The 46,552-nt window shown below is 70.3% G+C and carries 42 protein-coding genes and 4 pseudogenes; 25 read left to right on the forward strand and 21 right to left on the reverse strand.

Features of this window, described 5'->3' with window-relative positions; all coding sequences use genetic code 11:
• Window positions 1-77: 77 nt before the first annotated feature.
• The 4 genes from AB0P03_RS36365 to AB0P03_RS36380 form a co-directional block, all read right to left on the reverse strand.
• Window positions 78-707, reverse strand: a complete 630-nt coding sequence (locus AB0P03_RS36365; RefSeq protein WP_363632906.1) for a TniB family NTP-binding protein — start codon at window positions 705-707, stop codon at window positions 78-80.
• Window positions 704-2,935 (reverse strand): transposase, encoded by a 2,232-nt coding sequence (locus AB0P03_RS36370; RefSeq protein ID WP_363632907.1) that lies wholly within the window; start codon window positions 2,933-2,935, stop codon window positions 704-706. The genes AB0P03_RS36365 and AB0P03_RS36370 overlap by 4 nt, the downstream gene beginning before the upstream one ends.
• Window positions 2,932-3,747: a TnsA-like heteromeric transposase endonuclease subunit gene (locus AB0P03_RS36375; RefSeq protein ID WP_363632908.1), complete on the reverse strand. Its 816-nt coding sequence runs from the start codon at window positions 3,745-3,747 to the stop codon at window positions 2,932-2,934. The genes AB0P03_RS36370 and AB0P03_RS36375 overlap by 4 nt, the downstream gene beginning before the upstream one ends.
• A gap of 261 nt (window positions 3,748-4,008) precedes the next feature.
• Window positions 4,009-4,842 (reverse strand): ETX/MTX2 family pore-forming toxin, encoded by an 834-nt coding sequence (locus AB0P03_RS36380; protein ID WP_363632909.1) that lies wholly within the window; start codon window positions 4,840-4,842, stop codon window positions 4,009-4,011.
• A gap of 700 nt (window positions 4,843-5,542) precedes the next feature.
• On the opposite strand from AB0P03_RS36380, the gene AB0P03_RS36385 reads away from it, so the two are divergent.
• On the forward strand, window positions 5,543-5,851 hold the full coding sequence (locus tag AB0P03_RS36385; RefSeq protein WP_363632911.1) for a hypothetical protein: 309 nt from the start codon (window positions 5,543-5,545) through the stop codon (window positions 5,849-5,851).
• 87 nt (window positions 5,852-5,938) lie between these two features.
• Here AB0P03_RS36385 and AB0P03_RS36390 read toward each other — a convergent pair.
• Window positions 5,939-7,131: pseudogene (locus AB0P03_RS36390) on the reverse strand (IS110 family transposase).
• 695 nt (window positions 7,132-7,826) lie between these two features.
• On the opposite strand from AB0P03_RS36390, the gene AB0P03_RS36395 reads away from it, so the two are divergent.
• From AB0P03_RS36395 to AB0P03_RS36415, 5 genes are all read left to right on the forward strand, one after another.
• A complete protein-coding gene (locus AB0P03_RS36395; RefSeq protein WP_363632912.1) occupies window positions 7,827-9,191 on the forward strand; it encodes an NUDIX hydrolase in 1,365 nt (454 codons plus the stop codon).
• On the forward strand, window positions 9,188-9,772 hold the full coding sequence (locus tag AB0P03_RS36400) for an NUDIX hydrolase (protein ID WP_363632913.1): 585 nt from the start codon (window positions 9,188-9,190) through the stop codon (window positions 9,770-9,772). Before AB0P03_RS36395 ends, AB0P03_RS36400 begins: the two co-directional genes overlap by 4 nt.
• A gap of 62 nt (window positions 9,773-9,834) precedes the next feature.
• Window positions 9,835-10,146 carry a hypothetical protein gene (locus AB0P03_RS36405; protein WP_363632915.1) on the forward strand — a complete coding sequence of 104 codons (312 nt, stop codon included), beginning with the start codon at window positions 9,835-9,837 and terminating at the stop codon, window positions 10,144-10,146.
• Window positions 10,147-10,235: 89 nt separating this feature from the next.
• Entirely contained in the window at window positions 10,236-10,724 is a 489-nt protein-coding gene (locus AB0P03_RS36410) for a hypothetical protein (RefSeq protein ID WP_363632917.1), read from the forward strand.
• A 204-nt stretch (window positions 10,725-10,928) separates the two neighbouring features.
• Entirely contained in the window at window positions 10,929-11,504 is a 576-nt protein-coding gene (locus AB0P03_RS36415) for a ferredoxin (RefSeq protein WP_363632918.1), read from the forward strand.
• 66 nt (window positions 11,505-11,570) lie between these two features.
• Here AB0P03_RS36415 and AB0P03_RS36420 read toward each other — a convergent pair whose 3' ends face one another.
• Together AB0P03_RS36420 and AB0P03_RS36425 are read right to left on the reverse strand one after the other, a co-directional pair.
• Window positions 11,571-12,095: a transposase gene (locus AB0P03_RS36420; RefSeq protein ID WP_363632920.1), complete on the reverse strand. Its 525-nt coding sequence runs from the start codon at window positions 12,093-12,095 to the stop codon at window positions 11,571-11,573.
• A gap of 332 nt (window positions 12,096-12,427) precedes the next feature.
• Window positions 12,428-13,273 carry a MucR family transcriptional regulator gene (locus AB0P03_RS36425; RefSeq protein WP_363632922.1) on the reverse strand — a complete coding sequence of 282 codons (846 nt, stop codon included), beginning with the start codon at window positions 13,271-13,273 and terminating at the stop codon, window positions 12,428-12,430.
• Window positions 13,274-13,619: 346 nt separating this feature from the next.
• On the opposite strand from AB0P03_RS36425, the gene AB0P03_RS36430 reads away from it, so the two are divergent.
• The gene (locus AB0P03_RS36430; RefSeq protein ID WP_363632923.1) at window positions 13,620-14,078 is read left to right on the forward strand and encodes a hypothetical protein; all 459 of its coding nucleotides are present in this window, start codon (window positions 13,620-13,622) and stop codon (window positions 14,076-14,078) included.
• Between the two features lie 20 nt (window positions 14,079-14,098).
• On the opposite strand, the gene AB0P03_RS36435 is transcribed toward AB0P03_RS36430, so the two are convergent.
• Window positions 14,099-14,551, reverse strand: a complete 453-nt coding sequence (locus AB0P03_RS36435; RefSeq protein ID WP_363632925.1) for a hypothetical protein — start codon at window positions 14,549-14,551, stop codon at window positions 14,099-14,101.
• A gap of 717 nt (window positions 14,552-15,268) precedes the next feature.
• On the opposite strand from AB0P03_RS36435, the gene AB0P03_RS36440 reads away from it, so the two are divergent.
• Window positions 15,269-15,793, forward strand: a complete 525-nt coding sequence (locus AB0P03_RS36440) for a hypothetical protein (protein WP_363632927.1) — start codon at window positions 15,269-15,271, stop codon at window positions 15,791-15,793.
• A gap of 95 nt (window positions 15,794-15,888) precedes the next feature.
• Here the strand turns inward: AB0P03_RS36440 and AB0P03_RS36445 are convergent, their stop codons facing one another.
• Together AB0P03_RS36445 and AB0P03_RS36450 are read right to left on the reverse strand one after the other, a co-directional pair.
• Window positions 15,889-16,557, reverse strand: a complete 669-nt coding sequence (locus AB0P03_RS36445; RefSeq protein ID WP_363632929.1) for a hypothetical protein — start codon at window positions 16,555-16,557, stop codon at window positions 15,889-15,891.
• 205 nt (window positions 16,558-16,762) lie between these two features.
• Window positions 16,763-17,383 carry a hypothetical protein gene (locus tag AB0P03_RS36450; RefSeq protein ID WP_363632931.1) on the reverse strand — a complete coding sequence of 207 codons (621 nt, stop codon included), beginning with the start codon at window positions 17,381-17,383 and terminating at the stop codon, window positions 16,763-16,765.
• 318 nt (window positions 17,384-17,701) lie between these two features.
• On the opposite strand from AB0P03_RS36450, the gene AB0P03_RS36455 reads away from it, so the two are divergent.
• From AB0P03_RS36455 to AB0P03_RS36490, 8 genes are all read left to right on the forward strand, one after another.
• Window positions 17,702-17,848 carry a hypothetical protein gene (locus AB0P03_RS36455; protein WP_363632932.1) on the forward strand — a complete coding sequence of 49 codons (147 nt, stop codon included), beginning with the start codon at window positions 17,702-17,704 and terminating at the stop codon, window positions 17,846-17,848.
• A gap of 729 nt (window positions 17,849-18,577) precedes the next feature.
• Window positions 18,578-18,934, forward strand: coding sequence for a hypothetical protein (locus AB0P03_RS36460; RefSeq protein WP_363632934.1), 357 nt, complete (start codon window positions 18,578-18,580; stop codon window positions 18,932-18,934).
• Window positions 18,935-18,990: 56 nt separating this feature from the next.
• Window positions 18,991-19,770, forward strand: a complete 780-nt coding sequence (locus AB0P03_RS36465) for a hypothetical protein (RefSeq protein WP_363632936.1) — start codon at window positions 18,991-18,993, stop codon at window positions 19,768-19,770.
• Between the two features lie 56 nt (window positions 19,771-19,826).
• Window positions 19,827-20,135 (forward strand): hypothetical protein, encoded by a 309-nt coding sequence (locus AB0P03_RS36470; RefSeq protein WP_363632937.1) that lies wholly within the window; start codon window positions 19,827-19,829, stop codon window positions 20,133-20,135.
• Window positions 20,132-21,391, forward strand: a complete 1,260-nt coding sequence (locus AB0P03_RS36475) for a hypothetical protein (protein WP_363632938.1) — start codon at window positions 20,132-20,134, stop codon at window positions 21,389-21,391. The genes AB0P03_RS36470 and AB0P03_RS36475 overlap by 4 nt, the downstream gene beginning before the upstream one ends.
• Complete coding sequence (locus AB0P03_RS36480) at window positions 21,388-21,960, forward strand: hypothetical protein (protein ID WP_363632939.1); 573 nt, start codon at window positions 21,388-21,390, stop codon at window positions 21,958-21,960. Before AB0P03_RS36475 ends, AB0P03_RS36480 begins: the two co-directional genes overlap by 4 nt.
• Window positions 21,957-23,276 carry a hypothetical protein gene (locus AB0P03_RS36485; protein ID WP_363632941.1) on the forward strand — a complete coding sequence of 440 codons (1,320 nt, stop codon included), beginning with the start codon at window positions 21,957-21,959 and terminating at the stop codon, window positions 23,274-23,276. The genes AB0P03_RS36480 and AB0P03_RS36485 overlap by 4 nt, the downstream gene beginning before the upstream one ends.
• Before the next feature lie 431 nt (window positions 23,277-23,707).
• A complete protein-coding gene (locus AB0P03_RS36490; protein ID WP_363632943.1) occupies window positions 23,708-25,702 on the forward strand; it encodes an SMI1/KNR4 family protein in 1,995 nt (664 codons plus the stop codon).
• Window positions 25,703-26,137: 435 nt separating this feature from the next.
• On the opposite strand, the gene AB0P03_RS36495 is transcribed toward AB0P03_RS36490, so the two are convergent.
• From AB0P03_RS36495 to AB0P03_RS36515, 5 genes are all read right to left on the reverse strand, one after another.
• Window positions 26,138-26,710, reverse strand: coding sequence for a hypothetical protein (locus AB0P03_RS36495; protein WP_363632945.1), 573 nt, complete (start codon window positions 26,708-26,710; stop codon window positions 26,138-26,140).
• Window positions 26,711-27,037: 327 nt separating this feature from the next.
• Window positions 27,038-27,790, reverse strand: coding sequence for a hypothetical protein (locus AB0P03_RS36500; RefSeq protein WP_363632947.1), 753 nt, complete (start codon window positions 27,788-27,790; stop codon window positions 27,038-27,040).
• Complete coding sequence (locus AB0P03_RS36505) at window positions 27,787-28,479, reverse strand: hypothetical protein (RefSeq protein WP_363632949.1); 693 nt, start codon at window positions 28,477-28,479, stop codon at window positions 27,787-27,789. Before AB0P03_RS36505 ends, AB0P03_RS36500 begins: the two co-directional genes overlap by 4 nt.
• Window positions 28,476-29,561, reverse strand: a complete 1,086-nt coding sequence (locus tag AB0P03_RS36510; RefSeq protein ID WP_363632950.1) for a hypothetical protein — start codon at window positions 29,559-29,561, stop codon at window positions 28,476-28,478. The genes AB0P03_RS36505 and AB0P03_RS36510 overlap by 4 nt, the downstream gene beginning before the upstream one ends.
• 68 nt (window positions 29,562-29,629) lie before the next feature.
• Complete coding sequence (locus tag AB0P03_RS36515; protein WP_363632952.1) at window positions 29,630-30,367, reverse strand: hypothetical protein; 738 nt, start codon at window positions 30,365-30,367, stop codon at window positions 29,630-29,632.
• A gap of 689 nt (window positions 30,368-31,056) precedes the next feature.
• On the opposite strand from AB0P03_RS36515, the gene AB0P03_RS36520 reads away from it, so the two are divergent.
• Both AB0P03_RS36520 and AB0P03_RS36525 read left to right on the forward strand, forming a co-directional pair.
• The gene (locus AB0P03_RS36520; RefSeq protein ID WP_363632953.1) at window positions 31,057-31,410 is read left to right on the forward strand and encodes a CU044_2847 family protein; all 354 of its coding nucleotides are present in this window, start codon (window positions 31,057-31,059) and stop codon (window positions 31,408-31,410) included.
• A complete protein-coding gene (locus AB0P03_RS36525) occupies window positions 31,407-35,624 on the forward strand; it encodes a trypsin-like peptidase domain-containing protein (RefSeq protein ID WP_363632954.1) in 4,218 nt (1,405 codons plus the stop codon). Before AB0P03_RS36520 ends, AB0P03_RS36525 begins: the two co-directional genes overlap by 4 nt.
• A gap of 72 nt (window positions 35,625-35,696) precedes the next feature.
• Here AB0P03_RS36525 and AB0P03_RS36530 read toward each other — a convergent pair.
• Window positions 35,697-35,879 (reverse strand): annotated as a pseudogene (locus AB0P03_RS36530) (IS5/IS1182 family transposase); the annotation flags it as partial.
• A 2-nt stretch (window positions 35,880-35,881) separates the two neighbouring features.
• On the opposite strand from AB0P03_RS36530, the pseudogene AB0P03_RS36535 reads away from it, so the two are divergent.
• The 3 genes and pseudogenes from AB0P03_RS36535 to AB0P03_RS36545 all read left to right on the forward strand — a co-directional run.
• Window positions 35,882-36,052 (forward strand): annotated as a pseudogene (locus AB0P03_RS36535) (IS5/IS1182 family transposase); the annotation flags it as partial.
• Window positions 36,053-36,838: 786 nt separating this feature from the next.
• Window positions 36,839-37,222 carry a CU044_2847 family protein gene (locus tag AB0P03_RS36540; protein WP_363632956.1) on the forward strand — a complete coding sequence of 128 codons (384 nt, stop codon included), beginning with the start codon at window positions 36,839-36,841 and terminating at the stop codon, window positions 37,220-37,222.
• Between the two features lie 1,093 nt (window positions 37,223-38,315).
• Window positions 38,316-38,987, forward strand: coding sequence for a hypothetical protein (locus tag AB0P03_RS36545; RefSeq protein ID WP_363632972.1), 672 nt, complete (start codon window positions 38,316-38,318; stop codon window positions 38,985-38,987).
• 70 nt (window positions 38,988-39,057) lie between these two features.
• On the opposite strand, the pseudogene AB0P03_RS36550 reads toward AB0P03_RS36545, so the two are convergent.
• Window positions 39,058-39,681, reverse strand: a pseudogene (locus tag AB0P03_RS36550) (IS701 family transposase); the annotation flags it as partial.
• A 174-nt stretch (window positions 39,682-39,855) separates the two neighbouring features.
• Window positions 39,856-40,758: a CopG family transcriptional regulator gene (locus AB0P03_RS36555; protein ID WP_363632957.1), complete on the reverse strand. Its 903-nt coding sequence runs from the start codon at window positions 40,756-40,758 to the stop codon at window positions 39,856-39,858.
• 338 nt (window positions 40,759-41,096) lie between these two features.
• On the opposite strand from AB0P03_RS36555, the gene AB0P03_RS36560 reads away from it, so the two are divergent.
• The 4 genes from AB0P03_RS36560 (at window position 41,097) to AB0P03_RS36575 (ending at window position 43,845) form a co-directional block, all read left to right on the forward strand.
• Entirely contained in the window at window positions 41,097-41,267 is a 171-nt protein-coding gene (locus tag AB0P03_RS36560) for a hypothetical protein (protein WP_363632959.1), read from the forward strand.
• A gap of 414 nt (window positions 41,268-41,681) precedes the next feature.
• A complete protein-coding gene (locus tag AB0P03_RS36565; protein ID WP_363632961.1) occupies window positions 41,682-42,215 on the forward strand; it encodes a hypothetical protein in 534 nt (177 codons plus the stop codon).
• 375 nt (window positions 42,216-42,590) lie between these two features.
• Window positions 42,591-43,031, forward strand: coding sequence for a hypothetical protein (locus AB0P03_RS36570; RefSeq protein WP_363632963.1), 441 nt, complete (start codon window positions 42,591-42,593; stop codon window positions 43,029-43,031).
• 457 nt (window positions 43,032-43,488) lie between these two features.
• Entirely contained in the window at window positions 43,489-43,845 is a 357-nt protein-coding gene (locus AB0P03_RS36575) for a hypothetical protein (protein WP_363632964.1), read from the forward strand.
• Here AB0P03_RS36575 and AB0P03_RS36580 read toward each other — a convergent pair.
• The 3 genes from AB0P03_RS36580 to AB0P03_RS36590 form a co-directional block, all read right to left on the reverse strand.
• The gene (locus AB0P03_RS36580) at window positions 43,752-44,474 is read right to left on the reverse strand and encodes a helix-turn-helix transcriptional regulator (RefSeq protein WP_363632966.1); all 723 of its coding nucleotides are present in this window, start codon (window positions 44,472-44,474) and stop codon (window positions 43,752-43,754) included. The genes AB0P03_RS36575 and AB0P03_RS36580 overlap by 94 nt on opposite strands.
• Window positions 44,475-44,792: 318 nt before the next feature.
• On the reverse strand, window positions 44,793-45,362 hold the full coding sequence (locus AB0P03_RS36585; protein ID WP_363632968.1) for a recombinase family protein: 570 nt from the start codon (window positions 45,360-45,362) through the stop codon (window positions 44,793-44,795).
• A gap of 345 nt (window positions 45,363-45,707) precedes the next feature.
• Window positions 45,708-46,439 carry a phytanoyl-CoA dioxygenase family protein gene (locus AB0P03_RS36590; RefSeq protein ID WP_363632970.1) on the reverse strand — a complete coding sequence of 244 codons (732 nt, stop codon included), beginning with the start codon at window positions 46,437-46,439 and terminating at the stop codon, window positions 45,708-45,710.
• Window positions 46,440-46,552 lie beyond the last annotated feature (113 nt).

A 46,552-nucleotide genomic window follows, 5' to 3' on the forward strand; every position in this document is an offset into this window, starting at 1 on the left:
ACAGGCGTTCCGGACACGGTCGGTAAACGAGCCCGCGACGCCCTGGTCACAGGCCCAGACGGACATCACGGGCGGCACTACCTGCGGTCGGTAAAATCCAGAATCAGCGCACGGACCCCATGGCCGTCGAGCGAGGCCGCGACCTGCTGGACGAGCTGGGGAAGGGTCAGGCCCTTCGTGTGGGCGCCGAAGAAGTCGAGGATCGCCTGGCAGGTGCTCTTCGGCGTCGCAGTGACCGGCGTCTGGACATAGACGACAGGTGCGTGAAGCGCTCGCGTTCCGGGCATCGCATACGGATTGATCTGGTCGCCCGCTTCCCGGAAGGTGACCTCGAACTCGGCGGCGATGTCGCAGACGGTCTCAGTCTTTCCCTGGTAACCGAGGCCGAAGACCATCACCCCGGGCCAGGTCGCGGACGTGAGCCGCATGGCGTTGCCCCGGATGCGCCGGTCGACGAGAGAGGCGACTCTCTTCGCCATCGGTGTCTCCTGCAGCGGCATGTTGACGTGCGTCGCCGTGCGGTGCAGGTTGTGGAGCGCCTTGTCGCGATCGCTCATCGCCTGCCACTGGTCCAGGGACAGTCGGGGCGCTGGGACGAAGGACCGGCGGGACCGGCAGTAGTACTGCCAGCCCTCGTAGGTGTCCCGACGGGGAGGCTTGCCGCCGAGGATCCCGGCGAGCGGGTGGGTCGGTGCGGCATCGGTCATGCGTGGTCCTCAAGCGGTGCGGGGGCGTCGTCGGGCGGAATGAGGAAGAGGTTGCGCCGGCGCAGGCTGTCGCCCAGCCGCGGCGGCGGGACCGGGCGACGGACCGACGACACCTCGCGTAGCCGGCGTCGTTCCGCATCGACCGCCTTCGCGATGCCAGCGGCCTCGACGGGCCAGGCGACCACTTCGGCCGCCGGGCCCTCTGACGTGGAGGGCTGGTCGGCTGCGGCTTGCGCGGCGTCGGCGGCCCGGCGCGAGCGGGCGGTCTTCTCCCGCTTGCCCATCTGGGAGGGCCACTGGCTGACCGGAATCGCCGAGCCGAGGATGTCCAGGAGCACTGGCAGCAGTTCCTCGTCCGAGCGCGGTTTCAGCCCGGCCCGGCGGACCTCGCCGAGCAGGGCGTGGACGTTGATGTCCGAGAACGCCGGGACCTCGCCCTCGGGAGGCAGGCCGGTCCAGCGCAGGACGTGCCAGCGTTCGGGATCGTCGGGGTCCTGGAAGAACACGGTGCGGCGGTCGCGGCGGTCGGAGCGGATGACCCACTTGCCCTTGTGCCGGCCTCCCCGTGACGACGGGCCGTGGAAGCGGTCCTCGTCCAGGACGTCGGCGTAGTAGAAGAGCCCGAGGATCTTCACCCCGCGGCCCGCGTGGATCTTCACGTGGTGGGGACGCAGGAGCTTGTAGTAGAGCTCCGGGCCCGGGATCTCCAGGTCCAGGCCGCCCTGCCGTGTTGATGCCGCGAACAGCGAGTTCGGGCTGTGGGGGCCGTCCGGTGCCCAGGCCGGCGCGTACTCGCCCAACTCGCGGTTCTGCCAGACCTTCACCACCCAGGTGGCGACCGCGTGTTCGACCTGGGCCAGCGTCAGCACCGCGTCCGCCTCGGGGTCGGCGCCCCGGTCGGCGACATCGGTGCCGGTGAAGCCCAGCAGGTGCTCCAGCAGCAGCGTCTTGATCGAGGAGAACGCCCGCTCGACAGCGAACTTGTCGTGGGCCCGAAGCGTCCTCGCCGGAAGGATCGTGCAGCCCAACGCCCGCTCGGCGGCGACGATCTGGTGGCTCTTGTAGGGGCCGCCGTGGTCGGTGGTGACCGTCTCCGGCGCGAAGAACGGCAGCGCGGCGACCCTGTGCCCGGCGAACTGGGCGACCAGCGTGGCCGGAGCGCCGGGGTAGGGCCACTCCATGTCCTCGCCCCAGCCCTCGCGCATCGGCAGCGGCATCACCACGTCCCGCAGCAGCATCGCGATGTCCACCGAGGTGTCCGACACCAGCGTGAGCCGGAACGCCACGATCGAATGCGTGTAGAGGTCCAGCGCCAGCGACATCACCGCCGACACCGGCTCCCCGAACACCTGCTCGCGGACCTTCACCGGCAACGGCGTCGAGTCCAGCGCGACCACCTGCCCCGGCCGGTGGACCACCACCCGCCGCCCCGCCTGCGCGACCTCGGCCGTGCGGACGTAGCGCTGACGTGACCCGTCCGGGCCGAACCACTCCCGCCAGACCGCCGCCAGCGTCTTGCAGCACGGAACATCCTCGGCGGGAAAGTCCGGGAACACCTCCCGGACGTACTGGTGCAGCAGCCGGTGCCGGGCGGCCATCGTCATCCGCGAGCGCCGCAGGGACTCCTCCCGGACGGCGTAGATCCCTTCACGGATCTCCGGGGTGATGCTCGGCCGGCCTCCGCCCGCGCGGAGCCAGCGGCCGTCCGCGCAGGCCAGCACCAGATCCTCGCCCTCGCTGCTGGCCAGACGCTTCAGCGTCCGCTCACTCATGAAGCGCAGCCCCAGCGCCTCCGCCTCGACGGCCGGCATCGCCCGCAGCTCGGCGGCCTTGGCCCGGCGGCGCTCGCCAAGGGTGGTCGTCACCGGGTCGAACCCCGGTCTCGGCTCGCCCGGCAGGGCCCGCTCCGGGCGCCCGGCCCGAAAGCCGCTCTGGGTCTCCAACACGTGCTCGGCCCGGATCCGAGCCCGCCGCACCTGGTCGGGGGTCAGGTCGGACAGAACCACTCCCCGCCGGTCGCCGCCCGCTGGGGCCAGACGGCCGGGAGCGGCCAGTGCACGGATGCCGGGGTGGTTCGCCAGCCAGCGCAACGACCGCCGGCTCCGCTCTCCGCCGGCATCGGCCAGGACCACCCGGCCCAGGTGCGGTTCCAGTTCCTCAACCGTGTAACGGACGCCGCTGAGCTCCAGTCGGACCCCGGGTGCCAGGACCAGGACGCCGCGGCTCACGACCGTCGCCCCATCGCAGCGGGGCCGGGCTGCTGCCCGGCGGGCCAGACCGGGGACCGGTCGCCGAGCGGCTCACTCAGATCGATACTGAGCCGGCGGTGCCAGAGCAGATGGATCGCCTCCGTTCGAGCGAGCTCGGGCCACTGCGTGGCCTCCACCAGTTCCCCGAACCGCAACGGTCCGTCAGCCACGGCGGCCAGGAGCTGCCCCTGCAGACCGAGCGGGTCTGTGCGTGTCCGGCGCCGGGCCGACAACGCGTCCAGCACCGACTGGACGTGCGGACGCCAGCCGCCGACCACGGTGTAGTGCCAGCCCGCCGCCGTCGCGACCTCCCGTGCTGCGGCGAACTTCAGCGCGTCCTCGTCGCGGACCAGCGCGGCCGGGCGCACGTCGAACAGCCAGTTGCCGTCAGGCATCAGCGCCAGGAAGTCCGGGATGTGCGCCGAGCGGCCGCCGGTGTGCTCGAAGTCCAGGCGGAACGCCTGCGGCAGCACCTCCCGGGCCCGCACGAAGTCCAGCGCCCGCAGCAGGTCCCGCTCCTCCAGCGACTCGAACCCGTGCTGCCGGCCGGTGGAGACCATGAACTCCAAACCCGGCCGGTGCCGCTGCCTCGCCCGCCAGGTGAACCGGCGAACCGGCCGCGAGTCCAGGACCGGTACCGAGCCCAGGTCCCGCACCGGCCAGACGACCTGGCCGCCGCCGACGGTCCAGGTCGTCGACCACCGGCGCGGCCAGGAACCGTCCAGCACCAGGTCCCGGCGGAAGACGGTGTCACCCGTGAACGGTGTGATCAGCGCTGCCAGGTCACACACATCCGAACGAATCACCGGATCGGTTCGTGTACTCACCCGAGAACCACACCACCCAATGCCACCGCCCACGAGCGAAATCCCCGAAAGAGGACACCCCCCGGGCGGCAATCACCCGCGAGAGTGGCGCAACCCGGCCCGCAGACACGGCCGGCTCCGGAGAACGCCGACACCGAGCCCGGCGGGATCCCGGAAAGAGCGCCAGGGGGCCACGCAGGACCGGGCGGTGGAGTTCGGCGGCGCCGGCGCCGCCGCCCGCCGGCACTACACCGCGTTCTCCAGAACTGCCCCCAGGAGCGCGACCTGCGCGTCGCCCGGAAGGGTCTCCAGAACCTGAAGCGGCGTTTCCTCGGCCCCCTTCTTCCTCTCGGTCACCACGGTCCTCACCCTCACCCCGGCCTTCGCGGACAGGGACCCGGTCGCACGCCCGATCAACTCCGTGCCGTCGAGCCGGTACCGAGGACTGTCCGCCGCGCTCTTGCCCTCCAGGTCAAAGCCGTAGTAGGCCTTCGTCTCGTCGGTTCCCAGGTCCAGATAGGAGATGAAGACGCCGATCTCGTACTCCTTGCCATCATCAAAGTGCAGGTAGAGGTGGGCACGCCCCTCGAAGCCGACCGTGAGCTCCCCTTCGTCCACGAAGACCACCGCCGTGACCCCCGTGTGCGGGGGAACCCTGACCGGAGTGTCGACCCCCCAGGTCTCGGTGACACTCTTCTCCTCGGAACTCGTACTGCTCTGCCCCTCCTTGAAGCCGATCTTCCCTCCCATACTCCCGAAGCCCTCCAGCTTGACCTCCATCGAGATCTCCTGGTCCGCCTCGAACGTCTTCGTCTTGCTCACCGTCACCGACCGGGTGACATCCTTCGAGATCTTGAGGGTCTGCGACTGCTCCACGGACGTGTCGTTCGTGTAGTCAATCGAGTAGATCTGCTGGCTGTCCGGCAGGGGTTTGATCGAAGGGGAGGACAGCGTCGCGTCGCCGAGCACCTCCGCACGCGTGTGTGCCAACGCAGCCCGAACCGCCGCCGGGATGTCTTTGATGAAGGGGGTGCCCTTCGTGAGGGCATCCGTGAAGATGCGCTCCAGGTAGTTCGTCATCGTTGTCTCCTGAACTCATGGACTGCGTCGCTTGCCCGGGCTGCGGCCGTCGATCCACATCCGCCCCGCGGGTAGCGGGCGGCTGCGACGTCGAACACCTCGCGCACGAACGCGTCGCGACCCTGATGGGTGGCGACCATGGTCATTCGTACCGAAACCACGGGCCGCCATGCGGTGCGATCGACGCCGACGACCAGCCAAACCGCCCCTTCGAGTGGAACCGCGCTCCAGGGGATGACGAGAGCAAGGGCGAGCACGCCCGCGCACCCGCAGCATGCCCTTGAGGATGATGTGGGGGCGTTCTACCGACACAAACCCGCCCGCCCGCGAGGCTCGGAGACCACCCACTCAGCCTCCGTCCAGCGAGGCATCACACCCTCGCGGTCACAACCGGCGCCGCCGCACGTCCCTCCGGCCCACGGCGAGCCCGGGGAAGAGGAAGTCGCAGCTGCCGCCGACCTGTTCGATCGATGCGGGGGGCGTGAGTGGACCATCGCCCAGAACCTCGAGCACCCAGTAGAGCCGTCTCCAGCACGAAGTCCCCCCGCGCCCGGCTGCCACGGCGACTTTCCAATGCCGACTGTCAAGCGGCTCCGGCGAGGGCTGGAGTGACGCGGCACTTCGCGGCGTGCCAGTCGGGTTCCCGGTCCACCGCTGAGGATAATCCTGCGTGATCATCTTCTATACGCAAGGAGTGACTATGCGTCGTCTGTGCACCACCCTCGGCACCCTGGCCGCAGGCGCCCTGCTGGCGGTGGGCCTTACCGGATCGGCCTATGCCGCGACCGGCACCTTCGACTTCACCACCTCCGAAGGGACGGAAGAGGCCATCCAGAACCCGCAGGACAACATCTGCTACGGCGTCGACATCAGCGGACGGACAGTCAACGGGACCAATCGCGACGCCATCGTCTTCTCGGGCGAGCGGTGCAGGGGCTCCCACGTCGTCCTGACCCCGGGCCAGGAGGACTCGCAGCTGCGCGGGCAGAGCGTGAGGTTCATCCGCTGACACATTGACAGCGAGAGCCGCCGCACCGCGCACAAGCGGGCCCAGTCGCCTGTCGGCAACCGGTGCGGCGGCCGGCGGGCCACCACGTCAAGCTGCTCGGGCGGGGGCCGGGGCGGTCTGGAAGGGTGCGTCATCGCGGATCATGGCCCATATGACGTTGACGCGTCGGCGAGCGAGGGCAATGACGGCCTGCTCGTGCCCTTTGCCCTCCTTCCTCTTCCGGTCGTAGTACGCCTTCGAGACCGGGCACCAGAACACGCTGACCTGAGCGGACAGGAAGAGGGCGCGTTGGAGGCCGCGGTGGTATCGGCGGGGCCTGCGCAGGTTGCCGCTGACTTTCCCGGAGTCCCAGGGGACCGGGGCCAGGCCGGCGAACCCGGCCACGCGGTCCGGGCCGGCGAGGCGGTCAGATCCCCGCCGGTCGCGGCGATGAACTCGGCACCGAGGGTGGGGCCCATGCCAGGCAGGGTGAGGATCACCTCGGCGTCCCGGTGCTGGCGGAAGCGGGCTTCGATCCGGGTGTCGAGTTCGGCCACTTCGTCGCTGTGCGCGACCACTGAACGGGCGAGGCGGGCGATGAGTTCGGCGCCCAGTTCCTCGCCGCGCAGGGCGGTCATCTGGGCCTGGGCGGCTTCTACGGCTCGGGCCGCGAGCGGGCCGGCGGAGTGGACCTTGCGGTTGCGGAGCCAGGTCTCCAGCCGTCGGACGCCCATGCGGCGGATCGCGGCCGGGGTCTGGTAGGCGGTCAGTAGGAGGACGGGGCCCTTCTTCGTTAGGTCGAGGGCCCGTTCCAGGGCGGGGAAGAACTCCAGGAGCTGGGCCCGGAGACGGTTGATCTGGCGGGTCCGGTCGTGGACCACGTCCAGGCGCCGGGCGGTCAGGAGGCGCAGGTCGAGGGCGATGTCGTCGCCGGGGCGGAGCATGCTCACGTCGCGGCGGACGCGGGCCTGGTCGGCGATGATGAAGGCGTCGCGGGCGTCGGTCTTGCCTTCGCCCCGGTAGGTGGTGGACGCCTGGTGGATGGTCCGGCCGGTGAGGTAGGCGACGGGTTGTCCGTGGTTGAGGAGGAGGCCGGTCGCCAGGGCGGCGATGCCGGTGTTGATGTCCACGGCCCACAGCACGTCGCCGGATATCTCCAGGACATCGGCGATGAGCTGGAGCAGCTCGGTCTCGTCGTTCAGGACGCGGCGGGACAGCAGCCGCTTGCCGCCGCCGTTGATCACTACCGCGTGGTGGTGCTTCTTGCCGATGTCCAGTCCGGCCCAGATTTCGGGCACGATTCCCTCCGCCAGTTCGTCGTCACGTTCGGTCCCGCAGACGGCCTCGCCGACGTTGTCTTACGGAGCGATCGAGTCGCGATTCCCAATTGGTGGTCGAGCCGTCGCGGGGCTCCGGGCGGCCAAGTTGCCTAAGCCATGCCGACCGCAACGGGCAACGAGCCATACCCAGAGCCCCTGGGCTCCGCCGATCTTACGAATGACCAGTTCGAACCCACGAAGAAGGTAAGACGGGCAACGGCGCCCTTGGCCTTCACCGGCGCCCGGCGGCCAGCTAGGTCGAGGGCCTCGGAGTGCAGGCGAGCTGCCCAGAATCCACCGTCGCCGAGGGCTACCGATGCCGTACCGACGCGACAGTTAGCGTGCTTCGTCACAGTCACCCGCTGTAGCCAAGCGGACTGTTAGGCCAACTATCGATTCCATGGGCCAACTACAGATTCCGGCCTCACGCTGCACCGACACGATCGGGGCAGAGCAGACCGAAAGGCGCTTGAAATCGAAAAGTCCGCCTTCGACCCGGGCTCGCCGGGAACCGCCTGGCTTGATCGGACGACTCGAACAGCGGCAGGATCTCCAACCCGGGCACCGTTCCCAACGAAGCATCAACTCCTGTGTAAAACATAGTCATTGACGCTGTCATGCGACGTGACGGCGCCGGGTCGCGCCGCGCTCACCTTCCAGGACGAGGAGCTCTACGAATGATCGACTTCGAGGTGCTGACGGCTTCCGCCCGCCGCGAGGGAATCGAACGCTTCGGGGTCGGCGTCGTGGTCCGCGACCGCTCGGGCCGGGTCCTGCTGATCCGGCGGGCAGCCCACGACGACCTGCCCGGTCTCTGGGAGTACCCGGGCGGCGGCCGGGAGGGCGACGACGACATCGAGGCCAGCGCGGCGCGCGAACTCGCCGAGGAGACCGGCCTCACGGGCCTGCAGCTGGAGTACGCGCGCACTCTGGACTACACCAACCACAACGGCCGCCTCGTCAGGCAGTTCGTGTTCACTGCCGTCGTCGCGGACGGCACGGTCGTGGTCCTGTCCGACGACCACGACGGCCAGCAGTGGGCCCGGCCCGAGGCCCTGCCGCGCACCGGCGACGGGCAGCGCCAGGTCATCACCTGGCTGGCCGAGCACCTCGCCGCCCCCGGCTGGCGGCCCGTCGGCGGCCACCTCACCACCATCGCCCGACCCGCCACCTACGGCTCCTTCCTCGTCACCGACCCCGCCGGCCGGATCCTCGGGATGCGCTCGGCCACCGACCCGGCCGTCTGGGACTTCCCCGGAGGGATGGTCGAGCACGGCGAGTCCCCGTTCGACGCCGCGGTGCGCGAGGCCCGCGAGGAACTGGGCCTGGACCTGGCCGCAGAGAACCCGCAGCTGCTCCGCCGCCGCCTGGTCGCCGTGATCCACACCCAGGCCGACGCCGGCTACCCGGTGCCGGTGGTGGGCCACGTCTTCGACGGCGGCACTCTGACCACCGAGCAGCAGGCCCGGATCCGGCTCGATCCGGCCGAGCACACCGAGTTCCGGTTCGAGACGGCCCACGACTGGCGCCACCACATGGAACTGGACCACTACCAGCGACTGCGGCAGGTCCTGCGCGCCCACCGGTGCGGACGCACGCTCTACCTGGAGCGCCCCGCCCCGCACAGCGACGACTTCGAGGGCGTCCTGGCCCTGGTCACCGATCCGAACGGCCGGCTGCTGATGCACCTGCGCGACACCGGCCCCGGCCCCTGGCCCGGCTACTGGACCCCGCCCGGAGGCTGGCGCGAGGGCGACGAGAGCGCCGAGGAGGCCGCGGTGCGCGAGGTTCGCGAGGAGGCCGGGATCGAGATCACCGGGCTGCGCGCCCTCCCCGACCCACACTCCGACCACGGCCTCCCGCTCACCCGCGTCCTGCACGCCAGCTGGAACGGCCCCGAGAAGGACCTCCAGCTCGGCAACGAGGGCCAGGCCGTCCGCATGGTCCCCCTGGCCGAAGTCCTAGGCCTCCACGTCCCGCCCTACCTGCAGCACTACCTCCCGCTGCTCACCAGCAGCCGGCCCGAAGGAGCCCACCCGTGAACGCCGCACCGACCGTCACCCGCCAGCCGGCCGTTCCCCAGCCGTGGAAGCGCCACGGCAGCACCACCTTGCTGGACACCGGCTCCTACCTGATCCACCGCGACACGGTGACCCAGCCCGACGGCACCGAAGCGGCCTTCGAGTTCCACCAGGCCCGGGTCGACGGGGCGGTGACGGTCGCGATGGACGAGCAGGGCCGGATCGCCATGGTCCGCTACCGCTCCTACGTCCACGGCGAGGTCCTCACCCCGCCCGGCGGGAAGCTGGACCCGGGCGAGGAGCCGCTGCAGGGAGCCCGCCGCGAGCTCAAGGAGGAGTCCGGCATCACGGCCGGCGAGTGGAGCCCGCTCGGCCGGATCGCGCTGATGACCAAGTCCACTGCCTATCTGCACATGTTCCTCGCCCGGGATCTGACGGTCGGTGAGCAGGAGCTGACCAGCACCGAGACGGGCATGACCGTGGAGTGGTGGCCGCTCGAGGAGGCGGTGGCCGCGGCGATGGATGGCCGGCTCCTGCTGTCCGGGGCCGTGGTGTCGGTTCTGATGGCCGCCCAGGCCATGGGTGCAGCGGGGCGCGCGTGAGCGCCCAACCGGCGGACCCTCCGCCTCACTCGACCGGCCCGAACCGAACCGGAGCCAAGGACTTGTCCCTCTTCCCCGGTGGGGCCAGCGCCTACCGCGCCTTCCGGCCCGGCCTGCCCGAGGACGCCGCCACACTCCTGACCGACACCGTCTGCGGCACGCCCCACCCGATGCTGCTCGACCTGGGCACCGGCACCGGGCAGGTCCCCGCCGCCGTCCACGGGGCCTTCACGCGGATCGACATCGTCGAGCCCGACCAGGGGATGATCGATGAGGCGATCGCGGTGCTGCGGGCGCTGGCGGAGTTCAGCCCCGAGAGCACCTTCGACGAGCTCGTACGCACCGAGGCGATCATCGCCACCCGGCCCAGCTAACCGACGGATCCCAGCATGCAGAAGCGAAGCCCAGCGCTGCTACTTTCCGGCCGCCGTCGGCCAGACGGCCAGAGCCCAAGGAGACAGCAGTGACCATCCACATAGAGCCGTCGGCATTCGGCCCAGTCAAGGCCGTCGCCGCCGAACACGTCGTTGCCCACTGGCTCAGCGAGAAGGGCGGCGAGCCCACCCTCTACGGCGGACGGCGCAAGGGCCACGACATCGTCGACGGCGGCTGGCTCATCGATGCCAAGCTCCTGGTGCCAGCGTCAGCGAGCGAGATCTCCCGAATCCCCGGCTGCACCCATAAGCTCCGTCGAGACCTGTGGAAGCCGTTCGATCCGGACCGCACCACACACATCATGCTCGTGGAGTTCCCGCTGGACTGGACTGCGGAGAGCACCACGTCCTTCGCCCAAACAACGATCACCATCCGGCACGAGGACGTCCACCTCTACCTCGTCGAAGTCGCCGAGTTCAACGAGATCCTGCTCGAAGGGCGCGAGGAAGCCGAGGCCGAGAAGTGGGCCTTCATCCACCTCGACGACGTCTGGCTCAAGGAGCACCGCGTCCTGTGACTACCTCGTCCGGGAGGGCAATTGCCAGCCCTCCCGGACCACACAGCGGAGGCACGGTTGTTAGTTCAGAGAAACTGGATGGATCAGGAAGAGGCTCTGCGGCTGCTCGACGGGTCACCGCACCGGACGCTGCCGTCGCGGTCATGGGCGAGGGCAGCCTGTGGACCGCCCGCGACCTGTATGGACTGACCATACGATGACCGCATGACGCTCTACTTCGATGCGGCGGCAGTCCTGTTCGAGGCCTACCCCTGCTACACGGGCCGGTGGGAGGACCTCTTCTGGCTTAACGTGCCGGGGCCGGTGTACGGCGGCGAGACGGACAGCTGCGGGACCGGGCGGCTCCATGCGCCCCGTCATGTCCTTTACGGTGACGACTGCTTCGGCGAGTACGTCTACCGCCAGCCGCGAACGGCAGACGAGGTCAAGGACGTGCTCCTCGCCATCGAAGAGGAGCCGTGGGGTGGCTACAACTGTGACGGCGACCAGCGGTGGACCCCGCAACTGGTCCGGGAGTGGTGGCGCGACCGCGGGCGAGTCCTCGAGTACCTGAGGGGCCAGTCGCAAGCGTGGGAACGCATCGACGCATGGATGCCCAGACAGCGCACCGTGGAGGGTGTCCGCGACTTCGCGGCCTACATTGGAGGCGGCACGAACTCCGGGAGCCTGGAGAACGACCTCCGGGTCTACCTCTACTGGCTGGAGGAGCATCGCTCTCCCGCACCGGGCGACGTACTGCCCGATCTGGCTCTGGCACGGGCTCCGCGCCTTCCGCTGTGATCTTCATGATCCGGTGCGGGCTGGCCCAGCCTGTACCAGATACAGTCCGGTTGGGCCGCACCGATCTCAATGCGGTTCTCGGACAAGAAGGTGTCCCGGTCGATGGCGGCCCGCTGGGGTCCGGTGGGTGAGGGGCCGCGTCGGAGGCCGGCGAGTGCGAGGGGCGTGATGGCGCGCACCGCCCACGCGATCAGGGGGTGACATCGCAGGACTGGACCCAGCTGGCGAGCGGGTGATCGCCCGGTGCCGGTGGAGGACTTCGAGATCGGCTACCCCGATCACCCGCCACCCCAGCGATGCCTCGATGGGGTCGGACCTGCCGATGCGGCCGCGCTCGACCCGGTCGGTCTCCACCACTGTCTGGCCGGTCCGGCGGGCGGCACGGGTGAAGCCGGAGCCATAGGAGGAGGTTCCCTCCACCCCGATGGCGGTCACGGTGCCGTGGGCGGTCAGGAACGCGACCACGGCGGTGTAGCCGGCGGCGGTGGTGGGGACCTCGGCGTCGGCGACGTGGCCGCCACGGTCGGTGATCACCGCAAGGTGGATGGTGTCAGCGTGGGAGTCCACCCCGCCGAACATCGTCTGACCCATGGCGCCCCGGCCGGCGGGCAGCCCAGCAGGGCGTCAGTCTGCAGATCCACGACTACCGGAGACCCAGTGACGGCTATCAGTGTCGGTGGCGGCCTGTGGGGTGCGCAGCGGCCCCGAGAAGGTCACCGTGGGCTCCGGGCTGGTGCGGTCCCGGGCCCGCTCGGGGGTTCGGGACCGGGCCGCCCCTCTACGGTGCCGGTATCGGTCCCGGGTGGCGCGCGGGGTTACTCCGTGACGGCATCGGCCGCCGGGGTGGTGTGTACGGCGGCTGCGGCCACTGGTGAGGAGCGGGGCTGCTGTGGGAGGCGGCGGCGCGACGGTGGGGAAGGTAGCTACGGGAGTGCAGGGCGGGGCTGGTCGGTGCTGGGGACGTGGTGGCCGTGGAGGAGGCGGGAGAGGCCTGCTGGGCTGATGCCGATGGCCGGGGCGATGGTGCGTTGCTGGATGCCGTCCTGGAGGAGTGCGCGGACGAGGTCGAGGAGTTGGTGGCCGGTGAGGTCGCGCAGTTTCTGGGTTTCGTCCGGGGTGAGGGGGCGTTGTTCGGTGGCGGCTTTGAGTGCGCGGGCTGTGGCGTTGGCCGATCGCTCGGCGTGCTGGCATTCCTTGGAGCGGCAGGTCTTGAGGTTGTAGCCGCCGGGCAGGGGGCACCATTGGGCGCCGCAGTGCGGGCAGGTACGGACCTTCGCCTGACGGGCGGTGCGGCCGTTGGCTCGGGATTGCTGTGCGCGTCCGAGGCGGACCTGGGCAGAGAAGTTGGAGAGGTCGCGTGCAGCGGCTGCGGCGGCGGGATCTCTGGCGGCTTCGAAGCGGTTCCATGCGGGCGTGCCGATGCGGGAGCGAGAGAGCTCGGACCGGGTATCGCGCAGGTCGGCCGAGATGAGGGCCAGTCCTCGGGCGAGGCCGTGTGCTTCGCGGTACTGGGCCGCGGACATGCCGTGGGCCCGGTTGACGTGGAAGGCGAGTCCCTTCAGCCGGCGGCCGCACTCGTGGCACAGGACGGTGGAGCCGTCGTCGTCGAAGATGCCGTACTGGCCGTGGCCGTCTATTTGGCCGATGCGGGCGACCTGCGGGTCGACGAGGGGTTTACCGGCAGCTTTGCGTCTGTAGCAGCGCAGGCAGAGCCCGGTGACCACAGCACGGCGCTGTCCGCAGCCGTCGCAGATCCGCTTCCCGGTCATGGTGAGAACCCTAGAGCACGGCTACGACACCCATGGTGACTTTCGATAACAGCCCTACCGTCACCAACCACTCCGGCGAGCCTTCCGAACCGCCGTTTCCACGTGTACGCGAGGGGCCCGCGCCCCGCCGGCAGAGTGGGTGGCTGAGGTCTCGGGTGGTTCTGGAAGGCCGCGGGACTTCAATGGACGGTGTTCGACGGGCAGCTCCCACCGCACACCCGCCGAACACCCGCACCCCGAAGTACGACTACGCGCCCCAAAGCACTACACGCCCGACGCCCCGCCACGTCAACGACACCTGACCGCCCCCAAGCGCGGATCCACCCCATCCACCACAAGACGCGGCATGATGCCCGCTGTGCACGCCGCCCCCGCCGAACCGGCCCAGGCCAGCAGGCCCAGCACCGGCTACCGAATCGCCGTAAACGCGCTCGCCCTCGTCTCGCTCGGCTGGTGGATCATCTCGGTCCCCCACTTCGCCGCCGCGCTGCGCCCCGAGTACGGCACCGTCGCGTGCTGGCCGGCCGCCCTCGCCTTCCCCTCGATGGCCTGGGTGCTCGCCGACTACACCAACCGCCTGCGCCATCACAGCCTCGGCCTGCGGATCCGCCACGGGCTCGTCGTCGCCCTGGTCTCCGTCTACGCCGTCGCCCTCAGCGCGATGACCTACCCCCTGGACAACCCCGGCCACGCCCCCTGGCCCGTCATCGTCTGGATGGGCGGGATGCACATGATGGTCGGCTACCTCGGCCCACTGATGATCACCGCCGCGCGCCACGACCACCAGGAACGAAGCCCGACCTGACAGGGCGCCAGCGCCCGTACTCAGCCGAGCTGGACCGCGAGCAGGCCCGCCTCCGCCTCTTCCTTCTGCAGCGTGGTCTTCCCGCGGTGACTGACCTCGACCTGGTAGAACTTCGGGCCCTTCGGCACGTCCTGAACCGCCACCGGGAACATGCAGCCGTTCAGGCCCTTCGGGCTGCCGCTCCCCAACGCGCCGGTCGCCAACACCTTGCCGCTCTCGTCGTACACCGTCACCGAGGTGCCCATGGCGATGTCGTCGTACCCGCGCAGGCCGGCGCACCCGGATGAGGTGGTCCCCGAACTGGCACCACTCTTGAGCATCATGGAACCGGTGAGAGCGAACGTCCCGGTACCCGGCGAGCCGGCCGTCGACGCCGTGCCGGTCGAACCGCCGGACGACAGCCCCCACGTCACGCCAACCACCCCGGCCCCGGCCACGAAGCCCACCAGGCCGGCAACGAACCACACCGGCACCCGAACGCTCGACCAGGCCGCCGAGCACGTAGTCCCGGACCGGGGTGATGTGGGCGAGCGGACGGCCGGGCCGGCTGTCGTCGTGCCAGCGGCCACAGGCCAGGCGCACGCGGCCACCGGCCAGCGCCGCGAGGAGCCGATGGTCCTCTGCGTCGAGCCACCGGGTACCGGTGATCCGGACCCCGACGTTGCGGCAGGCCGGGGCGTCGATCTGCTCGGTCTCGTGACCGGTGCGGTCCAGGATCCGGCGGATCCGGTCGTGGTACTGCCCCTCGGTCACCTCGGTTCCCTCGTAGTGGACGTAGCGGCAACGCACGCTGAGCGGGTCACCGGCGTTCCAGAGGACGAACCCGGAGCTGCGCGTCGTACAGCCCTCGTCCCACCCGGGCGCCTGGTGAGGGAACACCGCGCACGAGACGAGCAGCCTGGCCACCCTGGCCTGCTGCGGCCGGCAGCGGATCACCGCCCGCTCGACGTCGGCCACCCACACACCCCCCCTCTGAGGCGAACCGGTCGGCAGCCGCCACCGCCGCCCGCCGCGCAGCAGCGTAGGACCGTGGCGGGGCCGGGCCGAGGACAGGACCGACCTGGTTCACCCGATCGGGTGAACCAGGTCGGCGCCCCCCTTCTACACGGGCACGCAGGACGCGGGCGACCGGGGCGGATCCCTGAACAAAGCACCCCGGAACGGCAGTTGAGCCACTACGCTCAGCTCACATGACCGATCAAGACCGGCTCGTCGTGCCGGATACCGCGCGCCTCATCGAGGGCACCGAACTACCCGAGAACCTGCCCTACCGGATCTACCCCACCTTCAGCAGCCGCGCCTTCGGCACCCACTCCCCGGCCCTACTGCTCGACCCCATGTTCCACGCCGAGCTGACGGACGAGAAGGGCAGCTACAACCCCATCCCGATCATGCTCTCCACCGAGGGCTTCCTGCACGTCGACGTCGGCATTCCGCAGGACCACACCCCGGCACAGCTGCGCACCGCGATGGACCGGGGCTGGAAGGTGACGATGTCCGCGGGCCATGTCGAGATCGCCCGGCCCGGCAAGACGCTGGCCCGCCTTCCCTGCATCGGCGAGCTGACCTGGCTCACCGCCACCACGCCGACGACGTTGATCGTCCTGGTCTCCGAGACGACGGTGAACCCCGACCCGAGGGATGGCGGCGAGATCATCACCGCCGCCGTCAACGTCTCCGGCACCTTCGCTCTGCTGCCGTTGGAGATCCGCTAGGCGGTGCCGGGCCGTGGCCGACCGGCCCGGTGGGGTCGTAGATGCCGCTGAGCGGGCCGCTGCTTAGCAGCAACGGCCCCGAAGCCGGGTGGGGGCTAGAGGTCCTCCAGATCCGGGTCGACACCGGTCAGGTCGATGTTCGGCGGCTCCAGGATGGCGATCCGCTCGCCCACCCAGGCGAAGGCGATCCACCTGTCCATCGCCTCGCGCACGGACGCCGCGTAGTTCTTGGCGAGGAGTTCCCGGGCCTCGTCCTGGTCCTCCTGGCCGGCTCGCACGCCGGCCTCGATGTCGGCGAGGACGGCGCGCAGGTCCCAGACGCTGGTGACGAGCGGGCCGTTGACGTGGCGGCGGGGCTGGTGGAGGCGGCGCAGCAGCCGGGCGTCCGCGAGCCGCAGGCCCTTGTCCTGGGCCGTGCGGTCGATCTGCTCGGCGAGTTCGCGGCCGCCGTCGGTGAAGTGCGTCCAGGCCACCACGTCGCCGGTGGGGATGGCGAGGGAGGCCTCGATGCGGCTGCAGGGCGGCTGGATCACATCGAAGGTGTGCCACAGCGTGGTGTACGCGGAGACGTTGTGGTCGCGGGCGGTCTGTGCGGCCGTCTCGTACCGGTCGTGGCGGGCGTCCATGTCGGCGATCACGCGGGCGGTGACGGTGCTGTTGGCACGTTGCGCGGCGATCGCGGCGTTGGCCTGGGTGTAGTTCTCGCCGGTCTCGGCCATGCGGGCGCGCACGTCGGCCTTGCGGGCGCGGCGGGGGTCGGTCATCGTGGCCGTCCAATGGGGCGCTGCGGTCCGTGGCCCGGGCGCCTGGTCGGCACGACGGGGGAGGGTGTGTTCGCTCGCCGCGTCGCGAGTCCGACCTGGTGTGCCGTCTCTGCCACGGGCTGGACGGCGGTCTGGGGCTGCGATACCCAGAAGGGATCCTACCGGATCCTGACGCACCGTCATTCCGGTTGGCGGGGTCCGGTGGTCAGGTGACCAGGTGTTCGCCGCACGCGGTGTAGAGGTTGACGTGGGAGTAGAAGCGGACGTCGACGAAGTCGTGCACGAGGGTGTTGTCGCCGCGCCAGTTGTAGGCGTCGCTGATGGCGGTCACGGCGTCGACCAGCGCCCCGCACGGCTCGGACAGCCGCCGCCGGGTGCGGCCGGGCCCGGCCTCCTCGACGCCGTCGACCGCCCAGTCCAGCGGGACGCCGCGGATGGTGACGTCGATGGCGCAGTTCCCGGTGAACTGCCGGTGGTGCACAGTGATCCGGGTGCCCTTGGGTGCGTCCCGGATCGGGTTGTGCCGCGCGACGGCGTCGGGAGCGGCTCCGCGCGGGGCCGGCTGCCGGGCTGCCCTGATCTCGGCCTTGATCAGGGCGGCGACGTCCCCGGTGGGCAGGTCCCAGGTGGCTTCGGCCTTCTCGCCCAGAACCCTTCTGCCGATGGCGGGTTGGCGCGGCGGCGGGACCTCCCGCGGCAGTGGGCCGTGCCGCTCCTCAAGGGCGGCGAGCCGGTCGCGGGCGGCCTCGCGCAGGCCGTCCGGCACCCGGCTGTCCTCGGCGACCGCGCGCACCTTGGCCGCGCGCGCCCTCAGCTTCTCGTCCATGGTCTCGCTCTTCTCGTGACGGGGCTCCAGGATGCCGCAGCGGACCGACACCCGGACGTAACCGGAGAGGCCGACGAGTTTCCACCCGGCGGGTACCGCCCTTCCTAATTCAGGAAGATTGCAGGTCAGAAGATTGATCGCGCACGAAGCGTCATAGGCTACACCAAGGAGTTTTGACGCACCATCAGGGCACTATAGAATCAGCCGTAGCACTGCCATTCCGAGGGGTATTCCCTCGGCCCTTCCTCATGATCTTGGGTTCCGACCCGGGGGCCCGGACGCGGCCTGCGCGTCCACCGAGGAAGGGAGCAGCGTTCCATGACTGGAGAGCCGAAGGACTCGGACACCGGCGGCGAGCCGGACCCGAAGAAGCCGGACGACCAGCGGGAACGCCGCGCGCAGATGGTGGGTGCGATCGTCATCGAAGCGCTCAGGCTGGCGGCGGAGATCCTCCGCCGGCTCTGAGTGCGGCCGTGCGGCCCGGGGCGCAACCCGGGCCGCACGTGTGGTGATGGTTCGCCGCGCTGTGCGCGGTCCGCGGCCGCCCGGTTGCTTCCTTGGGAGGATGCCGGGCGGCTTCACCATGCCTCCGGAGGAAAAGACCCCCGGAAGTTCATTATCTTGAAGTCTGAACCGGTAACCAATCCCGAAGACCTGCAGTTGATTTCTAATCGACTAACCCGGCTAACGTTCGCGAAGCTAATCCCTGTCAACGGTTTTGAAAGCCGATTAGTTGTTGTTCGGGAAGCAAAACAGGTGCATCGGCTTCTTTCGATGACCTAAGTCTATATCCACCACGACCCGAAAAAGACCTGATTCTGCGGCAGGCGCCGTCGGATCCATGACGATGACGCCTTCCCGGCGCGCCCGCTCCCCGGGGAAAGCGTCCCCCGGGTCCTACTCACGTGAGGAGGTGGCGGTCCGGCCGGCCTCGGCCCTGGGTCGTTAAGATTCTAACGGCCCCGGCCGCAGGGCCGGACGCTCCGCATGTGATCACCTACCAACGCTGGTAGGTGATCCGGCGGCAGAGACCCCCCGATCCTAGGAACGGTTCCTAGGACGACCGGCCCCTACACCCTCGTCTGACCTTCCGTCCATGGCTAACATCATTAGCCTAGTATAATCCCCAATATACGAGGCAACCGCTGTGAGAGGCTTTCCCCCACAGGCCCCGTTTTCGGCAGGAGAGGCACCGTGACGACGTCGAGCACCGCCGGAACGCCACTGGAGCGCGCCGTGGACGACTTCGCCGACTTCGTCCGGGTCCGGCTCGCCGAGCGGGCCGCCGACCCGGCGGTGACCGAGCAGACCCGCGCGGCCTTCGCCCGGCAGTCCATCGCGATCAGCCGGATCGTCGCCGATGCCTGGTTCGTCGGCTCGCCCCAGCAGATCCATGCCCTGCGGCTGCTGCGGGAGATGTCGCTGCTCTGGTACGGCCACGACGACCACCCCGACACCCCGTGGCATGAACACCTCGCCACCACCGACCCGGACACCGCACTGCGCCACCTGCAGCAGGCCCAACGCCGAGCCGACGACATGACAGACTGACCGCCAACACCAGCCATGCGCACCACAGTTGACCCCATGAAGGAAGCCACCCGACCGTGCAGAGCGAACCGCTCCACCCGCCTCAGGACCCCGGCGGCCGACACCACGACTGGGTCGGCTTCGTCCGCTCCCGCCTGCACGAGGAACTCGCCAAGGACGGCCTGCACCACTCCACCCGCCGCGCCCTGCAGCGCCGGCTGAAGCGGGTCGCCGAGATCGCCGACCACGCCGACGGCACGACCCCGACCTCCCTGCTCGGCCGCGTCGAAGGCGGCACCGAACTGGTCGACCTCGCGCAGCGCTGGCGCGACCACCCGGCCTACCCCGGGGTCCGCCGCACCACCGAGCCGGCCGCCGTGAGCGGTACACCCGGCCCGCAGCTCCCGGCCTCGGTGGTACACGTCTACGAGCGCGGCATCACCGCGGACCTGCTCGCCCAGGTCGGCGGCTACCCCGGCCTGCACAAGGAGGCCCGCGAGGAGCTGGCCGAGCAGCACCCGTGCCGACGCGAGGTCCCGGGCACCGGCCTGCCGCTCACCATCACCTCCGACGACACCGGCTTCCTCACCGTCCACGCCGAGACCACCTGCACCGACCGGCGCTGCCGGACCGAGGCCGCCGCCGTCGCCCGCTACCAGGAGCTGCTGGAGGTCTTCGACCGGACCCGGGAATCGATGAATGCCGTCGACCTGTTGCTGCGACAGCCCAACCTGGTGACCACCCCGGACCCGGAGAAACTCCGCAAGGAGTGGGCTCGCCGGGAGAAGGCCATCCGTGAACTGCTGCGCGAGGTGGTCGACACCATCACCCCGCACGCCGACTCCGCCGCCGAGTGAGCACCACCCGCTCGCGGCTCCCCCGCTCCACCTCACGCCCCGTCAAGGAGACCGGCATGACGTACGACGACCCCGAGGACCAGACCCGGCGCCGACAGGCCGCCGACCTGGAGCACATCGCGACTTACTACCGGCTGGAGCGCCGCCTGGGCATCCGCGTCACACTCGGCGGCCGGGTCCGGCACGACGGCCGCGAAGGCACGGTCGAGGACACCGCCGGCCATCGGCTGCGGGTGCTGTTTGACGGAGAGGTGACGCCCCGAATCCGGCACGTCACCTCGGGCATGGAGTACGAGACCGCCACCGGCTGGGTCGCGGCCACCCCCGTCCCGGACCCGTTCGCCGCCGACCCGGCCGCCGCATGAGCGCACCGGACAACGAGGCCGCCGCCCGCGCGCTACGCCCGAACCCTAGGTTCGGCACCGGCTTCCTCGAACGCCCCGAGACCCTGTACCCGCTGCTGCAGTACGGACTGACGGCCAGCACCAGAGAGCACCGATCAGAAAGGCACTTCTGCATGGAGCAGCACTCGCACGACTCCGCCGAAGACCTGGAGCGAGCCGGATACCACGAACGCATCCGCCGCCTGCACCAGGTCATCGCTGCCCGCGTGAACGAGCACCCCCAGGTCGGCGGAGCCGTCGACTCGACGGCCGCCCACCTGGCCGCCCGGTCGGTGGACAGCATGCTGAGCGAGGCCGCCCTGTTCGGCGAAGCCGCTGCGGCAGACGGCTTCACCGAGACGATGGCGCTCCACCAGCTGGAAGCGCTCCTCGACCAGGCAGCCCGGCGCGCATGGCCCACCGACACAGGGCAGTTGGACGACATCGCCCGCCTGCGGAAGGACACCAACGTCCAGATGGCCGCGCTGCTCGCCGGCCGAGAGCGCGGGCCGTCGGCCGCGCTTGTCCGCGACCAGGTGAACGAGCTGGCCGGCTTCATCAACCGCTGCGCTCAAGAGCAGGTCCACGTCACCACCGAAGGCCTCTACTCCGGCCTCGGTCTGATACTCCGCGCCACCTCCTACGCCCACGGCGCCGTGGACATGGCACTCACCGCCGGCCGCCTGGATTTGGCGGGCAAGCACCTGGGGCACCTGATCCAGCAGGCCCGGAAGTGGGCCGACCACCCGAAGTACCCGTCCGCCCTGGTGGCTGACCTGATGCAGGCCGTGGAGGAGGACGATCCGCGCAACGAACCGGCGACTGAACGTGTTGTTCCGGAAGCCGGGGCAGTCCAGCCAGCCACAGCAGGCAGTCCCGCGAAGAAGATCACGCTCATTCAGGCTGAACTTCTGTTCAGCGCGATGGGGCTGGCCATCGGTGGTGACGACCGGGAGGGCTTCGTCTTCCGCGCCCGCGGAGGCCGCGACGGTTCGCGATCAGTCAAGTCCTCGCACCAGATCGAGGTGCGGTACCGCCTCGCCGGGGGGTACACCCTCATGGGCAATGACCTGGATGGCCTCCCCGAGGTGATGGAGCACTACCGGTGGGCCGTCGAGAAGGCTCCTCATCACGGCTACACCGTGACCTGGAGGCCCGCCAACGTCTGGATGGAAGTCACCCGCTCTCCGGTTGCCCCCGAGCCAGCCGCCGACCGACCTCAGCGGGCTAACTCGTGACCGGCACCGCCGGCGCAGCCGAGCAGAAGCTGCGGCAGTGGGTGGACACGTACGCGCGACTCCACTCGGGCAACGACACCTGGCGCTACCGCAGCTTCGCCGCGCTCGTTGCCGAGTTCGGCGTCATCTACCACCCTTCCCCCTGGCCTGGTGACCGGCCCTGCGGGCGGCCCGGCCGCTGCTTCGAGGAGGCCAGCAGGTACGCCGACGCCACCGGCGCCACGTACGTCGAGGGATTCGTCCTGGTCTCGGATGCGCCGCTGATGTTTCCGGTCTTCGAACACGCCTGGTGTCTGACGGCTCAGGGCGCCGTGGCCGACACCACCATCCCCGATGGCGGCGCTCTCCTCTACCTCGGCGTGCCGCTGCACGCCGCCTTCCGCCGCGCTGCCCAGGCCCGGCGACGGACCTGGGCAGCGCTCACCTACGACCCCGATAACCTCCAAGCCGACGTCAACGACGTGGTCCTGAAAGCGGGCCTGCCGCCGGGCGCACTGGCCCTCCCGAACACGCCTGCACCGCCGCTCGGGGAGCCCGGCCCCCTCGCACAGGAGGTTCCCTGCCCTTGAACCAAGCATCTGCCGCCGAGGTCATCGACGCCGAACTGCTGGACGAGGACCAGCAAGCCCTGCCCGCAGTGCGCGAGCCCCTGGGCCTGGACCTCAGCGGCTTCCACCGCGACACCGTCCTGGTCGCAGGCCAGCCGCTGCCGCAGGCCCTCGCGCCGGACTACAGCCTTGCCGACTTCGTGATCTCCCCGGAGACCGAGGAACTGCTGAAGGCTGCCTGTCGGGGCAACACTGCCCGGAACAAGGACAACCAGGTCAGCCTGTTCCAGCGGTGGTGCGCACAGCGGAACCGGGTCGCGCTTCCGTGCACCACCGCCACCTTGATCGAGTACGTCGGCTGGATGATCAAGAGCGGCACCTACGACCCGAACACGGTCCAGGTCTACAGCAGCGCGGTCGTCACCTGGCAGGAGGGAGAGACCCCGGGTCACACCCGGCCAGGTACTCTGCAGGTTCGCGAGTTGATCGCGGCGTTCCGCACACAGTGGTCGAAGACCAACACCGAGAAGCAGTCCCCGGCCGTCCTGGAAGCCGACCTGGAGGTCATGGTCGCGGTCTGCGACGAGCGCGGCCGGCCGGCCGACCTTCGGGACGCGGCGATCCTGACCCTCGGCTTCCACCTGCTGACCCGCCGGATCGAGCTCGCCCGCCTGGTCGTCACCCACCTCACCCTCCACGCGGACGGCATGGAGGTACGCCTGGTCGACCGCAAGACCCGCAAGGACGGCTCGGTGTACGAGGGCTGGGTGCCCGCCCGCGACGACGCCCCGCAGCTGTGCCCCGTCCGCCGGATGCGCACCTGGCTGGAGTACGGACGCCGGATCCGCCAGCCCGAGACCCAGGCCGCGTTCCGTGCCATGGACAAGGCCGGTCGCCTGGCTGTGCGCCTCACCCCGCAGACCTGCCCTCTGCACAAGGACGGGACATGCGATCCCCGGCAGCCACACGAGCTGACGGACGAGCAGTGGACCGAGCTGTCCTTCCTCAGCGGCGAGGCCATCAACGGCTACGTGAAAACTTTGGCCAAGGCCGCCGAGCGACGCCTCGCTGGCCTGGACGAAGCCGCCCGCGTAGAGCGCGGCTTCAACGCACTGCTCAACGCGCCTACCGCGGCCAAGGTCACCGCGCACGGGCTGCGCGCGGGCGGCGCCACCGTGCTCAAGGAGGCCGGGGTTCCCGAGGACCAGATCGCCAAAGTGGCCGACTGGCAAAAGGACGCGGCAGCGATGCGGCGGTACTTCCACAAGATCAGAATCCGGCAGCAGAGCCCCTGGGCCGCCGCCCGCGCGGATCGGCTGGATCGGCAGAAAACGTGAACGGACGGGAACCTCGACTTCGCCGCCGGCATCGCCGTCCAGTTCGCCAGCGGGAACATCCGCATCACCAACCTGGCAGATGAGATCGTCCTCGCCCATGACTCGAAGCTGGCTCGGTCCAGGCGCATCTCCAGGACGAGGCAGCGCCCGAACCCGAACCCCTTCCCCCGAGTTCCGAGTGAGAACCCCCGGAGCCGTCCTCGCAGGGCGCAGGAACCGACCTGTCGGCTCGTACTGAACAGCCCCCCCAGCGGTGACAGCCTCCCCCGGCAGGTCGACGCGCCACCAGCGTGGTGCCAGTCCCACGGCGGAACCGCTGACGGTCAGGAACCCAGCAACAAGTACGAGTGCGTCGGGCGATGGCAGAGCCACGACCGCCGGGGACCCGGTTGGCACTATCAGTGTCAGTGGTACGTGCAAGCATCACCGCCATGACCGAGGAGACCTTCGACTGGCGTTCGTTCCTGACCCGATGGAGCGAGGAGTGGGTCGGCACGTACGACGACTCGGACGAGCCGAGGTCCGCCGAGGACGAGGGGGCCTGGCGGGCACGCTGGCTCGGGTTCGAGACTGCCTCCGCGGAACGGATCGCGGCGGCGGAAAAGCGGCTGGGATGTCAGCTTCCGCCGTCCTACCGGGCATTCCTGTCGGTCACCGACGGCTGGCGGCACGCGGGCGGCTTCATCTACCGGCTGGCCGGCACCGGACAGGCCCGCTGGCACGAAGACGGACACGGCCTCAGCGAGTACTACCACGACGGTGAGCTCGACGGCATGTGGGAACGCGCGCTGCAGCTGGACGTCGAATCCGACATGACGACCGTCCTGCTCGATCCGCTGGACACGGACGAAGACGGCGAGTGGGCGGTCTACTGCCACACATCGTGGGCACACTGTCCGCCGACCAGGTACTCCTCCTTCCAGGAGTTCATGCTCGCGCAGTACCAGGAGTTCCATCGCCTCGCCGCCAACCACGCCGACCGTGAGGGCCGGGCGTTCGCCAACGACACCACCCGACGGCTGGACGCCCTGGTGGAGACGGGCCGGCTGGACGCGCTGAGCGGCGCGTACGAGCGGGCGGCCATCTCACTCACCGAGGCGGCCGGGTTCGGCCGGCCCCGGGCCCACGGCATGCTCGACCAGCTGCGCCGTCTCCAAGGGGAGACGTACATGGTGTCCTACGACGGGCTGGCCCGCGACACGCTCTACTTCCGGGAGCTGGTCCCGCTGCTGGCGCTCGAGCACGTGCGGTGGCGGCGGGAGGCGGCCGACTGGCCCCGTCAGGTGGAGGCCGGCTCCGAGGAACGCCGGGAGGCCGCGGAGGAGATCCTGCGCGAGGTGGTGGAGGGGACGTTCCGCTACGACACTCCGGGCCCGTTCGGCGAGGCCGTCGAGCGGGCCCGCAAGCAGGCACGCTGGGGCCGCACGGAGGCCGCCTGGCAGATGCTGCTCGCCGGACTCCCCCTCTGGGCGCCGCTCGGGCCCGACCACCTCGCGCCGGTCGGGCTACTGGCCGACTCCGTCCTCGGACCTGTGATCACTCCGGAACGGGGACGGATCCTGCTGGCCACCCCGCGGGGCGCGGGGCCGAACGCAGCCGCAGCAGATCCGGGGACCGGGCCGGACGATGTGCCGGAGAGCGAGAACGGGCTCGCCTGGCTGGCCGGGCCACCATCAGACAACAGCCACCCGAGGCCGTACCGCTTCGTGCTGGTCGAGGGCGCGGCCCCGGCGGAACTGCCCGCGCGGCTGGGCGGCGAGCGCGCGGAGCTCAGTGCGCCGATGACGCGCGAGGAGCTCCAGCGGAGCCTGTTCCAGGGCGGCGCGAGCCCGACCTACGACGACTGCGCGGTCGTCACCGTCGGCCACGCGGGCGGTGCCAGCTGGAGTTTCGCCTTCGACCCGTTCCCGGCAAGCTACGACGCGGCGCGCTACGTGTCCCCGGCCGTCGCCGCCTCGCAGGACGGGGCCGCCTCACCCGGCGCCCGTGCACTGGTGGTGTGGTGCGTGCCGGAACGGGGCCTGTTCCACCTCTCCGCCGCCGAGCAGGGCGTCCAGCGGTACGCCTTCACCGTCGACGGCTCCGAAATCCACCGCGGTGACGGCCCGATACCTCCCGCACTCGACCCGGCCGCCCTGTTCGTCTCCCCCGCCGCCCCCGGTCAGGGCGGGCCGGACGGCGCGGGGGAACCGGATCGCACAGGAGAGCGGCGGGCACTGGAAGCGATCGCCGCCGAGTTCGGCGTGGGCCTGCCCCGGTTCGCACTCACCGAGGGCCGGCTGCACACCTTCACCACCCGTTCCTGGACCCGCCCGCCGGAGCCTGGCGACACCTATGCGTTCGTCACCTTCGGAGGCGCACTCGGCTCTGCGATCCGGCCCAGCACCGTTGTGGAGCCGGGCACGCCCGGCTCCACAACGGTGTAGCTCGGGCAGCTCAGCTGAGGCGGGTCGCGCCGGCCCGAGTCCCAACAGATCCTCGGGCCGGGCCGCTTGACCTGCTGCCAGTCGCTCGCCGTGCCGTCGTTGGAGAGCAGGTGGGCCCGGGCGGTCTGCCGGAACCGCCGGCACAGCGGGAGCGGTCACAGGATGTCGCGCAGCGGGTCCGGTTCGGAGGCGAGGATGGCGGCCTTGAAGCCTCCGATCACCGTCCTCTCCGGTGGCCTGGCCCTGGTCGTAGTCCATCGCCAGGGCGACGCCGGTGGTTTCGGCGTGGTGCCGGGCCAGCTGGGCGACCTGCCTGCTGCGGCTCACCGCGACGCCTGCTCGCCCGGGCGGACGGTTCGCGGCCCGGCGGCGGTGGGCTGGGTGTCGGTGGTGTCCATGGGCGCTTGGTTCCCTTGCGGGTCGCAGGGGCGGCGGTCAGGCGGCGGTGGCGCGCGCCAGCAGGCGCTCGGTGGAACGTGCAGGCAGGGCACAGGCGGCGGTGCGCAGCCGCCGCTCCAGGGCGGCGTGCGCCGCGCGCAGTCCGCGCGCGGCCGCGGCCCGGTTCCTGCGGACCTCGACGGGGAACCGCTCGATCCGGCCGATCAGGGTACCCAGCAGCCGCTCCGCGTCCTGCGCATCGGCGTGCACGAAACCGCGGTAAGCGGTGATGGTCGAACGCGCACCACCCAGGCCCTTCTCGCAGGTGGTGGCGGCCGCGTCCAACTTCGTCCAGGAGTGGACGATTTCGGGGTCAAGAAGCCTCTCGATCGCCTCCTGCGGCAGGATGCCCAACAACTGCGACAGGTCCCCGCGCCGGACCTCGATCAGGGTCCGCAAGCTGTGCAGCTCGTCGCGGACGCTGCCCTGGCCGGGCACCACCGCGGCCTGCCCGGCCCACCGGTCGAGCCGCTCGTCGGTCAGGAGCTGTCCCAGGTACGCCAACTGCTCGTCGTGGGGGCGCTCGCGCAGTTCGGCGGCGGCGGCCGCGAGATCCGCGAAGATGCTCATGTGATCGATTCCTCTCGTGGGACGACGGATCGGCTGAACCGTCGACATGTCCGTTCTATCCGAGCCGCTAGGCCCGTGCGGGTGGTCTTGCCCGGGCCGCAGGGGGTGAGCCTGGCCGTCCGGGCAACCTGCCTGGCGCTTCGACCGGCCGAGCCAAGGGCGACGCGCGCCTTCGGCCGACGGGGTCGGGCTGAGGACTCCCCCGGCCGGCTTGTCCGCCAGAACCGCCGGCCTGGGAGAGGCCTCCGACCGCGCCACCGAGTTCACGAGGGTGAGACGGCGCTGGTGGTGCAGGGCCGACCTGGGAGCCTGCACCACCAGCACGGTTCACGTTGCGGCGATCGCAGAGCGCGGTGTGGCCTGGTCGGCGGTCCACAGATCCAGCCGACTCGCCCTCGCCTGCGCGATGACGTCTAGCAGAGCCGGACCGAGAGCGAGTCCACGGTCCACCCGCAACGGCGTTCCACTGTGCCGGAGCACCAGAATCCTGTCCGCTTGCGCCGAACCAGCCGTGGCCATGCCGCACAACGTCCGCAGCACGTCCCGCAGTCCTGCCGCCCCCAGCACGCGGTCGTGGCGGGCGGCCTCCCTCCTGAGCGCCACAGCGTCTAGTTGGGGCGACCGTCGCTGCTGGGCACCTCGCGGCCGGATGACCGTCTCGCCGTCGACGACGCGGTAGCCGTAGACGGGCCGGTCGGCCTCGGCGGCCGCGGGGCGGTGCAGTGTCAGGGGCCAGCGGGAGGCGATGGCCCGGCGCAGGGCGAGCCGCAGGGCGAACGCGTCGGCCAGGACCGGATGGGCGTCGGCACGCCCGGCAGCCCACTGAGCGATCAGTCGCGCCACCAGGCTGTCCACGGCCTGCGCCGAGGTCCGACTCCCCAGCGGAGCGCCGTCGCCGAACGCCAGCCGGTAGGTGCGCTCGGCGACGGCGTCCACGCTGTCGCCCGCAGTCCTCGCGGCGCCCTTGACCGCGCGCCACAGGACCGCGGACGGGGCGTAGCGGACGTGCTGCGCGTCGTGTTCGGCGAGTGCGACGGTGTCCAGCAGGTGGCTGAGCGCGCTGGTGCCGGCGGGAATCACGAGACCACCTGCCGGGGTTTGCGCGCGTAGCCCACGTTCGCGGCGTGGGCCGGGTGGAGTTTGGACAGCAAGATGACGCGGTGCAGGGCGGCCCCCAGGGCGCGGCCCCGGCCGTGGCTGTAGGTCGTGGCGTAGTACATGCACAGCTGGCGGCATAGCGCCTGCATACCGCCGCCGGCGGCGGCTGAGGCGAGGACCTGGACCGTCCGGTGCAACCCGGCCTCTCGCAGTTCCTCCGACCACGCGGTCGCCTCGCGATGCAGGGCCAAGCACGCCATCGCGGCGCTGCCGTGCTGCTCCCACGTGTACCTGATGATCTTCTCGACCGCCTCACGCATCGGGTACCGGTGGCCGAAGAGCGGGTGGGCGGCGAGGTCATTGGCGACGCTCTGCGCGACGATCCGCCCGGCCAGGCGGCGCACGCTGCGCACCGCAGTGTGCTGAGAATCGCCGGTGGTGTCCCGGTAGTGGGCGCCGGGGCCGACCAGCAGGCCGTAGGTGGTCCGGTACACGTGCTGCATGCCGCCGGACGAGGGGAAGTCGGCGCAGAAGTGGAGCGCGGCGAACAGGACGGCAGTGATCTGACGGTCCGACGCGTAGTCCGCCTTGTCGATCTCCGTGAGGAGGCGGTGGAGGCGGGCGTAGACGTCGCTGTCGCTCAGCTCCTCATCAGCAGCGGTGTCGTTCACGGCTTCTCCTCGACGGCGGGCAGGGGCAGGGGCGGGACGGTGCCGGTGCGGCGCAGGTGGGTGTAGGCGGCGGCGATGTCGGCGTAGGCCCGGCGGCGCGCCGCGGCGGCCCTGGCCTCGACCTCCCCGGCCGCGGGCGGCTCGGAATCGGCGGCGCAGCGGCGCAGCTCGGTGATCTCGGCGGCGAGCCAGGCGTCGGGGTTCAGCTGCGCCTCGATGTCCGGGAAGCCGCGCTTGGGCAGGCTGTCCTGCCAGTCGTTGCTCGCCGTCCAGTACTCGGTGTCCAGGGCGCGCAGGTCCTCGGGCCAGTCGCCGTCGCCCGGGGCGTCGTCCGCGTCGGGGTGCGCGTCCTGCCACGCCTGGCCGAATGCGGCCATGGCCCGCGTGTAGCGTTCTTGCAGGTCGCGCAGGGTTTCGGGCTTCTCGGGTTCCAGGGCGGTGGGGGCGAGGTTGCGCACGAAGCTCTCGGTGGCCGCGTGCCAAAGGCGGGCGGTGTCCTGGCCGGCGCGGTCGGTGTCCTGGTCGAGGAGGGCCTGGGTGTGCCTGTCGAGAGCGCGGGCCATGTCGTTGAACACCTCGTCGAGGCTGGTGAAGCCGGCGGAGACCTCGATCGGGTCGTCTGTCGGGTGCAGGCGGCGGGTGACGTGCAGCGGGATGCCGCTGTAGCGGTAGATGCTCTCCGGGACGAGGCCGGCGGCGAGTGCGCCCAGCACCAGGGGGTCGCGCCGGTCCTCGGTCCGCTGCTGCCTCAGCTGCCAGTCCCGCAGGGCGTCCTCGGCGTCGTACTCGTTCGCGAAGAACAGGGCGGGCTGCTCCTGGGTGAACACCGCCTCGTCGTCCAGGTCGCGGACGGCGCGGCGCTTGAGCCAGTCGTTAAGGGCTTGCGGGCTCATGCCCATCTCGCGTCCGGCGGCGGACTTGTTGCCCTGGTGGGCGGCGATCAGATCGCGCACAGCCTGGGTTTCGACGTCGGCGAGGAACGCGGTGACGGCCTCGCGGGCGGCCTGGACGGCCCGGTAGCGTCCCAGTGGATCGCTCTGTTCCAGCGCGTGGGCGAGGTGTTCGGGCAGGGGGAGGGTCATGGTGGACTCCAGAGTCAGGTGGTAGGGGCCCGGGAGGACGGCCTCCCGGGCCGGGCTGCGGAATCGGGTCAGTCGAGGTAGAATTCGCGGTCGAGCTCGGCGAGGCTGTGCTCCAGGGCGGCCCTCATGTCCTGCGCCCACTGGCGGGCCTGCTCGGGGGTGGGCGTCACCGGGGGGAAGTTGTGGACGTGCTCGGCGACCTGGTCGCCGTCGACCTCGATGCGCACCCGCAGCGCCGTGACGACCTCGGCGCCGTCCAGGAATCCCGGGCGGTAGCCGGAGAGCGCGGAGCACGCCACGTTCCAGTTGGCGTCCTCGACGGGGCCGATCTCCGGGTCGGCGAGCTCGGCGGCCGCGCCGGCGTAGGTGAGCGTCCCGTTCAGTGCGCCCATCGTGGTCTCGCCGCTCGGGGCGGAGTCCCAGGCGGTGCCGTCGGCGCTCGTCTCGACGACGTAGGAGAACCGGCCCTTGATCTGGCCCTCGACATCGGTCTCGTCCCACGGGCCGTCCTGCGCCCACTCGCGGACTGCGGCCTCGTAGTACGCGACCACCGCGGTCTTGTCGTCGCTGTCCAGGATCTCCGTCCCGGCCTGCGACCAGTCGCGCACCGCGAACCGCTCGCTGCCGTCGGGGTCCGTGTAGGAGACGACGGTGATCTCGGCGTGGGTCTGCCCGTAGGAGTCCCTCGCGTTGCTGGTCCGCAGCTCGGTGCCGCCTTCGACGGCTCGCTCGACCTCCGCGGCCTGGTCCGGGTCGAGGTCCTCACGCTGGAAAGCGCTGGACACCACACGCAGTTCGCTGGACATGGGTACGCTCCGATGTTGTGGGCCCTGGCCACCCCGGGGCCCCGGGTGTCGGGGGTGCCACCCCGACAGCCGCAATTAAAGCGCCACTTTAAGATCTATTCAAGGCGCGCTTTAAAGTCGTATTGTCGGCGTGGCGCATTGGCTGTGGCTGACACCTGTAGTTGCCACATAGCGGCGGGTATTGACACCAGGCGAGCCGGGCGCATCAGATGCTGCAGACGGCTTCCCCCACACGGGGCACGCGGCCGCATGCCCGTCCACAACGGCACTCTGATGGCCAACATCGCAGCGGGTCGGATTCCGCCGGTCCGCGGCCAGTGGTCTGCTGGGGTAGGTGCACGCAAGCCGTACCCCCGCGACTCATCCGACGAGCACTGATCGTTGATCGAGCCAGTGCTCACGGCGCGAAGGACCGGCACCGCTCGGTCAGTGGCCACCAAGGCGTTTATGCGATGCGGGAGTCGTGAACGCGGTCCTCCTACCAGGGCAAGACTGGCTGTCCGCGGGTCTGCCTTCCGCTCGATCATCCACAAAGGAGCGCTATACCACGCTGGTCACGACACTGGAGTAATTCTCTGTTCTATGAACAACATCTTTGCCAGTGAGGTAACTTCACATCACCCGGCAGCCGCAGGGCGGCTCGCCCTGTCACGGTCCGAGAGGCTCCAGGGGGATGCACGGTGTATCTGGTGGAATTGCCGGTCGGCGCGGCGGAGGGCTCGCTTGACGTCGTGAAGATCGAGATCGACCAGGCCGATGACGGCCTGGTCAAGGTCGCCCGGCCGGGCCAGGTCGTGGTGCGCGCCACGCGCTCGCCGAGCGACATGTCGTCGGGGATCCGTCCGGTTGCCTGGAACGTCGTCGACGGCTTCCGCGGCATGGCCCGTGCCCCCGACGAGATCAGCGTGGAGTCCGGACTGTCGCTGTCCGCCGAAGTCGATGCGGTGATCTCCAGTACCTCGGCGGAGGCCAACTTCAAGGTCTCGCTCACCTGGCATCGGACAGCACCCTCCGAGGGCCACGCGACACCGTCCGCGTCATGACACCGGCAACGTCGCCAGCTCCTGCGGGCGGCGGTCCGCGAGCGCTGGACACGGCGCTCCTCCGGATCCACGACGGCCACGGCAATCCGATCGGCGCGGGCTTCCTGGTCGCGGACGACCTCGCCGTCACCTGCGCGCACGTGGTCTCCGCCGCACTCGGCATGCCCCGGGATGTGGCGCCGGCCGCCGGCGCCACCGTCCGCGTCGACCTGCCGTTGTCGGGCGGCTCGACCACCATCGAGGCGACCGTCGAGAACTGGTTCCCGCCACAAGGGTCCGGCGCCGGGGATGTGGCGGTATTGCGACTCGGCGCCGCGTTGCCCGGTGCCGCGCCCGTCCGGCTGATCGACGCGCAGGAGGTGTGGGGTCATCCCGCGCGGGCTTTCGGCTTCCCCGTCGGGCGCCCAGGCGGTGTCTGGCACCGCGGAGAGCTGCGGGGCCGACAGGCCGACGGCTGGGTGCAGACTGACCTGGTGGGCGAGGGCTACCGGGTCTCTGGCGGGTTCAGCGGCAGCCCCGTGTGGGACGACGACCTCGTGGGCGTGGTCGGCATGATCGCGGTGGCCGAGTCCGGCGATCCGCCGGTGAGTTACCTGATTCCCACGGACGGCCTGGTCGCCGCCTGGCCGCAGCTGCGCGATCTCGCACTGCCGCCCTCACCGTTTCGCGGCCTGCTGGCGTTCCAGGAGGCCGACGCGGCGATCTTCCACGGCAGGGAAGCCGAGAGTGAGAAGGTCGCCGCGCTGGTGGCACGCAAGCGCTGGACCACTGTCGTCGGGCCCTCCGGCTCGGGCAAGTCCTCGCTCGCGCTGGCCGGCGTGGTACCGCGCCGACGGGTGGCCGGAGACCTGGCAGTGGTCGTGCGGCCCGGATCCGGCAGCAGCCCGCTGGCTGCCCTCGCCGCGGCCCTGCTGCGACTGCTGGAACCGGAGTTGTCCGGCACCGAGCGGCTCAACAAGCTGAACACCCTGACTGGCGACCTGACCCGACCGGGAACGTTGGCGGACCTCGCGGCGGAGCTGCTGGAGGTTCACGGGAGCACCCGGCTCCTCGTCGTGGTCGACCAGTTGGAAGAGCTGCTGACGACCGCCGCGGCGGGTGGCGACGCGTTCGCCGACGTCCTGTTCAGCGACACGCTGCCGCCCGCCGTCCATGTGCTGACGACCCTGCGCGCCGATTTCCTGGAGTCGGCCCTCACACACCCCAGCCTCGGTCACCTTCTCAACCGAAACCTCTACGCGCTGGGAGCGATGGGCCCGGAGCAGCTTCGCGAGGTCATCGCCGCACCGGTGGACGCCGTCCCGGGCGTGCGCTACCAGGCGGGCCTGGTCGAGCGGATTCTGCGGGACACCAACGCCGAGCCCGGCGCCCTTCCGCTGCTCGGCCTGAGTCTCGACCTGCTCTGGCGGCGGCAGAGCGGCGGCGAGCTGAGTCTGCTCGCGTACGAGGAACTCGGCGGCGTCGCGGGAGCGCTCGGCGACCACGCTGACCAGGTCTGGGAAGAACACGTGGGTCCGGAGGACGAGCCGGTGGCCCGTCGGCTGTTCACACGGCTCATCCGGCTACCGGCTGGGACGGCGGCCGCGATCCGCAGGACCGCACTGCGCACCGAGCTCGACGAGGGCGAATGGCGGCTCGCCCAGCGGCTCATCGGAACCCGGCTGCTGGTCGCCGGCAGCAGCGCCGAGGGCACCGAAACCGTGGAACTGGCGCACGACGCACTGATCGGCAACTGGAACCGGCTCGCGACATGGGTGTCGACCGACCGGAAGTTCCTCGCCTGGCGAGAGACCCTGCGGCACGACCTGGAGCGCTGGCAGAGCGCGGAATGCTCCCCGGAGCTCCTGCCGACCACCATCGCCCTGGCCTCCGCGAGGGAGTGGCTGGACGAGCGGGGCACGGATCTCAGCAAGGCCGAACGCGACTACCTGGAGCAGGGACGCGCGCACCACCGCTCGCGGAGGCGATGGCGACGCATCCTCACCTCCGGGCTTGTACTCGTCATCACGGCGTCGCTGGTCTTCGGCGGGCTCTTCCTGAACACCCGGCAGCAGAGCCGGGAGCGCTCGGCGCTCGCCAACTCGCGGGCCCTGGCGCAGGCATCGCAGGACGAGGAGGGCTTCGACTCGGTCAAGTCGGTGATGCTGGCACTGGCGGCGTACCAGACCTCGCCGACCCGGGAGGCGCGCAACCAACTGCTACGGCAGTACATGACGTACTCCCTCGCAGCCCGTGTCCTCTCCGGCCTGCCGGGGAAGGTCAAGCTGCTCCAGACCAGCGCGGACGGCAACGTGGTGCTGGCCCGCTCCGGCCTCGGCCGGGCCGTGCTCTGGACCCACGCCGCCACCGGCCAGGTGCGCAGCGAGGCGGTTCCCGTGGACGATTACGTCCTCCATCCCCTAGTCTCCGCGGACGGCAAACGTGCCGGGTTCGAGGCCGAGGACGGCACCGTCGTCTGGTTCGACGTCGACGCGAACGCCGACGAGCCCATCGGTCCGATCCACCGGATGCCCAGGGCGCCGGAATTCGCGAAGGACAACGCCCACGGGATGGGGGCCGCCATATCGGCGGACGGAAAGATCGCCGCCGTCCAGGTGGAGGACGTCCTAGTGTGGTGGAACCTGGCCGACGGCTCCTTCGCTGGCCGGGCCACCGTTCCCCACGGCGTCCTCGGCAACTTGTGGATCGGCCCCGACGACCGGACCGTACTGGTGGGAACCCTGACCGCGGGTGCCAACGGCAACCGTCTGGTCAGCATCGACATGGCCACGAGCAGCGCCCGGCCCGTGCTGACGGACGCCGACCGGTACGTCCTGTCCGGCAACCGGACAGCGGTCGTCGTCTGCCGCCAGGTCGGCGAGGACCAGAGGGTCCTCACCCTCCAGCGGATCTCCGACGGCGCCGAGCAGGGACGACCGTTCCACCAGAACGGCTCCTGCGGGATGATGGCGACGGATACGACGGGGCACCTCCTCGCATTCTCCGGTGGCAGCGGTAGAGTCTTCGTGGTCGACCTGGACCGGGGTGCGATCGTCTCCGAGGGGCGGGGGCTGCCCGACACCTCATCGCACCAGGAAGACCTCGTGTCGGCCGATGGGCGGCTCTTTCTCGTCGGGAACGACGACTCCTCGACCATCAGCTACACCGAACTGCCCACCGGCCCGGGCACGGAGAGCGTCAGCGTCACCACGCTCACCAACGACGGCAGCCACGTCGTCACGGTCCTAGACGACGGATCAGCTCTGCTCCTGACGTCCAACTCCGCGAAAGACGACCGCGTGCTCGCTCGTGCGCCGCGCGCGAAGCCGTACTGGGTCGACCCTCAAGAACGCATCCAGTTCAGCAAGGACGGACAACTCCTCGCCGACCGCGAGGGCGTCAACCTGATCTCCGTCCGCGAGGTTTCCACCCTGCGGGAGAAGACCCTGATCACCACCCCCATGCCGCCGCCCGCGAGATCCAAGCCCGGGGCCGTCCAGTACTACTTCGACCGCGGCGGACACCTGGTGACCCTCTCCGGCACCCTCGTCCAGCAGTGGGACGCCACGACCGGCCACCAGATCGCACAGTTCGACACCGCCGTGTTCCACCCCCGCAACAACGACGACGGTGTGCCCGACATCGGCATCGGCCCCTACCCAGCGGACAACCAAGTCGCCGTGCTGCTCCGGGGCGATCCCGTCATCCGCGTGGTCAATGTGACCACCGGCCGTACCACCACGACCATTCAGGCCCCCGAGGACACCATCGCCTTCCAGTTCGACGCGAGCGGACGCTACTTCGCGCTGCTCCGGCACGGATCGGTCGTCGAGCTGTGGCGGCGCGATCCACTACGCAAGGAGATCGGCCCGCTGCGCAGCCTCGCAGAGGACTCCGCGACTCGGTGGTGGGCCGGCTTCGTCGACGGCGACGGTCGCTATCTGATCGCCGCCAACGGCACCGTCCGGATCTACCAGGTCGGCAAGGACGCGTACGTCGACTCCTACGATTTCGGCCGTCCGCGCCACAGGTTCGCAGACAGCTCGTACTCCTTCGCGGACGTCTCCGCGAACGGCACGACTGTGCTCTACGTCGAGAGTGGGAGTGGCGGCCCGCTCACCCTCGACCCGACGCTCTGGCAACGCGAGCTGTGCGACATCGTCGGTCACCGCACGTTCACCCCGGAGGAGCGAGCGGGCCTGCCGGTACCCCTGCCTGCAAGACCGATCTGCTAGTACTGCAATCACAGTTATGGGGTGTGGCCTCGGCGCTTGTAGTGGCTGAGAAAGTGTTGGGTAATCGGGTGATCACTCGTTCTTGAGGTCGTCGGCGAGGCGGTGGGCGGCTTCGGTCTCGATGGGGCCGCGCGGTTCGACCTCCTCGCCGGCGAGGCGGGCGGCCATGAGCCAGATCATGGCAACCTTGATCATCGCTTCGGCATGCGCGGTCTTGCGCTCGTAGTCCCGTGCCAACCGTCTGCACCGTCCCAACCTCCTGGATGAACAACTTCGGCAAGCTCCGCCGCTGCACCGAACGACGAAGAGAAGCCGTCGAGTTCTTCATCGCCCTGGCCAGCGCAATCATCACCGTCCGCTGCTTGATCCGACGCGCCTGGACCCTCTACCGCTGGGACACCCGCCCCCGGAGCCGCCGCATCCGATGACCTACTGGCGGACGCTCTTAGTGAGCTGGCTGACGGCGACCAGGTCGTTGAAGAAGTACCGCCCGTGCTCGGGCGGGCTGCCAGCGCCGGCTGTGGCCAGGTGGTGTTCCAGGCGCCTCTGGAGTTCCAGGAGCCGGTGAAGGTCCTCGGTCTGGGGCGGCGGGGCGTCGGAACGGGCGAGGTCGGCGCCGCACAGTGGTCTCGGTCTGCGCCAGCCTGGGCCGGGAACGGTGTTACGGCACTGGCTCGAGTGGAGGCCGGTGCTGGCGGGGTGGAGGATCAGGGTTGCCCGGCCCTCGAAGGACAGGTTGGCCGGGCGGCGGCAGTGCGGGGACAGGTATTCAGGCGCCGGTGACGGGTCAGCTCCCGACGCCCCACCCGACGGCGCCTCCACCTACCAGCTGCTGCTGGCCCACCGGGTGGTGATCCTCGGCAAAAATCGTGTTCGGGGAGCCTCCAGACGTCCCACATGTCTCTCGGCAGGGCGGCCTCATTGCCCCGATATCGCCGCCGCGGGGAAATAGACTGAGGCTGGCCTTGCGTACGCTCGCCTCTCGCGGTACCGGTGGCGTTGATCGATGGCCTTGATCGGTAAGTCTAAGTGCTCACATATGAGTTGTTGGCGGTTACGCCTGTTCCGGGGGCGGCTCCGGAGGCTGCCTTGTACGGTGGCTCCATCGTTCCGGTCCGGCGCGGTTCGCGTGGTTCGCGGCAGCCGGTTAAGTGGGATCGGTACGGGGACAGGGACGCTCATGCATGACGCATGGAAGGCTCCGAGGGGGAGATATGGCGTATCTCGTTGAGCTACCGATCGGCTCGGCGGACGGACGACCGGACGTCGTGAGGGTCGAGATCGAGCAGGCCGCGGAAGGCCTGGTGCAGGTGGCTAGGCCAGGCCAGGTGGTGGCACGCGCCACACGGTCACTAGGCGAGATGCTGGCAGGGGTCAGGCCGGTGGCGCAGAACTTCGTCGACGGTTTCCGTGGCATGGTCAATGCGCCGGACGAGATCGGGATCGAGTTCGGGCTATCGCTGTCCGCGGAGGCGGATGTGGTGATCTCCAGCACCTCGGCCGAGGCGAATTTCAAGGTCTCGCTGACCTGGCGTCGGACCCCTGCCGGCGACCCGGACGAGGACGCCGAACCTGTCTCGGAGGTACCCGCTTCATGACAGCGCCAGTTCCCGGGCCCATCGACGGAGTTGCGCCGAAGTCGTTGGACGCGGCGGTGTTGCGGATCCACGACGCACTGAGTCGGCCGGTAGGAGCGGGTTTCCTGGTCGCCCCCGAGCTGGCCGTCACCTGCGCACACGTCATCTCGGCCGCTCTCGTCGGCCAGGCCGTCGAGCCGGGCGTCGGTGTCTGGGTCTTCGTCGACCTTCCGTTGCGGCCCTCACAGCGCGCCCCGTCAGAGCGCCTCCCCCGCCCGGCTCATGGCCAACAAACACGCTTGGGAGGACGTCGCCCACGCTCCTGGGACCGGCCACGACCGCTAGATCACAGCCCTGGGCCAGGCCGTGGTCGGCATCGGCCCGACATCACGGCCACCGCCCGCTTCCAGATTGAGGCCGAGAGCATCCTCTTCCGTCGCTCCCGGCACGCGAAGAAGTCGGCCGCGCAGGCCGCAGCCCAGGCCGCGGTGCCCGCCGCCCGCGCCGCCGCGTAAACCGCGCCGGTGGTGCGACTCCTCGGGCCGGCGCTGCACCACCGGCATCGTCGACCATCCGCTGACGGGGCGTCTGCTCTCCTACGGCGCCTTCGGGGCCGCGGCTTCGGCGGCCCAGCCGAGGTGTGGGAGGGAGCGGCCACCGGTCGGCAACTGCTGGGCCGGGTGGGCCAACTGCCGGGTTTCGGTCGGCAGAAGGCGCAGATCTTCGTGGCGCTCCTCGGCAAACGCTGCGGAATCCGGCCGGACGGCTGGCGTGACGCGGCCGGCGTCTACGGTGAGGACAGCGTCTTTCGCTCCGCCGCCGACGTCACCGGCCCAGACTCCCTGGCGATGGTGACCGCCTTCCGGCAGGAGCAGCGCAGAGCCACTAAGGAGGCCAGGACACCACCGCCCCACCTCGGGCGGAGCCCGAGGTGACCCGAGCGGCGCCGACGTTCAGGGCCGCCGGTCGACTTCCCGGCCCCCGACGAGTAGCCGCTACGCTGTGGCCTGTGGGCGGCGGTGACGCTGTCCCCTCATCAGCCCTGAAGGGATGCCGGACGGCCGGTTCGGTGCCGTGCGAGCGCGGCTTGTCCGTATGCCCTCAGGAGGCAGTGGTGGAAACGGTGTTGACCCGAGATCTGATCCGGGTGGCTATGGAGTCGATCGAGCGGGCCGGCACGGACCGGGACCCGACGCCGGTGGTACTGGAGTTCCCGACGTCGGAGCACGCGGGCGCGGTGGTGAGGTGGCACCCGCTGGTGGCGCTGGCGGTGGCCGGGCACATCTGTCAGTGGTGGAGCCCGAGTCGACAGCAGCGTGGCCCGTTCGTGGTTGAGACCGGTTGGCCGCTCAGGGACCAGGTGGTGCTGCGGTGCCCGGAGAGCGATCGCGGTCCGTCGCTGCGGGTGCTCTGTGGTGGTGATCCGCTGTTCGGGATCGCGATCCTGGAGCTGTGCGGGCACCCGGAGTGCCAGGAACCTGCGCCGGCCGGTCCCGGGTCGCGCTGCCCGGCGCACTTCACGGACCCGGTGCCGAAGGGCCGGGGTCAGACGTACTGGGCGGAGATCGCTGCCGGGGCCTGGCGCACGCGCTACCTGGAGGGTGACGAGTATCCGCAGCGGGTGGCCAGTCGCCGTGCAGGGCTGGTGACGGCGGCTGTCGCGGCGGGTATGGACGAGGAGGAGGTGGCTGCCGTGGTTGGCCTGGGCGGAGCCGTGGTGGACGAGATCCTCCACCCGGAGCCTGTGCCGGAGTGGACGGGGCACCCCCTGGACGGTCCGGCCTGACGACGGGCGGTTTCTGGTCTCGGGGAACAGACGGGCAGTCTTCCCCGTGGGTCGCCGGAATCGTTCGATAGCCGTAGCCGGCATCCGCGGTCACCCACCGGAACGGGATCTGGTCGTCGATCGCGCGGCGGACCATCGCCCTGGCGAGCTGGACCTTGGTGGCAAACTCGACCTCATCGCCGATCCCCGCCGCCCGGCAGCGTGCGCGGTCGTCGGTCCAGGACTTCGGAAGGTAGAGCGCCCGGTCGATCAGGGTGCGGCCCGGCTTGCCGGAGTAGGCGAGGAAGACCCCGACCTAGCAATTCTCGGTGCGGCCGGCGGTGCCGGAGTACTGCCGCTGGACACCGGCCGAACGCACACCCTTCTTCAGGAACCCGGTGTCGTCCATGATCAGCACACCGGCCGGATCCGCCAGGTGCTCGACGACGTACTCGCGTACGTCGTCGAGCACCCCGTCCGCGTCCCAGTCGATCCGGTTCAGCAGCCGCTGGATCCGGTCCGGACCGACATGACCGGCCTCCTCGGCCACCGTCCACCCGTTCTTGCGCTCCAAAGGCGCCAGCAGGCCCCACATGTAAGCCAGCGCCGACTCCCGCGACTCACTCCGCGCGAACCGGTGAGCAAACCGCTCATGCAACCCTGCCAGCCCATCCGACCAGCGACGAGCATCGATCTCGGATATGTCCCCACCCATGAACAGCTCAACGAGCTAACCCGACAACCGTCACGGTAAGCACCGTTGCAGTACTAGAGCCCGAAGCACGCGCGTGGTCCGGTCGGGGAGAATTCCCGGTGGCCCGGGTGTCTGGGAGGGTGGCACGCCCTACCGACACACGGCATTGGCAGGACGCCCTGGACAGCTGCCCCGCTACGCGTCCAGGTCCGCGGTCGGGTCGTCCATGTCGGCGCGGGCCATCACGTGGTAGGCGCCCATCGGCAGCATGGCCTGAAGTCCTTGCAGGATCTCGTCCGCGGTGTCGAGTCCCATCGTCCGGCCCCACGCTGTGGCCAAGGCCTTGGCCTTGGAGTCCTCGGGCTCGGCAGCCTCGGCTCGGGCGTAGACCTCCCGGGCCTGGCGCATCTCGGCGGCGAAGGCCTCGCGCGCCGCATTCAGGGCGGTGCTCATCACAGTGACGTACTCGTAGTAGGCAGTACCGTTGAAGACCCGTTCGTCGACGGAATAACCGGCGTCCTGGGCGCCCTCCCTGTTCTCCCGCAGCCAGTCGTCGGCCTCGCGGAGGAAACGCCACAGGTCGTCAGGTCGGCCCAGGGCGCGATACGAACCGACCTGGTGTCCGGTCCGGATGAGCCGCCGCAGCATCTCGGCGCGGGTCACGCCCGCCTCGGCCGCCTGCTCGTCGACCGCGTCCAGGAGGGACTCCGGCAGTTTGACGTCGGTGGGCCGCTTCTTCTCTCCGATCTTGGGGCGGCCGCCCTTGTCCCGCTCGCCGAAGAACTGGCGGACGGCGTCCTCCTCCTCGTTGTGGCGCAGCCAGGTCCGGGCCGCGCTGTCGTCGAGGAACTGGTAGCGCGCCTGGTTCTCCGCGCCCTCTCGCCAACGCTGGAGCACCCACTTACCGCCCGCCGTCCGGTAGAGCGCCTGGTGGTAGCCGTCCACTCCTCCGGCGTTCACACCCACCTGCCGGTTCAACCGCTTGTCCCACCGGGTGTTCTCGGGGAACTTCTCAGCGGCGCCGGGATCGAACCGGCTCACCACCGCCGGCTCGTCGACCGTGGGGTCGTAGTAGTCGTGCACGTCGACGCGGGCCATCGCCGCTCCTCTGAGAGGGGTCTGCGCGGGGGCTCCCACACAGCACCAACCTAACAGGTTTTCACCCGTGAAAACTTGAGGTTTAGGTTTTCACGGGTGAAAACCTGGCGTTCAACGACGGAGTCTCAACTGACCGGTCGTGATGGGTGATTGCCGATCCGAGTCCCTGGAGGTCCACGCGGCCACGTCCAACCCGCCGGGCCCCGGTGCCCGCTCCGGCCTGCGAAAGTGAACACCCGCCCCGGGGCCGGACAGTACGATGCCGGTCGTCATCAGCCCTGGTGAGATCCGCTGGCCGCATCCGCGGCCGGTGCACTCGACACCGAAAGGGCACTGCCATGCCTGACTACTACTCCGGCCTGGACCGCGGCGAGCGGAACGAACTGCGCGGACTGACGGACCGGCTGTTCGCCACCGGCATCCAGGCCACCTTCTCGCAGCTCACGCAGCCGCAGGCGGACGCGCACGTGTGGCTGACGGCCCCCGGAATCCGGCCGCCCCATGCCTGACCGGCCAGGCGAGCGGGCACCCCGGAGGCGGTACCGCGTGATGCCGGTCCGGCACGCGGTGAAGGCGAGGCGGCTTCGACGGAGCCGGAGTTCGGTGGCCGCTCCGGGGGTGCGCTCATGCTTCGAGAGTGATGGGGCCGTCGGGAATCCAGCCGTCGACGTAGCCTTCCATTGGCACGCCGAGATCCCAGGCAAAGGGCGTCGCCGTGCCAGCGCACAACCCGGCGATCGGACAGTGCTCGTGCTGCCCGTATACGCACCCGACCCGAACGCGGTCGAGTACCCGGAAGGGGGCTGGGCTCTTCTCGCTCAGACAGATAGGTCGGGGTCACCCCGGTCGGGGAGACCCCCCTCTGAGACGAGCGCCTCGTGCGTAAACTCGCCGCTCACGCACGGCGGCCGGACACTCGATTCGTGCACACTGTTCTCCTGCCCGATGACGAACGCGCCCTCATCAACGCGGTTGAGGCCATGGCCGCGACCCGAAGCACCCGCTCGGCCGAGCACGTCGTACTCGACCAGGGCCGGTTGCTGACCGCCAGGCCATGGCCGCGGCGGGGCGCGCCCCGCCGCGGCCGGCCCGGGCAGTGCCACCGCAACTCGCTGCGCGTCGCCCGAATCACCGGAGGTGTCTACGTCGAGGGGTACGCGCTGGGCCCTGACGGCATGGCACGGCCGCATGCGTGGTGCGTGGCCAGCGATGGCGCTGTTCTGGACCCCACGTGGCCTGGTGGGCGCGCCCACGCGTACCTGGGGGTGCCCATGAGCACCGAGTTCGTCCTCGCGTTCCAGGGCCGAACTCTTACCCGGACGTGCTTTCGCGGTGTGCTGGACACCGAGGTCCAGGTCACCCGCGACGCCAACCGGATCTTCACAGCCGGCGTACCGTCCTACGGTCTGATCGACGTCGGCCGTCCCCTTGAGCTGGGCTGCTCGCCGCCCGCGTAGCTCTCACCTCGGGTGGATCGGGGGGTACCGGCGGCCACAATCAGCATCCTGACCACCCGGTGGAGGCGGCCAGGCTAGACTGCGGAGCGGTCGACCTGGCTGGGCTCGCCGACCTTCCCTGCTCTCGCGGGGTGCGCAGTCGGTTCCCGACCGCTGCCGATGGCCTCTGGTCATCTGCCATTCCCCGCCCGTGCGGGGATTCCTCCCCTTCTTCTGGGCCGAGGGCTTCCTTTCCCCGCGTACGCGGGGTTGACCTGTGTTGGCCTGTGTTGAGCTGGGTTGATTGGGGTTCGAGTGGCTGTTGATCACGTGTGCAGTGCGGACGAGTACCGGCGCGGTCGACGTGATCCTGGGTGTCGGCGGGCGCACTCGGAGATGACCGCGCAGTACAGGCCGCGCCGCTCCGACGGGGTGTCGCCAGAGGTCCGTCGGAGGGTCGCCGAGTTGCTGGAGCAAGGATTGGACGCCGTGGCGGCGGCACGACGGACCGGGCTGTCCTGGCAGATGGTTCACGAACTCGGACGGATCGACGAGGCAGTTCACCGCGCGATCAATGGGCTGGGGCCGGAAGACCCGGTGGAGCTGATCGACGTACCGCGCCGGCCGCAGGTGCCCCTGCACCGCCAGGACAAGCGGTTCGGCGACGACCGCCAGGAGCAGGTGCTGGCCGGGTTGCGCGAGGGTCTGACGCCGCATTCGGCGGCGGTCCGGGCAGGCGTGTCCCCCTGCACCGTGAAGCGACACATGGAACCGGGGCGGCCGTTCGCGGTGCTCGCGACCGCGGCGCTGGCCCAGGCCGCGGCCCGGCTGGTCTGAGCCGCCAGAACCCGGCGACGGCTGGCGCCCTCACCACGCCGGTAGGAACGCTGGCCGCATGGAGCCCCCGTGTGGCGGCCCGTTGCGGCGGCGTCCTTGACAACGGAGGCCACATCCTCGAACCGGCGGACGCGCACGGCCATCGCGGTGAGCGGGGCGCGGTATCAGTGGCCGCGGTCGTGACGATCCGCCAGGTGCCGGATGCCCGCGGAGATGATGCGCATGCCGATGAAGTCCAGCGCCCCTCCTGGTTTGCGCGCTCTGCCTGGCGATCAAGCGGGTCCGCCATGCCCGGCACTGGACTCCGCCCGGCACCGCCCTCTGCCTACGGCACGGCCGCTGGAGCGGAGCTCACGGACAGCAGTTCGCTGTCACGGCTCTGCCGGAGGTTCTCCAGGCCCAGCGCCCTCACTACCGGCTGATCCGCCGGCACGGCTGGCGGGACGTCGCCCGGGCGATGGACGACGCGCTGCGGATTTGCGGCACCTGGTGGGACAACCGGCGCTTCACCCAGGCCCTGGACCGCCGCCGGGCCGTCCTGCGCGGCCCGGCCTGGGCCGGGCACGGCCAGAGCCTCACCGTCGCGGCCTGCGGCTATCCCGAGGTCGTTGCTCTGGCCGGCCTCTTCCTGACACCCGCGCTGCGGGCCCTGCCGTTCACCGGCCGCACCGGCGACTACCGGGGCTTCGTCCAAGAGGTCCGCGACCGCGCCGCCCCTGGCTACTGGGACGACAAGATCGCCTCCAACGACCCGCTCACCCTCTGGATCGAGGCCGAACGCCACCACCACACCACCGCGACGGGAACCCGATGACCCGAAACAACCGCCGGCTCGACTCCCCGGTGGTCGAACGCGCTGCCGGACCGATGACCGTCGGCTACGTCCGCACCGTGATCGGCCAGAGCCCGGTCACCCAGATCAGCACGCTCCTCGCGGCCGACGTCGCGGAGAAGGAGGATCCGCTGCCACCGCTGCTCGCGCAGCATCGGCCAGTACTCCTCGGTGTGGCGGAGGGCGGCCAGCAGCCGCTCGGGGGTGGCGCGGAAGGCGGGTGCGGCCCAGTCGTCCCAGGCGATCCACTCGTCCCGCGCACGGTCGTAGTGCGCACGGGTGCCGCGCCGCCCGGTGGTCTCCAGCAGCCGGTAGGTCTCCTCGGCGATGCCGAGCGCCCGGGCCATCTCGGCGCGGCTGCGGCCGGTGAGCACGCGCAGGTGAACCAGGCGCTCGTGCTCGACGGTGCACAGGTCGGCCGGTTCGACGCCGACCGCCTTGGCCAGGCGCGGCAGGATCTCGGGGCGGGGCACGCGGGTGGCGGCGAGGTAGAGGCTCACCGCCCGCTCGCTCACGCCGACCTCGCGGGCGATGTGGGTGACCGAGGCGCCGGCGGCGGTGCGGGCGGCCCGCAGCTTCGCCGCGTCGAAGCCGCACGGGAACGTGCTCACACCCGTCTCCTACCCGCCGTCGTATGCGGAAGTCCGTTCACCCTGAACGATCGGCAAGAGGCCTGGGCCGGTGAAGGTCCGTTCAGGGGGGTGGGGGGTGAACGAACCGCGAAGGAGGCGACCACCTCGCGGTTCGTTCACCCCGGCTGCCATCGGTGCTGGTCAGCACCACAGCTCGCCGTCGTCGGCCTCATCGGGCTCCGGCTCCCCGGGCTCCTGGTCGTCGCTGTCGGTCCAGGTGCCGAACGGGTCCGGGCAGGCCGGGTTCCTCAGCGCCGAGCTGGAGGGCGCCGCCCTTGAGGCGGCGCGGGCCCGGGATCACCGGGCGCCGCCGTCGAGCTGGGCGGGGATGCGGCTGGTGCGGAGCTCGCGCAGGTCGGGGATGTGGTTGTACAGCGTCCCCGGGCTGATCTTGAGGAGCTTGGCGATCGCGGTGATCGACAGGCCGGGGTTGGGCAGCATGTCGCGCGCGGCCTTGATGATGTCCGGGTTGACCGAGGGGCGGCCGCCGACCTTGCCGCGGGCGCGGGCGGCGGCCAGGCCCTCGCGGGTGCCGGAGACGATCAGCTCGCGGATGAACTCGGCGAAGACGTGGAAGACGAGCCGGCCGCCGGGGGTGGTGGTGTCCAGGCGCTCGTGCAGCGAGGTGAAGCCGACCTCCCGGCGCCTCAGCTCGCTGACCATGTTGATCAGGTCCTGGAGGGAGCGGCCGTAGCGGTCGAGCGCGGGGACCACCAGGGTGTCGCCGCGCTGGAGGAAGGCGTGGCACGCCTGCAGCTCGGGGCGGTCGTCGTCCTTGCCGGACTTCTTGTCGGCGAAGATCCTGCGGCAGCCGGCTTGGTTGAGGGCGTCGATCTGGCAGTCGAGCTTCTGTCCGCCGGTGGACACCCGTGCGTTATCCGATGCGGATCTCGGTCCGGACGGCGGGCTCGGCGATCAGGAGTTCGAACTGGTCGGGTTCAAGTGGCGTGCTCACGCCCGGAATCCTCTCAGAAAAGGGTGGTCTGAGGTTGTTGAACCACCCCGGTTTCTGAAGGAGTTTTTGAAGACTCTGCGGGCCTTTTTGATCTTGGTCCGGCGATCTTCAGCAAACGTTGGTTTCTTGAAGATCGTTAAGTCGCTCCGGCGGTGCGACGTGCCGATGATCCGACCACCGGCGGATGCTGAGGTCGGATCATCGGCACGGAGGTGGTTCGGTCGAACCTCCTGGACGGGTGTTCGCCAGACGCTGCGTCAGTTCGGCCGGTCGTTGCCCCGGTACAGCTGGGCGCCAACGACGACGACCTGCCGGTCAAGGTCCGGGTGGGCGTCGAGCTCGTCCGCGCTGCGGTAGCCGAGGACCGCGCTGGTGCGGGTCGTCCCTCCGGTGTTGGCGCCCACCGTGTGGAAGAGCGTGCCGTCGAAGAGCAGGACGCCGCCGGCGGGGACCGGCACTGGCACGGCCTGGTCGGCAAGGTCGGCGAGTTCGGGGTGCTCGTCCATCCAGGTGCCGCCGCCGTCTGGCTGCGGGACGCCGACGTACGGCGCGCAGTGGGAGCCGGGGACGATCCAGGTGCAGCCGGTCTCCACGGTCGCGTCCTCGAAGTACACGACGGCGGTCAGCAGGCCGCGGGTGGGCTGGAGGATGTCGCGGTGCAGCCGCACCTCCTGGGCACCCGGAGCGTTGAGGGAGCCCTGGTTGTGCCGGTTGAGAACGTAGACCACGTTCGGGCCGAGCAGCGCGGTGAGCGGCCCGGTCAGGGCGGGGTGGGCGACGAGGCGGTGCATCAGGGCGCGGTCGTGCTGGTAGAGCCGGTACACCTTGGCCCGCCCGGCCGGGAGGCGGGCGGCGCGGGCGCGGACGGCCTCGGCGACGTCGTCCAGGAGGCGCTGGGGCAGACCGGCATCGGGCAGGCGCAGGTAACCGAGGTCGCGGAAGTGGCGGGCCTGCTGCTCGGTCAGCACGGGCGAGGTGGTGGTGGGCACAGCGGTTGATCCCCTCTCAGAAAGTGTTGGGTAATCGGGTGATCACTCGTTCTTGAGGTCGTCGGCGAGGCGGCGGGCGGCTTCGGTCTCGATGGGGCCGCGCGGTTCGACCT

The sequence above is a fragment of the Kitasatospora sp. NPDC088779 genome (assembly GCF_040685395.1).
GTDB lineage: Bacteria > Actinomycetota > Actinomycetes > Streptomycetales > Streptomycetaceae > Kitasatospora.

Excerpts from the sequence above, each read along its gene's own strand:
- AB0P03_RS36365 (WP_363632906.1), bottom strand. The coding sequence starts at position 707 with ATGACCGATGCCGCACCGACCCACCCGCTCGCCGGGATCCTCGGCGGC.
- AB0P03_RS36380 (WP_363632909.1), bottom strand. The coding sequence starts at position 4,842 with ATGACGAACTACCTGGAGCGCATCTTCACGGATGCCCTCACGAAGGGC.
- AB0P03_RS36385 (WP_363632911.1), top strand. The coding sequence starts at position 5,543 with ATGCGTCGTCTGTGCACCACCCTCGGCACCCTGGCCGCAGGCGCCCTG.
- AB0P03_RS36395 (WP_363632912.1), top strand. The coding sequence starts at position 7,827 with ATGATCGACTTCGAGGTGCTGACGGCTTCCGCCCGCCGCGAGGGAATC.
- AB0P03_RS36415 (WP_363632918.1), top strand. The coding sequence starts at position 10,929 with ATGACGCTCTACTTCGATGCGGCGGCAGTCCTGTTCGAGGCCTACCCC.
- AB0P03_RS36420 (WP_363632920.1), bottom strand. The coding sequence starts at position 12,095 with ATGGGTCAGACGATGTTCGGCGGGGTGGACTCCCACGCTGACACCATC.
- AB0P03_RS36425 (WP_363632922.1), bottom strand. The coding sequence starts at position 13,273 with ATGACCGGGAAGCGGATCTGCGACGGCTGCGGACAGCGCCGTGCTGTG.
- AB0P03_RS36430 (WP_363632923.1), top strand. The coding sequence starts at position 13,620 with ATGATGCCCGCTGTGCACGCCGCCCCCGCCGAACCGGCCCAGGCCAGC.
- AB0P03_RS36440 (WP_363632927.1), top strand. The coding sequence starts at position 15,269 with ATGACCGATCAAGACCGGCTCGTCGTGCCGGATACCGCGCGCCTCATC.
- AB0P03_RS36445 (WP_363632929.1), bottom strand. The coding sequence starts at position 16,557 with ATGACCGACCCCCGCCGCGCCCGCAAGGCCGACGTGCGCGCCCGCATG.
- AB0P03_RS36450 (WP_363632931.1), bottom strand. The coding sequence starts at position 17,383 with ATGGACGAGAAGCTGAGGGCGCGCGCGGCCAAGGTGCGCGCGGTCGCC.
- AB0P03_RS36455 (WP_363632932.1), top strand. The coding sequence starts at position 17,702 with ATGACTGGAGAGCCGAAGGACTCGGACACCGGCGGCGAGCCGGACCCG.
- AB0P03_RS36470 (WP_363632937.1), top strand. The coding sequence starts at position 19,827 with ATGACGTACGACGACCCCGAGGACCAGACCCGGCGCCGACAGGCCGCC.
- AB0P03_RS36475 (WP_363632938.1), top strand. The coding sequence starts at position 20,132 with ATGAGCGCACCGGACAACGAGGCCGCCGCCCGCGCGCTACGCCCGAAC.
- AB0P03_RS36490 (WP_363632943.1), top strand. The coding sequence starts at position 23,708 with ATGACCGAGGAGACCTTCGACTGGCGTTCGTTCCTGACCCGATGGAGC.
- AB0P03_RS36495 (WP_363632945.1), bottom strand. The coding sequence starts at position 26,710 with ATGAGCATCTTCGCGGATCTCGCGGCCGCCGCCGCCGAACTGCGCGAG.
- AB0P03_RS36510 (WP_363632950.1), bottom strand. The coding sequence starts at position 29,561 with ATGACCCTCCCCCTGCCCGAACACCTCGCCCACGCGCTGGAACAGAGC.
- AB0P03_RS36515 (WP_363632952.1), bottom strand. The coding sequence starts at position 30,367 with ATGTCCAGCGAACTGCGTGTGGTGTCCAGCGCTTTCCAGCGTGAGGAC.
- AB0P03_RS36525 (WP_363632954.1), top strand. The coding sequence starts at position 31,407 with ATGACACCGGCAACGTCGCCAGCTCCTGCGGGCGGCGGTCCGCGAGCG.
- AB0P03_RS36540 (WP_363632956.1), top strand. The coding sequence starts at position 36,839 with ATGGCGTATCTCGTTGAGCTACCGATCGGCTCGGCGGACGGACGACCG.
- AB0P03_RS36555 (WP_363632957.1), bottom strand. The coding sequence starts at position 40,758 with ATGGCCCGCGTCGACGTGCACGACTACTACGACCCCACGGTCGACGAG.
- AB0P03_RS36560 (WP_363632959.1), top strand. The coding sequence starts at position 41,097 with ATGCCTGACTACTACTCCGGCCTGGACCGCGGCGAGCGGAACGAACTG.
- AB0P03_RS36570 (WP_363632963.1), top strand. The coding sequence starts at position 42,591 with ATGACCGCGCAGTACAGGCCGCGCCGCTCCGACGGGGTGTCGCCAGAG.
- AB0P03_RS36575 (WP_363632964.1), top strand. The coding sequence starts at position 43,489 with ATGGACGACGCGCTGCGGATTTGCGGCACCTGGTGGGACAACCGGCGC.